This is a genomic window from Pseudarthrobacter sp. R1, assembly GCF_024494415.1.
In the GTDB taxonomy this organism is placed as follows: Bacteria; Actinomycetota; Actinomycetes; order Actinomycetales; family Micrococcaceae; genus Arthrobacter.
The window spans coordinates 285,620-335,943 of record NZ_JAMKFI010000005.1 but is presented as its reverse complement, the minus strand read 5'-3'; the positions used below and the strand labels follow the sequence as shown (position 1 = coordinate 335,943).

The window sequence follows — 50,324 nt, the reverse complement described above, 5'->3', positions numbered from 1 at the left end:
ACCACACCGACCACCTCCACGCCTGGCACCACGGCGGAACCACCGGAATCACCAACCTGGCCCAACTCTGCCCAAAACACCACCGCCTCAAACACCACGGCACCTGGACACCCACAACAGCAACCCACAACGAACCACCCGACTGGACCTCCCCCACCGGCCGACACTACAAAGCTGAACACCCCGACTGGGAACCACCAGTATGCCCACCCGGATTCCGGCCAGCGGAACTGCCCGGGTCCCTGCCAGCGGAACCGTCCGCGTTCGTACCGGCGGAACCTCCGCCTGAAGAGCCACCCAGTGAAAATCTTGTGGATCCGGCCGATCTGCCAGCTGACGACAGTTTGTGGGATGACTTCTATGCCATGCCCACTGTGCTGCCGGCCGACCCCTCAACGGCCAGGAGCCTGCTGCACTACTGAAATGGCGTGCCATCAGGGGATGAAGGGTTACAGACGTCAGCTTCGCTGGAAGGTTGAAGTCATGAACGGAGCATAGGCCGAGCCATTCCCGTTTGCCCCGCCGCCGGATTCGTCCCCCGCGGTGGTGTTCACACGGGTGCGAAGCTCTGTCACATGAGTGAGCACTCCCCCGCTGACGCTCAGCGTATGGCGGGTCCATCCGGCGCTGCCGCGGCGTTCCACCCTGAGGGCACCCTCGTGCCAGGTGCACCGCGCCGGCGCGTCGGGGACCGGGCTCGCGTTGTCCACGTAGTACCAGAAGACGTTGTGGTGGTCCGTATCCAGAGTGAAAATTCCGTGGCCTTCGAAATGTGTCCCGTCCGGTTCCACGTGCCGATAACTCTGCACCACCGCGAAGCCCCCGGCTACTGGCCTGTACGTCACTTCAGCGTCAACAGTGCGCTCCGGGCCCCATGCGCCGGCTGCGAACCGCGTACTCCCCCGCCAGTGGCCGAGGAAGCCTGCCAATGCGCCGGGGCCGCGGTTGGATGGGGTTCGTTCCACAGTCCCCTCACCTCCCGCGGTAAGACCTGCCTTCGGCGGGTCAGAGTCCGAACGTTTCAGTTTCCTCAAAGGGCCCGACGACGGTGACCGTCCGGGGTGCCGCTGCCAGTTCCGCAGCAAGGTCCTGGACCTGTTCTGCCGTGACGGCCTTGATGAGCCTGAGCGTTTCGTCAATGTCCTGGTATTCTCCGGAAACGAGTTCCGCCCGGCCCAGCCGCGACATTCGCGATCCCGTATCCTCCAGGGCCAGGACGATTCCGCCGCCCAACTGGCCCACAGCCTTCCGAAGTTCGTCCTCGGTAATCCCGTGCTCTGCCAGCTTGTCCAGTTCCTCGCCGAGCAGGTCCAGGACCTGGCGCACCTTGGACGGCGTGCATCCGGCGTACATGCCGAAGTACCCGGCGTCGGCGTAGGAGGAAGCGAAGGAGTACGTGGAATACACCAGGCCGCGCTTCTCGCGGATTTCCTGGAACAGGCGCGACGACATGCCTCCGCCAAGCACGGCGTTCAGGACGCTCATGACGTAGCGCCGCTCGTCGGTGGCAACGATCGTAGGGCAGCCCATGATGATGTTTGCCTGCTCCACCGCGCGCTTGACCACGTGGAGGCCTGCCGTCCCGGTGATCAGGGCGCGGTCGGTGGAACGCCTGTCGACAGGGGCAGCGTCGGCCTTCAGTGACCACCCTGCAGACTCAAGGGCGTCCACTACGAGGTTGCAGACGACGTCGTGCTCCAGGCCGCCCGCCGCAGTGATCACGAGCTCGTCCGGCCGGTAATACCGCTGGTAGTGCTCCCATACGGAGTCCCGCGCAACAGCCTTGATGGCGTCCGGGGTGCCGCCGATGGGGCGCCCCAGGGGGTGGCTGCCCAGGACTGCTGAAACAAAGTGTTCGTGGGCGACGTCCGTGGGGTCGTCGCTGTCCATCGCGATTTCCTCGAGGATGACGTCCCGTTCCTGCTCCATTTCTGCCGGGTCCAGGACAGCGCCCGTGATCATGTCGGCGATCACGTCAATGGCCATCGGCAGGTCGGAATCCAGGACCCTCGCGAAGTAGCACGTGCTTTCCTTGGCCGTGGCCGCGTTTGACTCGCCGCCTACCTCGTCAAAGGCCGAAGCGATCTCCAGTGCGGTACGGCGCTTGGTCCCCTTGAAGAGGAGATGCTCCAGGAAGTGTGTGGAACCATGCTGTCCCGGGGCCTCGTCCCGGGACCCGACACCCACCCAGAAACCAATGGTGGCTGACCTCTGGCCGGGCATCGCCTCGGTCAGCACCCGCACTCCCCCGGGCAGCACCGAACGCCGGACTTCGGAGCCGCCGTCGGAACCGTGGACCAGGGTATCGCCGCGGTGGTTCTGCTCAAGCGGCAGGGGTACAACAGTCATTGAGGCCTTTCAAAAGGGGCAGCCGGGATCTGGCTGCCATCGTAACAGCGGCGGGGGCGGGGGGGGTGTCACCCGCCCCCCCCCCTCCTCGCTTTGTGTCCGGAAACAGGAACGGTTAACGGCACCGCCTTCTCCAGCGTCCGCGGCGGGGGGGGGCCCGGGGCCTGCGCCCGGGCCGCCGCCTCCCGCGTCCCCCCCGGGGGGGGGGGGGGGTTGCGGGGCGGCGGGCTGGTGGGGTCCCTCACCCGCCGCCCCCCCCCGCCGCCCCCGCGCCACGCCCGCACCGCGGGCGCGGGGCGCCGCGGCGGACGGGGCAGCAGGGTGGTCGCGGGGTTTGCGTCAGAGCGGGGGGAGCGAAATAACTGCGGGCGAGCACGTTGAGAGGGCGGGGGGGGGCGCTGCCTGCACGCGAAGGGGGGGGGGGGGGGGTAGCCCCCCCCCCGCCCCCGCCGATTCATGCTTGTGTGCCGGAAACCGGAACTGTTAGACGTCAGCGCCTTCAGCAGGCTCCGTGGTGTGGGCGCGCTCGGTCTCGACCACGGCGCCTTCTTCCTCGGCAACGACCGGGGCGAGCGAGAGCTTTCCGCGGTCGTCGATCTTGGTGATTTCCACCTGGACCTTCTGGCCCACCGAGACAACGTCATCGACGTTGTCCACGCGCTTGCCGTTGGCCAGCTTGCGCAGCTCGGAGATGTGCAGGAGGCCGTCCTTGCCCGGGGTCAGCGATACGAAGGCACCGAAGGTGGTGGTCTTGACGACCGTACCCAGGTAACGTTCGCCGATTTCCGGGACCTGCGGGTTCGCGATGGCGTTGATGGCGGAGCGTGCTGCGTCTGCAGACGGGCCGTCGGTGGCGCCAATGTAGACCGTGCCGTCGTCCTCGATGGAGATGTCGGCGCCGGTGTCTTCCTGGATCTGGTTGATCATCTTGCCCTTGGGGCCAATGACCTCGCCGATCTTGTCCACGGGGATCTTCACGGCGATGACGCGCGGCGCGAACTCGGAGAGCTCGTCCGGGGTGTCAATGGCCGAGTCCATGACCTCGAGGATGTGCAGGCGTGCTTCGCGGGCCTGCTTCAGGGCTGCTGCCAGCACGGAGGCGGGGATACCGTCGAGCTTGGTGTCGAGCTGGATGGCCGTCACGAACTCAGAGGTACCGGCAACCTTGAAGTCCATGTCGCCGAAGGCATCTTCGGCGCCAAGGATGTCAGTCAGTGCCGCGTAGCGGGTCTGACTGTCCACCTGGTCGGAGACCAGGCCCATGGCAATACCGGCGACGGCGGCCTTCAGGGGCACACCGGCGTTCAGCATGGACAGGGTGGAGGCACAGACAGAACCCATCGACGTCGAACCGTTGGAGCTGAGCGCCTCGGATACCTGGCGGATGGCGTACGGGAACTCCTCGCGGGACGGCAGGACCGGCACGAGAGCCCGCTCTGCCAGCGCACCGTGGCCGATTTCGCGGCGCTTGGGCGAGCCCACGCGGCCGGTCTCACCGGTGGAGTACGGCGGGAAGTTGTAGTTGTGCATGTAGCGCTTGGTCTTGACGGGTGACAGCGAGTCGATCTGCTGTTCCATCTTCAGCATGTTCAGCGTGGTGACGCCCATGATCTGGGTTTCGCCGCGCTCGAAGATGGCTGAACCGTGGACGCGGGGCAGGACCTCTACCTCGGCGGTGAGCTGGCGGATGTCCGTCAGGCCGCGGCCGTCGATGCGGACCTGGTCCTTGAGGATGCGCTGGCGCACTACGTGCTTGGTGACCGAGCGGAATGCTGCGGACACTTCCTTGTCACGGCCTTCGAACTGCTCAGCCAGGGCGGCGGAAACCTCGTCCTTCAGGGCGTCCGAAGCGTCATTGCGCTCCTGCTTGTCCGCGATCTGGAAGACGGCAGCCAGCTTCTCAGCAGCAGCGGACTCAACGGCGGCGTACACGTCGTCCTCGTAGTCCAGGAAGACCGGGAACTCGACGGTCGGCTTTGCCGCGCGGGAGGCGAGGTCAGCCTGGGCGTCGCAAAGCGCCTTGATGAACGGCTTGGCAGCCTCGAGGCCCTCGGAGACAACCTCTTCGGTGGGGGCAGTGGCGCCCTGTTCCTTGATGAGGTTCCAGGAGTTGTCGGTGGCTTCGGCTTCGACCATCATGATGGCGACGTCGTCACCGGCGACGCGGCCGGCTACCACCATGTTGAAGACGGAGTTCTCCAGCTGGGAGTGCTTGGGGAAAGCGACCCACTGTGATCCGTTTTCGTCGGCAACCAGGGCAACGCGCACGCCGCCGATGGGGCCGGAGAACGGCAGGCCGGAAAGCTGGGTGGACATGGAGGAGGCGTTAATGGCCACCACGTCGTACAGCTCGTCCGGGTTGATCGCCAGGACGGTGACCACAATCTGGACCTCGTTGCGCAGGCCCTTGATGAAGGCGGGGCGCAGCGGGCGGTCCATCAGGCGGCAGGCCAGGATGGCCTCGGTGGACGGGCGTCCTTCGCGGCGGAAGAACGAGCCCGGGATGCGGCCGGCAGCGTACATACGCTCTTCGACGTCGACCGTCAGCGGGAAGAAGTCAAAGCCTTCACGCGGGTGCTTGCCGGCAGTGGTGGCGGACAGCAGGGCGGTGTCTTCGTCGATGTACACCATCGCTGCGCCGGCTGCCTGCTTGGCAAGGCGGCCGGTTTCGAAGCGGATTACACGCTTGCCAAAACGGCCATTGTCAATGACTGCTTCTGAGAACTGGATTTCGGGACCCTCCAAGAGAGTCACCTCCGTTTCTGTTTTACGGAAGTCCAGCCGCATCAACCCAGCCCAGCATCTGTCTACTGGCCCTGCACCCGGTCATCGATCGAGACCCACGGGCCGGGGCTTCACTCAATCGAAGCCGTTCCCGGGGATCACTACCGAGGACCGCGAATGCGTGATGCGGTTGATCCTCCTGTTTAATTTTTCATTTGAAGAAGGCGGCCCGTTCCATGGCGGAAAGGGCCGCCCCTAAGTCCGACTAGCGGCGCAGGCCGAGGCGCTCGATGAGCGAACGGTAGCGGGCGATGTCGGTCTTCTTGAGGTAGCTCAGCATGCGCTTGCGACGACCAACCATGGCCAGCAGACCGCGCTGGGTGTGGTAATCGTGCTTGTGCTCCTTCATGTGCTCAGTCAGATCCTTGATCCGCTGGGTCAGGACAGCAACCTGGACCTCCGGTGAACCGGTGTCGCCTTCTGCGGTTGCGTATTCCTTGATGATGGACTGCTTTACAGCGGCTTCAAGTGCCACAATAACTCCTAGGGATGTGCCGTGAGGGCCCAGGTCAGTAATTCGCTGCCGGGTCTGCCGCCGCGGCGGGTCCGGGAAAACCGAACAGTGCCACACGCAACAGGAACCAGCCGCCACGGACTGCAGCCGGATCCATCCCCCAGTTTACCGGCCCCCGCCCAATCTTGTCGAAACAGGCAAGCCTTGGCAGAGGGTGCCTTAGCCAAAGCAGCCCCGCCCCTACTGCGGCAGCTGCTCCCGGATCGCCGCCATCCCGTGCAGGACCTCAGCGAAGCTCGTGCTCAGCGGTGAGAGTCCCACCCGAATGCCGTGCGGGGCGCGGAAGTCAGGGATGACGTCCCCGTCCCACAGCGACGCCACGGTCCCTTTGGCGAAACCGGGGTGGTCCAGCGTGATGTGGCTGCCCCGGTCCCCCGGCTCCCGCGGCGAGGCGAGTTCCACGCCCAGGGGCGCCAGCCACGCTTCGAAGATCTCGACGGCGAAGGCCGTCAGCTTCACCGACTTCTCCCGGATGGCGGCCATCGACGCTTCCTCGATGAGGTCCAGCGTGCCACGCATGGCCAGCATCCCGAAAATCGCCGGAGTGCCGCTGAGGAATCCGCGGATCCCGGCAGCCGGCTCATAGCCGGAGGCCATCTCAAAGGCATCCTTGCGGCCCATCCACCCCCAGATCGGCTGGTTGAGCGAAGCGAGGTGGCGGTGGTTGACGTAGGCGAAGGCGGGCGATCCCGGCCCGCCGTTGAGGTATTTGTAGGTGCAGCCTGCAGCGAAGTCCACGCCTGCACTGTCGAGCTCGATCTCCACCGACCCCGCGGAATGGCAAAGGTCCCACACCACCAGCGCCCCGGCGTCGTGCACTGCTGCCGTGATCCCCGGCAGGTCCGCCAGGTGGCCGGAACGGTAGGCGATGTGGCTCAGGAGTACGACGGCGGTGCGCGGCCCTGCCGCTTCCCGCACCTGGTCAACCGTCATCCCGGCGGCGGGGTCCGTTTCGATCCAGCGGAGCGTCAGGCCTTCCTCGAGGGCGATGCCCTCAACCAGGTAGCGGTCCGTGGGGAAGTTCTCGGTGTCCAGAACGAGTTCGTTGCGCTCCGGGTCTGCCACGGCCGCCAGGGCCGCGCGGATCAGCTTGTAAAGGACCACCGTGGTGGAGTCCGCGATGATCGTCTGCCCGGCGTCCGCACCCAGCACTGCCCGGCCCAGCTGGTCGCCGATAGTCTGGGGCAGGTCCAGCCATTCCTCGTCCCAGCCGCGGATGAGGCGGCCGCCCCAGCCGTCCCGGATGAAAGTGCTGATGTCATCTGCCGTCCGTTTAAGCGGGCGGCCCAGGGAATTGCCGTCCAGGTAGCACAAAGGTGTGTCGGTGCCGATGAACTGGCTGCGGTAACCGGCCAGTGGATCCTGCCGGTCCAGCTCTGCCGCGCGCTGCTGCAGTGCCGCTGCTGTGTCCTCCGGGTTTCCCACCAGGGGATGCTGCTGGATGGTCATTGGCCGATCTCCGTCCTGACGGCGAATAGCTCCGGGAAAAAGGTCAGTTCGAGGGCCTTCTGCAGGAACGCGGCTCCGCTGGAGCCGCCGGTCCCGGCTTTCATGCCGATGGTCCGCTGCACGGTACGCATATGCCGGAAGCGCCACAGCTGGAAGTTGTCCTCCAGGTCCACCAGTTCCTCGCAGGCCTCATAAGCGCCCCAGTTGTCCGCTGCGTTTTCATAGATGTGCTTGAAGAGCGGCACCAGTTCCGGCGTGAATTCGTGGGCCAGGCTGACGTCCCGTTCGAGCACCGCCGGAGGCACGTCGAACCCTTGGCGGGCGAGGTAGGCGAGGAATTCGTCGTAGATGCTGGGAGCGTTGAGCAGCTGCTCCAGCATGGCGTGGGCTTCCGGGTCCGAGTCGAAAACCGGAAGAATCTTGCGGTTTTTGTTGCCGAGAATGAACTCGACGGCACGGTACTGGCTTGACTGGAAGCCGGAGGAATTTCCCAGGAAACCGCGGAACTGCGAATACTCCGTGGGGGTGAGGGTGGCCAGCACGGACCACTGCTCGGTGAGGGTTTTCTGGATGTGCTTTACCCGGGCGATGCCCTTGAGCGCGGATCCGAGGTCGTCGGCACGCAGCCAGCCGGCCGTGCTCCGCAGCTCATGCAGCACCAGCTTGAGCCACAGCTCAGTGGTCTGGTGCTGGATGATAAAGAGCATTTCATCGTGGTGCTCGGGCTGGCTGACGGGCTGCTGCGCGCTCAGCAGGGTAGGCAGCTGCAGGTAGGAGGCGTAGCTCATCCGCGAGCTGAAATCACGGACAATACCTTCGTCCAGTTTCCTGGTGTTCTTCTCAACGGACACGGTACTGCCTTTCCCTGCGGATGGTTCAGCGCCTGGCCAGGAGGTCGTGGGCCTGGACCACATCGAGCCGCATCTGGTCTACCAGCGCCTCAGGCCCACGGTATGCCACCATCCCCCTGAGCCGGGCCACAAATTCAACAACTACTGTCTGGCCGTACAGATCGAAGTCCTCCACCGCTTCGTGGGGGCGGTCGATCACGTGGGCTTCGACCTGCCTGCTGACGCCGTCGAACGTGGGATTCGAGCCCACGGAAATGGCCGCCGGCCAGCGCGTCCCGGCCTGGTCCACGAGCCAGCCTGCATAAATGCCGTCAGCCGGGATGAGCCCGCTGGCCTTGCTGGCGAGGTTCGCCGTGGGAAATCCGAGGGCACGGCCGCGGGCGGCGCCGTGGACAACTTCGCCGCGCATGCGGTGGGGCCGGCCCAGCACTGCCGCGGCAGTGGCCACGTCGCCTTCCTGCAGGGCTTCGCGCACCCAGGTGGAGGAGCAGCGGCGGTCCGTGCCGTCGTCGTCATGGAGGGGGTAGCCCTCTGAACCGAACTCGCTGATCACCTGGACCTCGAACCCGAACTTCCCGCCGAGCGCCTTCATGGTGTCCAGGTCGCCGGAGTTGCCGCGGCCGAACCGGGCGTCGTGGCCAATCACCACGTGGCTGGCGTGAAGGCAGTTGACCAGGAACTGCTCCACGAACTCTTCAGCGGTGAGGCTGGCGAGGTCCAGGGAGTACTTCATCACCAGGATGGCGTCCAGGCCCAGCTCCCCCAGCGCCTCCAGCTTGTCATGCAGTCCCATGATGAGCTCCGGCGCAGATTCCGGGCGGTGGATCAGGGCCGGGTGGGGGTCGAAGGTGATTGCTACGGACCTGGACCGGTTGAGGCGGGCGGTGCGGATCAGCTGGGACAGCCCCTGTTGGTGGCCGCGGTGAACTCCGTCGAAGTTCCCAAAGGTGACAACAGATGGGCCGAAGTCCGCCGGGACCTCGGACGGATCGTTCCAGATGTAGACCATCACCCTCGCCTTTTACTGCCTGCAAATATCAACGTTCCGGACCCTGCCGGCCGCGGAACTCTCTAAAGATTACCCGTATTCACCCGGGCACCTTTGCCAAGCTGTGCGGGGGTGGCCTGCGCGGCCGGGCGGCCATCAGGCGTTGCGTACCGGCCGCCGCCGGTACAGCCACACGAGGCCCAGGATGGGCAGCAGCAAGGGGATGAACGCATAGCCGCGGCCAAAAAGTGACCAGACAGTTTCATGCGGGAACGCGACGGAATCGAAGACGCTCAGCGCACCCACAACGAGCACGCCCACCAGTTCAACCAGCACAGCCGCGACCGACACCTTGAACCAGGTGCTGCCGGCCCTGGCCAGGGACACCGTTGCAACCACGTACACCAGGGCGGCGAACGCGGACAGCAGGTAGGCCAGCGGCGCCTCGGCAAACTTGGTGAGGATCTGGTAGCCGGCGCGGGCGGACGCGGAAATGGCGAAGACTGCATATACGGCGATCAGCAGGCGGCCGGGGCCCGTATTGCGGGTGTTCCGGGCACCGGTGTCGTTCGCCGTTTTGCCCTTGGTGGTGTTGGGGACGGCGGAGTGCTGGTCTTTCACGCGGCGTGCTTCTTCCATTTCAGTACCAGATCTGATTCATTCGGGCGGCCATCACCAGCGCAGTAACACCGACGGCGGCCAGGACAAAGTTGCTCCACCGCGTGCGTTCCAGGATGGACCAGTAGACGGCAGCGGGCGGCAGGAGCATCGCCGTGGCGAGGTAGCCCCAGAACTCCCAGGCTTCCCCCGCGATGGGCTCTCCTGCAATGACGCGCACGATGGATCCCACCAAGTAGACCAGCAGCGCAACCTCGACGGCGACGACCGAAAGGATGGTGGCGTCATTCGGCGCTTTCTTCAGGATGCCGGCCAGCAGGCAGATCCCGCTGGACAGGAGCCCCACCACCAGGATGATGTAGAAATAGGCGTCCACCCTCAGCCCACCCCGGACGCGCCGGTACCCGGGCCGGTGCCAGGGGCGAACACCAGGACAGGTTTGGCGAAACTGCCGGCATCGGCAAGCAGTGCCACCAGGCTTCCATCGGGGGCAAAGGCGGCTGCGGGATGTTCTGCTGTGGCCGCCGCCGGGCTACCGGGGGCAGCACCGGCAGCGATGCGCCGGCCAAAGGATATTTCCGTGGCTTCCTCGGGGCTGAGCTCGCGGTTGGGCATCAGGGCCCGGGCTGCCTCGGACATCTCGAGGACGTTGAGCTCTTCCGCGAGTTGTTCGAGGGTGCGCGCCTGCTCCAGGGAGTAGGGCCCTACATGGGTCCGCCGGAGGGCTGTGAGGTGCCCGCCAACACCGAGGGTGTTGCCGAGGTCCCGGGCCAGGGCACGGATATAGGTCCCGGAGGAGCATTCCACCGTGACATCCAGGTCCACGACGTCGGCCTCGGCGTCCCTGCTAATGCTGTGCACCTCAAACCGGTGGATGGTGACCGGGCGGGAGGCCAGTTTGACCTCTTCACCGGAACGCACCCGGGCGTAGGCCCGTTCCCCGTTGACTTTGATGGCGCTTACGCTGCTGGGAACCTGCTGGATCTGCCCGGTGAGGGCCGCAACGCCGTCGTGTATCGCCTGCTCGCCCACCGCGGAAGTGCCGGCTGAGGCAGTGACTTCACCTTCGGCGTCGTCCGTGACGGTCGACTGGCCCAGGCGGATGGTGGCCGTGTAGGTCTTGGACGTGCCCACGATGTACGTGAGCAGGCGGGTGGCTTTGTTGATGCCGACCACCAGGACACCGGTTGCCATCGGATCAAGGGTGCCTGCATGCCCCACTTTCCGGGTACCGGCAAGTCGCCGCATCCGGCCAACCACATCATGGCTGGTCCATCCCTGCGGTTTGTCCACTATCACCAGTCCAGAAAGCACGCTTCCCAGTATATCGGCGCTGGTCGTGGCACCCGCCCACGCGTCGCGCGGCCCGGGGAGCATCCGCAGCCGCCCCGTATCGCTGCCGGTTAGGATGGCAGGCATGCCTGAGCTTGCCGCCCACGTCCGCGACGTCCCCATCAACCAGATCCGGGAGATCACCGAGGCCGCATGGCGTACCCCCGGCGCCTTGGTCCTCAGTATCGGCGAGCCCGGGTTCCCGCTCCCCCGCCACGTCCTCGAGGCCGGGATGGCATGCCTGGACCGGGACGAAACCAACTACACCCCCAACGCGGGCATCCCGGCACTCCGGGAAGCCTTCGCCGCCAGGTTCCGGGAGCAGCAGGGCTGTGAGGTGGGCGCCGACCGGGTGTATGTGGTGGACGGCGCCCAGCAGGGCCTGCATTTCGCCATGAGCCTGCTGCTCTCCCCCGGCGATGAGATCCTTATTCCCAACCCGGGGTACCCCACGTTCGCGATGACCAGCCGGCTCCTGAATGCCGTCCCCGTGGGTTATCCGCTCTACCCTGACCACGGCTTCCAGCCCAGGACCGGAGACATCGAGGCGCTCATCACGGACCGGACCCGGGTGTTGGTCCTGAACTCCCCCTCCAACCCGTTGGGCGCGGTCCTCAGCGAGGACCTGACCAGAGAACTCGTGGAGCTGGCCCGCCGGCACGACCTATGGGTGATTTCGGACGAATGCTACGAAGCGTTCACGTACGACGTCCCGCATGTGAGCCCTGCAAGGTTCGACGGCGACCTGCCGGGCGAGGCGCGCGTCTTCACGTCGCTGACCCTGTCCAAGACGTATGGCCTCACCGGGCTGCGGATCGGCGCGCTGGTGTGCCCGCCGGGCCTGGAGCAGAAGATGAACAACGTCATGGAGTCGATCGTCTCGTGCGTGGCATCGCCGTCGCAGTACGCAGCGCTCGCCGCCCTCACCGGGCCACAGGATTACGTCCGGCACGCCCACGAACACTATCGGACCAACCGGGACGTTGCATCAGCCGTGCTCGATTCCAAAGGAATTCCGTACTTGAAGGCTGACGGCGCGTTTTATCTTTGGGCAGACGTGTCCCATGCCAGCGGCGGCGACGTCCGCGGGTGGGTGCGGCGCTTCCTTGCGGAGTCAGGCGTTGCGCTGGCCCCGGGGACTGCCTTTGGTTCCATCGGTGAAGGCTGGGTGCGGATCGCGCTGTGCGGCAAGCGGCAGGAACTGCTGGATGGCCTGGCCCGGCTGCCGGAACGCGCCTAAGCCGATGTGCCGGCAGCCGGTCCTTCGTTAGCTGCGGGTTCCGGACAGTGCACCATCCAGCCAGGTGCGCAGGACGTCCGCCGGGGTAGCACCTGCCTGCCGTGCAGCCACCTTGCCATCCACGATGACCATCAGGGTGGGTATGGCCTGTACATCGAACCTTCGGGACAAGCCGGGCGATTTATCCACGTCCACCTTGACCAGTTTGACGCCGCCCGCACGTTCATGAGCCAGCTTGTCCAGGACGGGGCTGACCATGCGGCAGGGCCCGCACCAGGCAGCCCAGAAGTCCACCAGCACCGGAACGGGCGACTGTTCGGCCACTGTGCCGAAGTCAGCATCCCCGGCGTCCACGATCCAGGGCAGCCCTCCGCGGCAGTTTCCGCAGCGGGGCCGGCCGGCAGCGGCGGCCGGGATGCGGTTGGTCTTTCCGCAATGCGGACATTTGACAAGGGTGGCTGCCATGCCTAGTAGTCCTTCCTGCTTTTATGGGCGCCCCAGGCCTGGAAAGGAGCGTCCGACGCCGGCACGTCGCCCCTGCTGACCGGCAACAGTTCAGGGCGCGTCCCCGAGAAGTAGTCGTAGAAGACGGCGTCATCAAAGCCTGCGGAAGCGGCACCGTACCGGTCCGCGGCGAAATACACGCGGTCTATCCGCGCCCAAAGGGCAGAGGCGAGGCACAGCGGGCACGGTTCGCAACTGGTGTAGAGGACCGCGCCGTGCAGGTCGAAGCTGCGTATGGCGGCAGCCGCCGTACGGATGGCCACCACTTCGGCGTGGGCTGTGGGGTCGTTGTCGCGGGTCACGCGGTTGACGCCCTCGTGCACCTGCCCGTCCCTGGTCACGACCACCGCACCGAACGGTCCGCCGCCGTCCGCGACGTTGCGGGTGGCCAGCGCCACTGCCTGTTCGAGGTAGTGGGTGGCATCATCGTGGTCGTGGTCCGCCTGGTTCATAGCTTGATCCTAGCCATAGGGGTTGGCATTAGGGGACAAAAATAGGGGGCGGAATAGGGGGAAATCCCGGCGACATTTTTGTCCGGCAGGCATAATCTGGCGCCGGGGGTTTCGGAATTTTTGCCTCCCGCGAGGCTCCTTATCCGGCCCGTCTAGGGCGCCAAAACGGAGTACCCAATGAAAATGAAGTTTCCAATGGTCGCATGCCTCGCTGCTGCGGCACTCGTCGTTCCTGCCGGGCCTGCAATGGCGGATTCCAGTGAGCACCCTCCGCGCACGTTGGTCGAGGGTTTGGCTGCGCCTCTCAGCCTGGCAGTGGATGCGGAGGAATCCGTTCTCGTCACCCAGAACTTCGCCGGCCGCCTCAACCGTGTCAACGACGACGGCACCACTACTACGCTCTATCAGGCCAAAGAGGGCTGGGACGTTGGCGGGGTGGAAGTCCGGCATGGACTCACCTATTTTCTTGAGAGCGTCGGCGCCGGCATGGGCGATCCTGAAGCTCTCCAAGGCCACTTGAAGTCCATTGACCAGGACGGAGACGTCCGGACCATCGCAGACCTGGCCCGCTACGAACGCAAGCACAACCCGGACGGTGATCAGCATTACGGCTTTGGATCTGACGTCTCGGACGAGTGCCTCGCCGGGTGGCCCGCCTTCCCGCCCGCCCGTTACAAGGGCGGGGTGGACTCACATCCCTACGCCGTGGCTGTGCGGAGCGGCAAGGCGTATGTAGCCGACGCGGGCGCGAACGCCATCCTGGAAGTAGACCTCGAGAGCGGCGACATTTCCACTCTTGCAGTCCTTCCGCCGCGGCCCACCGTTATTCCGGAAAGCGCTACCCGTCCGGAGGAGGAGGGTGGCCTTGGCGTGCCAGCTTGCGTTGCCGGGAAGGAATACGCTTTTGAGCCTGTTCCCACGGACGTGGAGATCGGGCCGGACGGCTGGCTTTATGTGACTTCGCTGCCCGGCGGCCCGGAAAGCCCGGCGCTGGGTGAACGCGGCGCCATCTTCAAAATCAACCCGTGGACCGGCGAGACAAAGCTCTGGGCCGAGGACATCCTCTCTCCCACCGGCCTTGCCATCGCGGACAACGGGGATGTCTATGTGGCTTCACTCTTCGGCGGCAATATCCTGAAGTTCAGGGACTCGGGGGACACCCCTTCCGAATTCCTGGCGGTAAACCAGCCGGCCGCCGTCGAATTCCAGGACGGACACCTGTACGCCACAGTTGACGGGCTGTCCGGCGCCCCGGCCGGCCCGGGAGCGCCTCCTCCGGCAGAACCGTTCCTGGGCAAAGTGACCCGGGTCCATATCGACTAGTCAGCCAACAAAGTTCCACGGGAAGCAGAAGGCCTGCACCATATGGTGCGGGCCTTCTGCTGACCATTTTCGCTCGTTACTTACTGCCGTCTTCGTCGAGTTCCTCGTCGTCATTGACGTCGAAGTCCTCTTCATCAAAATCGTCTTCGTCGATGTCCACATCGGCGGACGCATCACTCCGGTAGGGATCAGCGTCCCCCGCATGCCGGGCCTGCGCCGCCAGGGCGGCCACTTCGGCGTCACGCTTCTTCGCTTCCCGGAGCAGGTCCTCAAGGTTGGATGCGATAACGGGAATCTCATCAGAGACGAACTCAAGGGTGGGAGTCAACCGAATACTCAGGTTGCGCCCCACCTCCTGCCGAAGCACACCCTTGGCCTTCTCCAGGCCCTTGGCAGCATCAGCCTGAACAGCCTGGTCGCCAAGAACGGTGTAGTAGAGGGTGGCATGCTGCAGATCATTCGTCACCCGGGCATCGGTAACAGTGATGCCCTCCAGCCGAGGATCCTTAACCTTCCGGCCCAGGGCCTCAGCAACAACAACCTTAATCCGCTGCGCCAACTTGGCAGCACGTGCCGGATCAGCCATGAACAACTCCTAAAAAAAATTGGGACGTACGACGGCGTGTAGCAACTGTCGTACCCACGTTCGATTGATGCCACGCACTCACGGCGGGCCTACGACGGACCCCCGTTGGGTTTTTCCGGCGGCCAGGGAGTGGCATCGGGCCTGCCGAAGCTGGGTGGCCAACGCCGTCAGACGTTGGTCACCCAGCGAAGGGGCGGGGCCGCCGGAAAAATCCAACGGCCCCGCACCTTTGAAGCGCTAGCCCAGACTAGACGCGCGGCTTCTCACGCATCTCGAAGGTCTCGATGATGTCGCCTTCGGTGATGTCGTTGTACGAGCCAAGACCGATACCACACTCGAAGTCCGTGCGGACCTCGGTGGCGTCGTCCTTGAAGCGCTTGAGCGTCTCAACGGTGAGGTTGTCACCGATGATCTTGCCGTCGCGGCTGATGCGGGCCTTCGTGTTGCGGCGGATGATGCCCGAGCGGACGATCGAGCCGGCGATGTTTCCGAACTTGGAGGAACGGAAGACTTCGCGGACCTCGGCGGTGCCCAGCTGGAACTCTTCGTACTCCGGCTTGAGCATGCCCTTGAGCGCCATCTCGATGTCATCAATTGCGGCGTAGATGACGGAGTAGAAGCGCATGTCCACGCCTTCGCGGTCTGCCAGTTCGGCAACCCGCTCGGCAGGCTTGACGTTGAAGCCAATGATGACGGCGCTGTCCACCGTCGCCAGGTTGACGTCGTTCTGCGTGATGGCACCAACACCGCGGTGGATGACGCGCAGCTGCACGCCTTCGCCGACGTCGATCTTGAGCAGGGCGTCCTCGAGGGCTTCCACGGCACCGGACACGTCACCCTTGAGGATGAGGTTGAGGGTGTCGATCTTGCCGTCGGCCACTGCCTGGTCGAAGTCTTCCAGGCTGATGCGCTTGCGGCGCTTGGCCAGGGCTGCGTTGCGGTCGGCTGCTTCACGCTTCTCGGCGATCTGGCGGGCGGTGCGCTCGTCAGCGGTCACGAAGAAGGTGTCGCCTGCACGCGGCACGTTGGACAGACCCAGCACCTGGACGGGGCGGGACGGGCCGGCCCCGGTCAGGGCGCTGCCGTCGTCGTCGAACATCGCACGGACGCGGCCATGGGCCGTGCCTGCAACGATGGTGTCGCCGACGCGGAGCGAGCCGGACTGCACCAGGACGGTGGCCACGGAACCGCGGCCCTTGTCCAGGTTGGCTTCGATCGCGATACCGCGGGCGTCCTTGTTCGGGTTGGCGCGCATGTCCAGGGCAGCGTCTGCGGTGAGCAGGACTGCCTCGAGCAGCTCGTCGATGTTGAGGTTCTGGCGGGCAGAGACCTCCACGAACATGGTGTCGCCACCGTATTCTTCGGGAACGAGGCCGTACTCGGTCAGCTGGCCACGGACCTTGTCCGGGTTGGCGCCTTCCTTGTCGATCTTATTCACGGCCACCACGATCGGCACGTTCGCTGCCTGGGCGTGGTTGAGGGCTTCAACGGTCTGGGGCATAACGCCGTCGTCCGCTGCGACCACCAGGATGGCGATGTCGGTCACCTTCGCACCACGGGCACGCATGGCGGTGAACGCCTCGTGGCCCGGGGTATCGATGAAGGTGATCTTCCGGTCGTTGCCTTCGTGGTTGTGCGTGACCTGGTAGGCACCGATGTGCTGCGTGATGCCGCCGTGCTCGCCCGCCATAACATCGGACTTGCGGATGGCGTCCAGCAGGCGGGTCTTACCGTGGTCCACGTGGCCCATAACGGTGACAACCGGAGGACGTGCCTCGAGGTCTTCGTCGCCTTCGGCTTCGAGCTCTGCTTCGAAGTCGATATCAAAGGTGGAGAGCAGCTCGCGCTCCTCGTCCTCCGGCGACACGACCTGGAGCTTGTAGCCAAGCTCCTCACCCAGCAGCGCAAAGGTTTCCTCATCCAGCGACTGCGTGGCCGTTGCCATCTCACCGAGGTGGAACAGCACGGTTACCAGTGCGGCGGGGTTTGCCTCGATCTTGTCGGCGAAGTCCGTGATGGACGAGCCACGGCGGAGGCGGATCACAGTATTGCCGTCGCCGCGGGGTACGCTCACGCCACCCAGCGACGGGGCACTCATCTGCTCAAGTTCCTGGCGCTTTGCGCGCTTCGACTTGCGCTGCTTGCCACGTCCGGCGCCGCCCTTGCCGAAGGCACCCTGGGTGCCGCCGCGTCCGCGGCCGCCCTTGCCAAAGCCACCACCGGCGGGAGCACCGCCGCCGCCACCGGGACCACCGGTTCCGGGAGCGCCGCCCGGGCGTCCCGGGCCGCGGCCGCCGGCACCCGGACGTCCGGCACCGGCCGGAGCCGGGCGTTCAGTGCGGTTGGGCATCATGCCGGGAGTAGGACGGTTTCCACCGGCCCCCGCGGCACGCGGTGCGCCCGGGCGGGGGCCGCCGGCACCTGCTGCGGGACGCGGACCACCGGCACCTGCTGCGGGACGCGGACCACCCGGACGGGGGCCACCGGCACCTGCTGCGGGACGGGGCCCACCGGGACGGTCGCCGTCGGTACGGCTTCCACCCGGGCGGGGCATGCCCTGGGAAGTGGCAAACGGGTTGTTGCCCGGGCGGGGAGGCCGGTCGCCGTCGCCGCCACGGCCCCGGGGCATGCCCTGGGAAGTGGCGAAGGGGTTGTTGCCCGGACGCGGGCCGCCGGGACGCGGAGCGGAACCACCCTGTGATCCGCCGGAGCGGGTGGGCGGAGCCGGGGTTTCGGCCTTGGGGGCCGGGCGTGCGCCGGGCTTTGCGCCGGTGGACGGAGCAGCGGGAGCAGCCGGAGCTGCGGGCGCGCTCGCTGCCGGTGCCGCAGGGGCGCTGGCTTCCGGCGCAGCAGGGGCGGGTGCCGGTGCAGCCGGAGCTGCGGGGGCAGGTGCCTGCGCCTTGGGGGCCGGAGCCTTGGGCGCTGCCGGACCCGGAGCAGGGGTTGAAGGACGCGCCTCCGCCGCCGGAGCGGTTGCCTTGGGCGCGGCGGCCGGTGCTGATGCCTTGGCAGCAGCATCGGGGAAGGCGTTGCGCAGTTTACGCACAACGGGGGCCTCAATGGTGGAAGAGGCGGAGCGAACGAATTCGCCCAGTTCCTGCAGTTTTGTCACTGCATCTTTGGAAGTAATACCGAGCTCTTTGGCGAGCTCATGTACGCGGACCTTGGCCACATTTCTCCTGTCTCGGTCCGCACCGAGCCAGGCACGAACCGTCTACTTCTTACTGCGGGCCCAAGCCGCGATTACTGCAGAAGGGCCCATTGCAGAGCGCAACAAAGTTGTCATCGTTGCGCACTCATCGCTGGGAACTCATCGGGTTTCCATCAGATTTCTGACCCGCTTTCAGGTTGGACGGTTGGTGTTGCAGTTGCCGTGGCTGCAACTCTCGTGCCTGACTTAATCCAGTCTTCGACGGCGGCCGTTCCGGTTGCGCCCGCAAGGGCACGTCCGAAAGCCCGCCGTTTGATCGCCAGAGCCAGGCACGATTCGCTGGGGTGCAGCCATGCACCCCGGCCAGCCATCCGGCGTCGTTCATCCACCAGGACAGCGGTTGATCCGCTGCCTTCGGCGACGAGCCGGAGTAATTCATTCCGCTTGCCCTTTTTCCGGCAGCCGATGCAGGTACGTTCCGGTTGATTTCCGGTGGAAAGCACTGCCACGGTCATCTTCCTGACGTTCATATCTGCTGGCCCCGGAATGCCTGACCTTTCGCTTGCTCAGCGAAAGGGGGCACGCGCAGGGCGCACGACTGCCGGCCGTTGGGCGCGGCCTTTTCTATTCTAGCCCCTCCGGGCCGTTCTGCCCGAAACCCCGCTGAGGTTCCGGCGTGGCAGCCCGTGGCGGGCAGCTGGTTTGCCCTTGCCCGGGCAGCTAGTTTTCGCGCGCGGTAGCGGCGTCGGAGACGATGTCGATCCGCCAGCCGGTGAGTTTGGCAGCCAGGCGGGCGTTCTGGCCCTCCTTGCCGATCGCCAGGGACAGCTGGTAGTCGGGAACAACCACACGGGCGGAGCGGGTGGCTTCGTCGGTGATGGTGACCGAATTCACCCGCGACGGGGACAGCGCACTGGCAATGAACGTGGCAGGGTTCTCGCTGAAATCGACAATGTCGATCTTTTCGTCGTTGAGCTCCGTCATCACTGCCCGGACGCGTGACCCCATTTCACCGATGCACGCACCCTTGGCGTTGATGCCCGGGGTGTTGGCCTTGACGGCAATCTTGGTGCGGTGGCCTGCTTCCCGGGCCAGTGCCACGATCTCGACGGAGCGGTCGGCGATTTCCGGTACTTCCAGTTCGAAGAGTTTCCGGACCAGTCCCGGGTGGGACCGGGAAAGCGTCACGGACGGTCCCTTGTTGCCGCGGTGGACATCGATGACCAGGGCACGCAGGCGGTTGCCGTGGATGTACTTTTCCCCCGGAACCTGTTCGGGCGGGGGCAGGAGCGCTTCAACGGTGCCGAGGTTGACCTGGACCATGTGCGGGTTGTGGCCCTGCTGGATGGTTCCGGACACCAGTTCGCCTTCGCGGCCCTTGAACTCGCCCAGGACGTTGTCGTCCTCGACGTCGCGCAGCCGCTGCAGGATGATCTGGCGGGCGGTGCTTGCGGCGATGCGGCCGAACCCCTCCGGGGTGTGCTCGAACTCGCCGATGGGGGCGCCGTCATCGTCAATCTCCACGGCCCAGATCGTCACGTGGCCGCTCTTGCGGTCCAGTTCCGCGCGGGCCTTTTCGAAGGCGCCGGGCGACTTGTGGTAAGCCACCAGGAGCGCCTGCTCAATGGTGGGGATCAGGAGGTCCAGCGGGATTTCACGCTCACGCTCCAGAAGTCTCAGTGCGCTCATGTCAATATCCATCAGGCCTCCTCAGAAGGTCCATTGTGTTCAGGTTCCAGACCATCCTCGTTGAGGTGGCTGAATTCGATCTCGACTTTTCCGTTGCGGATCCTGTCGAAAGGAAGCTTGATGGGATCGCCTTGCTTGGGCTTCATTCCCTTTTTGACCGCGATTTCAGGCACGAGCGTCACGCCGGTGTTGTCCACTGACTTGATGCGGCCCATGATGTTGTCGCCCTGGACAACGTTGACCTTGACCATCCTGCCCTTGGCGCGGTGCCAGTGGCGGGGTTCTGTCAGCGGCCGGCCGACTCCGGGCGACGAGACTTCGAGGTCGTAGGGACGGCCGTCGTCGGCGGGATCGTTGTCCAGCACGTCGGACAGGACTTTGGAGATGTCGGCGATGACGTCAAGGCTCACTCCGCCGGTTTCTTCCTGCGGAAGGTCCACCACTACGTGGACCACCCGGTGCGAACCGGGGATGATCGCCACGTCCTCAAGGTACAGGCGGTTGGCCTGGACCGAGGGTTCAAGGAGGGCCCTGAGCCGTGCAGCTTCCGGATTGTGTGCGGCGTCAGCCTTACCCGTTCCGGTATGGTCTGATGAAGCCGTGGCTTCTGCATTGCTCACGATGCCGGCCGCCTCCCGTTAGATGATGTTGTGTGTACTAGCGTAGCTATTTTAGCGGTTCATTGGTGCACGGAGTTTCCCTCCCGGCGTGACACCATGGTCTGTTGTGAAAGACGACAGCCAGGAAAACCCGCCGCGAATGCGCTATTTCCGGTATGCCGTTTTGTCGCTCACAGCCCTCCTTGTCCTGAGCCTGGGTTTCGCGTTGATCCCGGCTGAACCGCCTGCACCCGCGGAACCACCGTTCTCTGAACAGGCGCGCACAGCTGCGTTGGAACAGACTTTGAGTTTGCGTTCCACCGGGATGGCGCTTGCCGCCTCCGGAGGGAATGCGGCCGCCGGTGGGACCCCGGCAGGCCCGCTGGAACATGTTGTGACCTTGCTGACCATCCAGGCCAGGGCGCTGCTGCTTCCTGCCGGCCCGGCTTCCGCTGAGGCTGCCGCGCCGGCCACTGCGACGGCGTCGCTTCCCGCCGGCGCAGCCACGCCCCCAGTTACTCCCCCGCCGTCGAATCCTCCTGCCCAGGCGACCCTGGCTGAGTTCGCGGCCGCCCTTGCCGCCAGCGGGCAGCAACGGCTCAGGGACGCAGAAACGGTCGACGGCGGCATGGCACGCCTGCTGGCGGCAAGCGGCACCGCGCAACTTCTGGCAGCCGAACAGCTTGGGGCGCCGGCCGCACCGGCCCCGGAAGGCCAGTCACCGGAAGGCCAGTCACAGGACGGGAAGCTGGCCCCGACTGGGAAAGTAACGGCAGCCGGCCCGGGTTCTACTGAACCGGCAGGAGCGTCAGCCTGCCCTGCGACGCCGGCGGCCGGGAGCATCAGTGTGGGGGCCGCGCTGGCTGCCGCGGCTGAAGCCGAACTTGAAGCAGTGTATGGCTACCAGGCCGCCCATACCCGCCTTCCCCCGGAAGGGGCACGGCCGGCTTCGGACTTCCTGGCGCAGCACCAGGACCTGGCGGACCAGGCCGCAGCCTACAGCCTCATGCTCTGCGGGGCACCTTCCCCGCAACCGCCCGGGTACGTCCTGGACCCGGGGTTCCTCGATGCTCCGGCCGCCGGGCTCGCCCGACTGGAGGCAGCCACCTTGCCGGCTTACGGAGACATCGTGGCCATCACCGGCTCAACCACCCGGGCCTGGGCCCTGTCGGCACTGCAGGGAGCAGCCCGCCGCGCCCAGCACTGGGGCGCCGATGAAAACCCGCTGCCGGGCCTGGTCCTGGATGAAGCGCAGCTTCCGCAACTGCCGGTGTAGGAAGAACGCACGACGCACTGGCCGCACAGCTGTCCGGGTGGCGGCAGGCGGAGCCGTGGCGCTCGTCGCCACGTTCAGCGTTGGCAACATGCTCGGTGCCACAGGCGTGGTGTAAGGAAGCACCTGCCACACCGGCCGCTGCTCGGTGCCACAGGCGTGGTGTACGGAAGCACCTGCCACACCGGCCGCTCCCCTGCGCCTAGGCTGGGACTGATGAGCGAGCCAGTTGCGGTACCAATCCCACCTGACCTCACTGCGCGGTACACCCGCAGCAGCGCGGGACGGGCGTGGCTCGCGTCGCTGCCGGACCTCGTCCAGGGCCGGCTGGAAGACTGGCAGCTGACGCCGGACCTGCCTCCCGGCGCCCTGCCCTGGAACGGCCACGGCGGCGTGGTCATCCCCGTGCGGCAGCCGGACGGCACCCAGGCAGCCCTCAAAGTCGCCTTCCCGCACGACGAAGCCCGGGTGGAGCGGCACGCCCTGGATCTCTGGCAGGGACGGGGAGCCGTGGCACTGCTGGCGTCCGATGCAGGAACGTGTGCCATGCTTCTGGAAAGGCTCGACGGCGAACGCTCCCTCGCCGCTGTCCCGATGGACGACGCCGTGGTGGTGTGGGCGGGCTTGTTGCGGAAACTGAGCCTCAGGCCCGATGACCGGCCGCAGTGGCAGGAGTTCCAACACATAGCCGCCCGTGCTGAGCAATGGAGTGACGACCTGCCTGCTGACTGGGAACAGCTGGGACGCCCGTTCCCCCGCTGGCTGCTGGAGGCCGCCCTTGAGGTGTGCCAGACCCGCGGGGCAGTGGGACGGCGTTCGGCACGCGACGCCCTCGTCCACACGGACCTGCACTTCCTCAACGTCCTGGCCCGCCCGGCTGCGTCCGCCCCGGCAGGACCTGCGACGCCGGACGGTTACGCCGCCATAGACCCCCAGCCAATGATCGGCGAGCCGGAGTTTGCGGTGGCCCCGTTGTTGTGGAACCGCCTGTCCGACTTGCCCGTAAACGGGGCAGAAGCCGGCCTGCGCCGGCGCTGCGCGGACTTCAGCTCCGCGGCGGGCCTGGATCCGGACGTCGCGCGGCAATGGGCCATTGCCAGGGAAGTGGCAAACGCCCTGGCGTATGCGGGCAAGCCCGACCATCGAGGCGACCTGGCCAGGTCCCTTTGGGTGGCCAGCACGCTGGCCGGCAGAACCCTCGACGGGCTGCCCTCGGCGCACCGCCTGCCCGAGCCAGGCGAAGCGGTCGGCGCACACTGACGGCGAGTGGTGCCGCGGCAACCAATGTGGCCGTCGCGCACCCGCATGTGGGTCCATGCGGCCGCCCCTTACCCCTGTTGGGCTAACCCTGTTGGGCTAACCTTGTTGGGCGAAGTTTTCCTGCCAGACGTCGTACCCGAGCTTCAGGATCAGGGCGGCCACCACCACGAGGAAGACCACGCGGACGAACCGGCTCCCCTGCGCTACCGCCGTCCTTGCCCCAAGGTACCCGCCGGCCATATTGGCGACACCCAGCAGCAAGCCCAGGCCCCACAGGATGGAGCCGTGCGGCAGGAAGAACATCAGGGCACCAGCATTGGTTGCCATGTTCACGATCTTGGCTTTGGCACTGGCCTCCAGGAACGCGTAACCCATCGCCGAAACCAGGGCGATCACCAGGAAGGAACCCGTCCCCGGGCCAATCAGGCCGTCGTAAAAGCCGATGACGGCGCCGATCAGGCAGGCCACCACATAGTGCTTGTGGCCGTCGTGGCGCAGAGCGGTGATGTGCCCGGCGTCCGGTTTCAGGGCAGTAAACAGCGCCACCGCCACCAGTGCGGCGACGATGATGGGTTTGAACACGCTGGACGGCAGCGTGGCGGCCAGTATGGCGCCGCCAAAGCTGCCGGCCAGGGCGATCACGGCCATCGGCAGTGCCGTTCGCAGGTCCGGTCCCACCCGCCGGTAGTAGGTGACGGCGCTGGTTGCGGTTCCGAAGATGGATCCCAACTTGTTGGTGGCCAGCGCCTGCACCGGCGTGATGCCCGGGACCAGCAACAGGGCAGGAAGCTGGATCAGCCCGCCCCCGCCCACCACTGCGTCCACCCAGCCCGCGGCAAAACCAGCCAGCACGATCAAAACCAGCGTCGTGAGCTGGAGGGACTCAAGCCCTAAGAGCACCTCGGCGGGGTCAGCTGGCGCGGACGGCGTTGACTACGTAGTCAACTGCCTTGTCTACCGCAACGTTCTCAGCCTCGCCGCTGCGGCGGTCCTTGATCTCCACCACGCCGTCCACCAGGCCTCGGCCCACGGCCAGGATGGTGGGGACGCCCAGCAGTTCAGCATCGCCGAATTTGACCCCTGGCGAAACCTTGGGCCGGTCATCGAGCAGGACCTCAAGGCCCGCAGCTGCCAGGTCTGCTGCAAGCCGCTCAGCGGTGGCGAAGATGTCTTCACCCTTGCCGACAGCCACCACATGGACGTCCGCCGGCGCAACGGCACGCGGCCACACCAGCCCCTTGGCGTCGTTGTTGGCTTCGGCCAGGGCTGCCACGGCCCGGGTGACACCCACGCCGTAGGAACCCATGGTTACCGTGACCTGCTTGCCGTTCTGGTCCAGGACCTTCAGCTCCAGGGCTTCGGCGTACTTCCGGCCGAGCTGGAAGATGTGGCCCATCTCGATTCCGCGGGCAGTTTCCAGGGGGCCGGAGCCGTCCGGGGCGGGATCGCCTTCGCGGACCTCGGTGCACTCGATGACACCGTCCCACGCGAAGTCCCTGCCTGCCACCAGCCCGAAGACGTGCTTGCCGGCTTCATTGGCACCGGTGACCCACGTGGTGCCGCTGACGATGCGCGGATCCACCAGGTAAAGGAGCTTCGAGTCGCTTTCGCTGCCCAGCAGCGGTTCGTCCAGCGCCAGGCCGGGTCCGAGGTACCCCTTGACGATCAGCGGCTGCTTCTTGAGGTCATCGTCGTTGGCTGCTTCGAGGCCGATCTCGCCTGCGATCGGCAGGAAGGATCCGATGTTCGCTTCGACGCGCTTCAGGTCCACGCCGCGGTCACCGGGAACGCCGATGACCACAAGCTGGCGTTCCCCGGTGGGCAAGGTAACGGCGAGGACTACGTTCTTGAGCGTATCCGCGGCAGTCCAGGCGCCGCCGTCGGCCTCGGAGCGGGGGGCGAGCTGGTTGGCGGCTGCCACCAGCGTTTCGATGGTGGGGGTGTCCGGCGTATCGAGGACCTCGGCCGCGGGAGCAGCGGAGAAGTCGATCTCTGCCGGCGCCACCGTGGTGACGGCCTCGACGTTGGCGGCGTAGCCTCCGGCTGAACGGACGAAGGTGTCCTCGCCGATGTCCGTGGGGTGCAGGAATTCTTCGCTCTTGGAGCCGCCCATGGCGCCGGCAGTGGCGGTCACGGGAATGACTTCCAGGCCGAGGCGCTCGAAGATGCGCAGGTAGGCACCGCGGTGGGCGGCGTAGCTGGCGTCCAGGCCGGCGTCGTCGACGTCGAATGAGTAGGAGTCCTTCATGATGAACTCGCGTCCGCGCAGGAGGCCGGCGCGGGGGCGCGCTTCATCGCGGTACTTGTTCTGGATCTGGTAAAGGCTGAGCGGCAGGTCCTTGTAGGAGGAGTAGAGGTCCTTGACCAGCAGCGTGAACATTTCCTCGTGGGTGGGAGCCAGCAGATAATCGGCGCCCTTGCGGTCCTGGAGGCGGAACAGGCCTTCACCGTATTCGGTCCAGCGGTTGGTGGCCTCGTAGGGCTCACGCGGCAGGAGTGCCGGGAAGTGGACTTCCTGCGCCCCGATGTTCGCCATTTCCTCCCGGATGATGGCTTCAACCTTGCGCAGGACGCTCAGCCCCAGCGGCAGCCAGGTGTAAATACCAGGGGCGGCGCGGCGGATGTAGCCGGCGCGGACCAGCAGGCGGTGGCTCGCCACCTCGGCGTCGACGGGATCTTCACGCAGGGTGCGCAGGAATAGCTGGGACAGTCTTGTAACCACGGGGGTATCCGTTTCTGGGGAAGTGCTGGAGCAACAGCAGGCCGGGCATTTCGTCTGGGTACTAATCTACCGGCAAGCGCAGTAGAGCCACGCCCGGCAATACAAAGCCCCTGGCCCCCCAGAAGGGCTGGTCATTGCATCCGGGCGTGGCTCAACGCCGTTATCGCCTAAGTACTGGTGAGGACTGGTGAGACCGCCCACGCCACTCCAGCGCAGCTAGATCGAACCTAAGTGATGACCACCACAATTGACAAGTAATTTCAGAGAGAGGTCTTGATTACGGACATCCTGCAGCCCTAAAAGAGCACCGTAGCGAACGTTCCCACCTGCCGGAAGCCGACCCGCTCGTACGTTGCCCGCGCCCGCAGGTTGAAGCCGTTGACGTAGAGGCTGGTGATGGGTGCGATCTTTCTGGCCTGCTCCACCACTGCGGCCATGTATCCGGAACTAAGGCCTTGGCCGCGATAGAGCGGATTCATCCAGACGCCCTGGACCTGGGTGACCTCGGACGTGACGGCGCCCAGTTCTGCCTTGAACACAACGTCGCCGGTTTTGTTCACGTGCGCCAGGGAATGGCCTTGGCGGATCAGTCCTTCCACGCGCCGGCTGTAGAACTCACGGCCACCCAGGAAGGGGGAATAGCCCACTTCCTCTTCGAACATGGCGGCGCAGGCTGGAAGGATGCGGTCAAAGTCGGCCAGGTTTCCCAGTGCCAGACCCGGGTTGGAAGCGACCAGCGGCGGGCCCTCGATGGTCATGAGTGGTTGCTCGTCCCGTACTTCGTGCGCCCGGTGGCCCAGCTCCACCAACTCCGCGTGAAGTGCCAACACCGCCGGGGCCGGTCCGAACGCCGAGGCATAACGCCGTCCGGAGGCGTTGGCCGCTTCCGCAACTGCACCGGCCAAGGCAGGATCCAGCTGGACCGGAACCAGGTTGGCTCCCGCCCAGCACGCACCCACCAGGATGCCGTCGTCGAACACTCCGATGACGCCGGCCCCGCCGCTGGTAGGCGCGGCGGTGCCGACAGCGCGCAGATGGGCGAGGATGAAGACGTTGGTTACCGGATCGCGCTGGGCCAGCAGCCTCAGCGCGGCCGTATCCGCCCCGTCCAGGGTGCGGACGAAAATCCCCGGCGGGTCGGGGACGTCCTTACGAGACGCTAACCACGGGGCTACCCTTGACAGCATCTTCGCCATCGGTCTCCCCCATCTCTTCCGCGATACGCATGGCCTCTTCGATCAGTGTCTCAACAATTTGACTCTCAGGGACAGTCTTGATGACTTCACCCTTCACAAAGATCTGGCCCTTGCCGTTGCCGGAGGCAACACCAAGGTCAGCCTCGCGGGCCTCGCCCGGGCCGTTCACCACGCAGCCCATGACTGCCACGCGCAGCGGAATTTCCATTCCTTCCAGGCCTGCGGTCACCTGTTCGGCCAGGGTGTAGACGTCCACCTGGGCACGGCCGCAGGACGGGCAGGAAACAATTTCAAGCTTGCGGGGGCGCAGGTTCAGGGACTGGAGAATCTGGTTGCCCACCTTGATTTCCTCTACCGGCGGGGCCGAGAGGGAAACGCGGATGGTGTCGCCGATACCCCGGGACAGGAGGGCACCGAAGGCCGTGGCGGACTTGATGGTTCCCTGGAAGGCCGGGCCGGCCTCGGTCACGCCGAGGTGCAGCGGCCAGTCACCTTTTTCTGCCAGCATCTCGTATGCGGCCACCATGATCACGGGGTCGTTGTGCTTGACGGAAATCTTGAAGTCGTGGAAGCCGTGCTCCTCAAACAGGGAAGCCTCCCAGACAGCGGACTCCACCAGCGCTTCCGGCGTTGCCTTGCCGTACTTCTTCAGGATCCCGGGTTCCAGTGAACCTGCGTTCACGCCGATGCGGATGGAGGTGCCGTGGTCCCGGGCGGCAGCCGCGATTTCCTTGACCTGGTCGTCGAACTTCCGGATATTGCCCGGGTTCACGCGCACTGCGGCGCAGCCGGCTTCGATGGCCGCAAAGACGTATTTGGGCTGGAAGTGGATGTCCGCAATGACCGGAATCTGGGACTTTTTGGCAATGATAGGCAACGCTTCGGCGTCATCCGCCGAGGGGCAGGCGACGCGCACAATATCGCAGCCGGAGGCCGTGAGTTCAGCGATCTGCTGCAGGGTGGCGTTGATGTCCGTGGTGGGCGTGGTGGTCATGGACTGCACGCTGATGGGGAAGTCTGAGCCCACCCCTACGGAACCAACCTTGATCTGGCGGGTCTTGCGGCGGGGGGCGAGGACGGGCGGCGGTGCTGACGGCATTCCCAGGCTGACCGAGGTCACGTGGACTCCTAGAGTTGAAAGGGTAGTGAAGAGGCTACGCGGTGAGGCCGGCGAGCACACCGATGATGGGTGACCACTCCGTGATGCGGGTCCCGGCAATGACTCCGGCGGCGGCAAAGGGATCCTGTTTGAGGATCGAGTTGAGGGCGGCCTCGTCTGCTGTCTTGAAGATCAGGAGCGCTCCGGCACCGTCACCGTATGGACCGCTGGCCAGGACGGCACCGTCCTGCGCAAGGCCCGAGAGCCATTCGCGGTGCGCTGGCCGGGCCTCGTTGCGGGCTTCGGTGGAATCGGCGGCGTAAACGTACTCAACGGCAAAAACAGTCATACCGCTACCCTATCGCCCTGCCTGCCCTTGCACCCATCCGGGCAGACCTGGCAGCAGTTTTGGCCGGGCGGCAGGGCCCGGCCCACCTCGTTCCTACGACAGGAACAGTACTTTGACCACCGCTGCCGTTCCGGCCGCCCACAGCATGGAGGTCAAGGTTCCGATGATGAAGCGTTCGGCCGCCACCGGCGTTTCCTTCAGCTCCGCGAACCTGCCCAGGCCCTTGATGGCAACAATGTAGGCGATGGCCACCGGCTGGCCGGTGAGGATGGCCAGGCACACGCCGAGCCGTTCCAGGACGCCAATGATTGCCCCGCCGCGCAGGATGCGCTGGGTGGGAGCCGGGAGTGAAATGGAATCAGCCGACGACGGCGCCTCCGCCGCCGCGGTCAGCTCACCGTCCACGTTCTGGGTTTCGGCGTGCGGCCCGTCAACAGTGACGTCAGCGGAGGGGTCCTCGGCCGCTCTCCTGGCTTCTTCCGCAGCCTTGGCAGCATCTGCTTTGTCGTCGATGGTCCGGGCGAGACGGAACACGAGGGCGGTCACCGGCCAACCGGCGAAGCCGGCCACGAGCAGGGCGGCAGCGATCCAAAGCGCGGTCACCGGGCTCCTTCATTTTCGGAACGGACAATCTGGGAATGGGCGTAGTCCAGCAGCATTGCTGCTGCCGGCCTGGCTGCCCATTCTTCCTGCCAGCCGGACCGCAGGACGGCCCGGCTCACCGACTGCTCCGTAATTCCCAGTTCGTGGGCAACGAGCTTCTGGCTGCCATGCCTGCCCTCGCCGCCCTGGGATGCACGCAACCGGTCCACCACCCGCCACTGTGCCTGGGTGCGTTGCTGTACCAACCGCCCGATGAGGCGGAGCACTGCCTGGGCATTTGCACTGGATACGGCACCTTCCCTTGCTTGGGGCGGGAATTCCCTGCCACGGCCCATGGTGCCGGACACCACTGACAGCGGAACCTGGCCGGCCGCGCCCTTGGCGAGTTCCACGGCTTTGCGCGCGGCTACAAAACCGCTTCCGGACCCTTCCCTGGGGCTGCCCCCCGGAACCAGCTGCACGGTACCGATGCCAATCCCTACGTACCAATTCCCGCTCCGAAGCGCGTGCAGAGCGATATCCACCACCTCTGCAGCATGCTCCACTACGCCCTGGAGCTCGTCGCCCACGGAGCGTTCAAACGGCGCAGTGGTGAGTCCCCGCAACGCGGAGATCAGCTCGGGGACCCGGTCCACGTCAGCGGAGCTGCCCCGCTGGTCGATGGTAAGAACGTACATGGCACAACCCTAAACAGCTGATTGGAAATCATCAACCATAAACAGCTGATTATCAAATATTAGCCAGAAATGGCTAAGAGAATGCGATCACCCTCGTCCAGCTTCCGAGCCGTCGAGCGGGGAGGCAGTGCCCTGCTCCACGTGGCCGGCCCCTGTAACCCGGAAGGTCAGCCGAAGAGATTCACCGGCTTCACGATATCGGCGTAGATGAGGAGCGCGCTCATGCCCATCAGCAGGGCTGCCACCACGTAGGTCACCGGGAGCAGTTTGGCGATATCGAAGGCTCCCGGGTCCGGCTTGCCGAACAGTTTGGCCAGCAGGCGCCGGGCGCCTTCGTAGAGGGCACCTGCAACGTGACCGCCGTCCAGCGGCAACAGCGGGATCAGGTTGAAGACCGCCAGTGCGAAGTTCAGCCCGGCGAGGAGCCCAAACAGCGTGGCTATGCGCGATTGGACCGGAATTTCCTCCATCGCGGCCACTTCTCCGGCCACCCGGCCCACACCCACTACGCTGATGGGCCCATTGGGATCGCGTGGCTCTTCACTGAAGGCGGCTTTCGCCACGCCCACCACGCGCGCCGGCAGGTTGAACACCACTCCTGCCACCTGCCGGATGTTCTCCCCGGCCATGGGCAGGACGGACGACGCCGGCTGGGCCACAAGTTCCGTCTGCGCACCAATGCCCAGGAAGCCGACGTCCTGGTACAGGAGGGTGCCGGCGTCGTCTGTTGCCTGCCGCCCGTCCGCCCCGATGATGGGGCGGGCCGACAGCGCGGGAGTCACCGTGGTGGATACCGGGGCGCCGTCCCGCTCCACTGTGATGGCGACCTCGCGGCCGGCAGAAGTCCGGATCCACTCCGTGAGCTGGTCCCAGCTGGTCACGGTTTTCCCGTCGAAGGAGGTGACGGTGTCGTTGGGTTTGAGGCCGGCCGCCGCGGCGGGCGTGAGCTGGCAGTCGGCTGAATCCGGATCCACGGTTTCGCCTGCCGCCACCTGGCACTTGGAAACGTCGGAGATGGTGGTGGTGGCCGTGGCCATGCCAAAGCCCATCAGCAGGACAGCCGTCAGCACGACGCCCAGGAACATGTTCATGGCGGGCCCGCCCAGCATAACGATGATCTTTTTCCAGACCGGAAGCCGGTAGAACACGCGGTTCTCATCGCCCGGGCCCACCTCTTCGTGGGCCATGGACCGTGCTTCCGTGGCCAGGGTCTGGAACATTCCGGTGCTGGAGGGGCGGACCGATCCGTCCTCCTTGTTGGGCGGATACATCCCGATCATGGATACGTAGCCGCCCAGCGGGATGGCTTTCACGCCGTACTCGGTCTCGCCTTTCCGCCGTGACCAGAGCGTGGGGCCGAAGCCGATCATGTACTTGGTGACGCGGACCTTGAAGAGCTTGGCGGGCAGGAGGTGGCCCACTTCGTGGAGCGCTATGGAGGCAGCGATGCCGATTGCCACAAAGACGACACCGAGGACAAAGAGGAGAACGGGGGTCATGGGGGTGCTTGCTGCTTCCTAGAGACTGCTGACTGCTAAACGTTCATTGGCGCGCGCGCGTGCCCAGCTTTCAGCATCCAATACGGTTTCCACTGTCAGCCCGGAGGAGCCTGGGTGTTCGCTGAGAACTGCGGCGACCGTGTCCACGATGTCGGTGAACCTGATCCGGCCGGCATGGAAGGCCGTCACGGCTTCCTCGTTGGCGGCGTTGAACACGGCGGGGAACGTGCTGCCTTGTTTGGCGGCATCCTTGGCAAGATCAACGGCCGGGAAGGACGTTACATCCAACGGCTCAAAAGTCCAGGTGGCCGCCTGGGTCCAATCGCAGGCAGCGGCGGCCTTGGGCACCCGGTCAGGCCAGCCCAGCCCCAGTGCGATGGGCAGGCGCATGTCCGGCGGGGATGCCTGCGCAATGATGGACCCGTCAATGAACTGGACCATGGAGTGCACCACGGACTGGGGATGGACCACGACGTCGATCCGGTCCAGCGGCACGTCGAACAGCAGGTGCGCCTCGATGACTTCCAGTCCCTTGTTCACAAGGGTGGCCGAGTTGGTAGTCACCATGACGCCCATGTCCCAGGTGGGGTGGGCCAGCGCCTCCTGCGGAGTAACATCGTGGAGTTCCTCGCGGGTCCTGCCGCGGAAAGGCCCGCCCGAGGCGGTGAGAATAAGTTTTTCCACCTCGGCCGGTGACCCCGAACGCAGGCATTGGGCGATGGCCGAGTGTTCAGAGTCCACGGGGACGATCTGGCCTTCCCGGGCTGCCGCCTTCACCAGGGAACCGCCCACAATAAGCGATTCCTTGTTGGCCAGGGCCAGGGTGGCGCCTGACCTGAGGGCAGCAAGCGTGGGTGCAAGGCCGATTGAACCTGTGATTCCGTTGAGCACCACGTCAGCTTCGACCCCGGCGATGCGGGTGGACGCGTCCGGTCCGGCGATGATCTCCGGCCGGTAGCCCTGCTTGCCGGCTGCGGCGGCAACATCAGCGATCAACGCTGCCAGGCGGCGCGGATCGCCGGCGGCAATACCAACAACCGCTGCCCCGGTGTGCACGGCCTGGCGGGCGAGGAGCTCCGGGTTGCCTCCCCCGGCGCTGAGCGCCACCACCTCGAAAAGGTGCGGGGCGCCGTCGACGACGTTAATTGCCTGGGTGCCGATGGAGCCGGTGGATCCGAGGAGGGCAATCTTGCGTGGCTGCATTGCTTAAGTATCGCGCACCCAACTGCCCCGGGCATGCGGCCGGAGCCTGCGGTCGCTCAGGCAGTTGCCAGTTCCACCAGGCCCTTGGCCAGGGTTGCCACCGCGCCAAGGTAGGCGATGGCGGTAACAATGCGCCGGGCCGACGCCGGATGCACCCGGCCGGACAACAGGTCGCCGGCCACGATTCCAGTGATCATGGCCCCGAGGATGGCCAGCCACTGCCAGCCTTCCAGGCCGGGCACGTGCCCGCCGGACAGTACGTACTTACTGATGAGGGAGGTAAACCCAGTGGTGATGAAGTACGGCTGGAGAGTGGCGCTGAAGCTTTTCTGCTCCCACCGGGTGGCGATGGCATAGGCCGTGATGGCTGGACCGCCAACTCCCGCGGCGGCGTTCATCAGGCCGCTGGAAAATCCCAGGGACACCATCGGAACCGGCCCGCTGGCGCGCCACGAACTCCTGGTCAACCGCTGGGATGCCAGCAGGGCGATGATGAGCAGGACGCCGATGCAGATCTCCAGCGGGGCTTCCGGCACGTTGCTCGCCAGCCAGGCACCGGGCAGCACGCCGGCCAGCGCCGCGAGCGCCAGCCCGAAGTACTTCCGCCAGGCCACATGCCTCCAGACCCTGGAAAGGATCAGGAGTGATGAGGTGGCACCGCAGAGGTTGATGATCATCACGCCGTCGAAAGGGCCCAGCAGCACCACCAGCACGGGGGAAACCAGAAGGCCGAAGCCGAGGCCTGCGATCCGCTGGGCCAACGCGCCTGCCACAACGGCGATCAGCACCAGTACAAACATCCCTCGATCCTAGTGGCAGCCGCGCCAACGGCGGGCGTAACGTGGATTGCGTGGACTGGCTCTCCTGGTTTGACGCGCCGGATTACGAGTTCGCCCGGCAGGTGCTGCAGCGAGGCGTGGCAGCACTGTATTTCGTTGCGTTCCTGTCCTCCCTGAACCAGTTCCCCGCGCTGCTGGGTGAGCGCGGCCTCCTGCCGGCGCCGGAATATCTTTCCGGCTTCAGCCGCCTGCGCCGGCCCACCCTTTTCCGGTGGCGGTATTCGGACCGGTTGCTGCGGTGGGTCTGCGCGGCAGGACTGCTGGTCTCGGCGCTGCTTGTGGCCGGCATTCCCCAGCAGGGGCCGCCGTGGGTTCCGCTGATTGCCTTCCTGAGCCTGTGGCTGCTGTACATGTCCATCGTGAACGTCGGCCAGACGTTCTACGGCTTCGGCTGGGAGATGTTGCTCCTTGAGGCAGGCTTCACGGTTGCCTTTTTGGGTTCGGACCAGACCGACCCGCCGCGCACCATCCTGATCCTGATCGTGTGGCTGGTGTTCCGGCTCGAGTTCGGCGCGGGAATGATCAAGATCCGCGGCGGCCGGGAGTGGCGCGACCTGACCGCTCTCTACTACCACCACGAAACCCAGCCCATGCCGGGGCCCCTGAGCCGGCAGGCACATCTGCTGCCCAAACCCCTCCATAAGGCAGAGGTGCTCGGCAACCATTTCGCCCAGCTCGTGGTGCCCTTCTTCCTGTTCGCCCCCCAGCCCGTTGCAAGCGTGGCAGCGGCGATCGTCATCCTGACGCAGTTGTGGCTTGTGGCCAGCGGAAACTTCGCCTGGCTGAACTGGATTGCCATTGTGCTGGCGTTCGCGGCAGTCAGCGACCCGGTGGCCCACGCCGTCCTGCCGGTGATCCCGCTGGACTGGCACGGCGGGGCCGGCGTGGATCGGGAGACTCCCCTGTGGTGGCTGGTCATTACCCTGGCAGTCACCCTGCTGCTGGTGGTCCTCAGTTACTGGCCATTGCGCAACCTGTTCTCCCGCCGGCAGCTGATGAACGCCAGCTTCAACCGCTGGCAGCTGGTCAACACCTATGGGGCGTTCGGATCAGTGACCAAGAAGCGCATCGAAATTGTGGTGGAAGGGACGCTCGACGACGATCCGGACGATTCCTCCGAGTGGCGGGAGTACGCGTTCAAGGGCAAGCCCGGCGACCTCCGCCGGGTTCCGCGCCAATGGGCGCCCTATCATCTCCGGCTGGACTGGCTGATGTGGTTCCTGCCGCTGCGGACCGTCCACGAGGAGTGGTTTTACGCGTTCCTCGGCAAACTGTTGGAGGCGGACCGCCAGATTCTGCGGCTCCTCCGCCATGACCCGTTCGACGGCGCGCCGCCGCGTTGGGTGCGGGTGAGCAGCTACCTCTACCGGTTTGCGACGCGTCAGGAGTTCCGGGACACCGGGGACCGCTGGGTGCGCACGCTGCTCCACGAACCGATTCCACCTGTCTCGCTGCGGCGGTCCAGCGGGCGGAAAGGCTAGACGTGGTCCCCTGCGCGCCGGATGACGGCCTCGGCGTGCTTGAGGATGGGACCGTCAATCATCTGCCCCTTGTACTGGAAGACGCCCTGCCCCGCAGCCGCGGCGGCCTGCAGCAGTTCTGCTGCCGCCGAGGCTTCCGCTTCCGACGGCGCATAGGCACCACGCACTACTGCTGCCTGGCTGGGATGGATGCAGGCTTTGGAGCCGAAGCCGGACGCGACGGCGTCCGCCGCTTCCGCTGCCAGGCCCGTCAGGTCAGGAATGTTGGTATAGACGGCGTCCACGGCTTCCTTGCCGAAGGCGCGCGCGGCCAGGAGGACGGAGGACCGGGCATGGAGCGCCACGGCCCGGTAGGCGCCGTCGTCCTTCCTACTGGAGGTCCCGCCCAGTGAAGCCAGAAGGTCTTCGGCGCCCCACATCAGGGCCACAACATTGGGCGCGGCGGCGATTGAGGCGGCGTTGAGGACGCCCATTGCCGTTTCACACAGTGCGATCACCTGGTAGCCGGACAGGGCTTCCAGCTGCGCGGCACTCTCGGCTTTCGCGAGCATCACCGTCTTGTACGGGGTGTGGGCCAGGCAGTGGAGGTCCTTTTCGAATTCGTCGGTCCCGGCGGGGTTGACCCGAACGATGGTGCGGCTTGGATCCAGCTCGGGCGCATCGCCGGCGGCGCCCAGCTGCGCGAGAATCGCACCCCGGGCCCGTTGCTTGTCTGCAGGCGCCACGGCATCCTCGAGGTCCAGGATGACGGCGTCGGCGCGGGTGGCTGCCTTCTGGTAACGCTCCGGCCGGTCCGCAGGGCAAAAAAGCAGGGCAGGGCCCATCACAAAGGTCATACCGGTATTGTCCCTTCTCCCGCGCCCGGCTGCAGGGTGTGCGCCTCCCGCGTCCACATCAGGCAGCTGCGCTTCGCGACTGCCACTACCGCACCGTCCTGGTTACGGCCCGTGTGCTCCATGGTCACGATTCCTTGGCCCGGCCGGGAGCTTGAAAGCCGCTTCCCGCTGATGACCGTCTCCGTGTAGAGGGTGTCGCCGTGGTACAGGGGGTGCGGAAAGGAGACGTCGGTCAGGCCCAGCTGGGCGATGATGGTGCCCTGGGTGAGCTGGGAAACGGATTGGCCCACCATGGTGGCCAGAGTGAACATGGAGTTCACCAGCCGCTGGCCAAAGGGCTGCCCGGCGCTCCAGGCAGCGTCGAGGTGCAGGGCCTGGGTGTTCATGGTGAGGGTGGTGAACAGGACGTTGTCCGCTTCCGTGACGGTGCGGCCGGGACGGTGGGCATACAGCACACCCTCCTCCAACTCATCGAAGTACAGTCCGCGCTGCTCCACAACGCGCTGGCTCCCGGTTGTTGAACCTGCCGAAACCCCCTGGTTCCCGGTCATACAGTCAGTTCCCGGTCTTCCTCGAAAAGCTCCGCGCCGGTGGCGGCCGCCACGTCCTCCACCGAAACGTTCGGCGCCAGCTCCCGCAGCACCAGCCGTGACCCGGAATCATCGGCTACGACGTCGATGACGGCCAGGTCCGTGATGATGCGGTCCACGCAGCCCTTGCCGGTCAGCGGCAGGGAGCACTGCTGGACGATCTTCGGGTTGCCGTTGCGGTCCACGTGCTCCATCATCACGATGACCTTCTTGGCACCGAACACCAGGTCCATGGCACCGCCCATGCCCTTGACCATCTTGCCCGGGATCATCCAGTTGGCGAGGTCACCGTTGGCGGCCACTTCCATGGCACCCAGGACGGCGACGTCCACATGGCCGCCCCGGATCATCCCGAAGGAGGAAGCAGAGTCAAAAAACGCGGCGCCCTTGTTGACCGTGACAGTTTCCTTGCCCGCGTTGATCAGGTCAGGATCAACAGCCTCCTCCGCCGGATAGGGGCCGACGCCGAGGATCCCGTTTTCCGAATGGAGCACCACTTCGACGCCCTCGGGGATGTAATTGGGAATGAGGGTTGGCATGCCGATTCCCAGGTTGACGTACTGGCCGTTGCTGAGCTCCTGCGCCACGCGGGCGGCGAGCTCATTCCGGGTCCAGCCCTTGGCGCCGGCGCCCTCCGCGGATTCCCCGTGCTGCTGGGGTGCGCGGCGGTACTCGGGCCGGACGCCTTCCGGGCGGGGAGCGTAGGGGCTGTTGGGATCCATGGCTATGCTCCTGCCTGCTGGTTGCCGCGAATATGTCCGGGCGCTTCCTGTCCGGAGCGGACCAGCGCCACCGTCCGTTTCTCAATGCGTTTCTCCCCGTTGGGGGCCAGTACCACCCGCTGGACGAAGATGCCAGGAGTATGGATGTGTTCCGGGTCCAGCTCGCCCGGCTCCACGAGTTCCTCCACCTCGGCAATGGTGATCCGTCCGGCCATGGCGCACAGCGGGTTGAAGTTCATCGCGGTGGCGTGGAAGACCAGGTTTCCGTGGCGGTCGCCCTTCCACGCGTGGACCAGACCAAAGTCCGGAGTCAACGCCTGCTCGAGCACGTAGTCAACCCCGGCAAAGGAGCGCACCTCCTTCGGGGCTGATGCGACGGCGATGCCGCCCTCGGCGTCGTACTTCTGGGGCAGGCCGCCTCCGGACACCTGGGTGCCGACGCCGGCTTTGGTATAGAAGGCCGGGATGCCGGCGCCCCCAGCCCGGAGTTTCTCGGCCAGGGTTCCCTGCGGCGTGAGGACTACCTCGAGCTCGCCGGCCAGGTACTGGCGGGCGAACTCCTTGTTCTCGCCGACGTAGGAGCTGATGGTGCGCCGGATCCGCCCATCGCGGAGCAGGATGCCCAGGCCCCAGTCGTCCACGCCGCAGTTGTTGCTCACAGTTTCCAGGTCCGAGGTGCCGGCCCGGTGCAGGGCGTCAATGAGCGAGACCGGGATGCCGCACAGACCGAAACCGCCCACGGCGAGGGAGGCGCCGTCCGGGATGTCCGCCACTGCTTCCTCGGCGGTGGCAACAACCTTGTCAATCATCGGTGATCCTTTCAGGCCGGCTACTGTCCCGGATACTACAGACCCAGTTCGCGGGCGATCAGCATCAGCTGGACCTCCGTGGTGCCCTCCCCCACTTCAAGGATCTTGGAGTCGCGGTAGTGGCGTGCCACGGTGAACTCGTTGATGAAGCCATAGCCGCCGAACACCTGGGTGGCATCCCGCGCATTATCCATGGCCGCCTCGCCTGCGACCATCTTAGCGATGGCCGCCTGGGTCTTGAACGGCTTTCCGGCAAGCATCCGGGAGGCTGCATCGTAGTAGGCCAGGCGGGCGGTATGGGCCCGGGCTTCCATGCGCGCGATCTTGAAGGAGATCGCCTGGTACTTGCCGATCTGGTTGCCGAAGGCGCTGCGTTCCTGGGCGTATTTGACCGAGAGGTCCACGCAGCCCTGGGCTGCACCGGTGGCCAGTGCTGCGATGGCGATGCGGCCCTCGTCCAGGATGGACAGGAAATTGGCGTAGCCGCGGCCCTCCGCTCCCAGCAGGTTTGCTTCCGGGACGCGCACGTCCTTCAGCGTCAGCGGGTGGGTATCCGACGCGTTCCAGCCCACCTTGTTGTAGGGCTTTTCCGCCTTGAAGCCCGGTGTGTCCGTGGGCACCAGGATGGTGGAGATGTCCTTCTGGATGCTCCCGTCCGCGCGTTCCTTCTGGCCGGTGACGGCGGTGACGGTCACCAGCCGGGTGATGTCCGTACCGGAGTTGGTGATGAACTCCTTGTTGCCGTTGATCACCCAATCCCCGCCCTCACGCCGGGCGTGGGTTTTGGTACCACCTGCATCCGATCCTGCCTCCGGTTCCGTCAGGCCGAAGCCGGCGAGCGCCTCGCCGGTTGCCAGCATGGGCAACCACTCCTGCTTCTGCTCCTCGGTGCCGAAGCGGTAGACCGGCATGGCGCCCAGGGAGACACCCGCCTCCAGGGTGATCGCAACGGACTGGTCCACCCTGCCCAGCTGCTCCAGCGCGAGGGCAAGGGCGAAGTAGTCGCCGCCCATTCCGCCGAACTCCTCGGGGAAGGGCAGGCCGAACAGCCCCATTTCCGCCATCTGCTTCACTACCCCGTACGGGAAGCTGTGCTCCTCGTCGTGCTTGGCCGAGACCGGGGCGACGACGTTGTCCGCGAAGTCCCGGACGGTGTCGCTGAGGTCCTGGTATTCCTCGCTAAGTTCAAAACCTGCCATGTCTAGGCTCCTTTGCCGTGGGGTGAATCGATGCCTGCAGTGTTGGCGCCGCCCTCGGGACCGCCGCCGCTGTGGGCGGCAGTTCGGGGCGGACTGTCGCTGGAAACGCCGGTGGGATGCGGATGAATGGTGGCCAGGACCTGGCCGACCTTCACCAGGTCTCCCGGCCGGGCGTTGAGGTGGACCGTCCCGTCCAGGGGCGCCGGCAGCTGGTGCTCCATTTTCATTGCCTCCACCGAAACCAGCACCTGCCCGGCCGTGACAGTGTCGCCGTCGCTGACCGGAACGGATACCACCGTTCCCGGCATCGGCGAGCGCACCGCCGGATCCGCGGTGCCCTCCTCCCGGTGGATAGCTGCAAGTACCCGCTCAAGCCGCGCCTCCCGGGTCAATACCTCCAGCCGGCAGGACCAGCCCTCATTGCCCAGGAACAGTTCGGCAGGTACCCCAACCACCGGGGAATCACGCGTCGGGGCCACCGGGCCGCGGAAGACCGGTGCGATGGCGTACGTCACGGCCCGGCCATCGAGGGTCAGCACAGCCTGCCGGCGGGACAAGAAGTCGAGCCGCGCCGGACGCGAAGGCCCCTTGTCTACGGCCACCAGGAACATTCCGTCGGAGGCAGTGCCGCCAAGGACAGCTTCCTGAGAGCCAGTGCCGTCACGTGCCATATCGTCACCGGCCATTCCGGCAACAGCCTTCCCGGCAACTGCCTTCCCGGCAGCCGCGGCGCCGCCGATGCGCACTGATGCCACCCCGCCGTCGGGAGTCCCCACGCTGATCCGGCGGGGTGCCGCTGCTCCCAGCCGCCAGCCGTTGCGCGCGTGCCAGGGTCCGGGCGGCAGGGGTGTGTTGTTCAGTTCCTCGGCGGAAAGGGCGAAGAGTGCTGCCGCCACCAGTTCGGCCTCGGCCACCTGGCGGAACGCAAGATCCGGAAGAGTGCGTTCGATCAGGCCGGTATCGAGCCGGCCGGCGCGCACGTCGGGATCATTAATCAGCAGCCGCAGATACTCCACGTTGGTGTCCAGTCCCAGCGCCGTATACCCGGCGAGCGCCCCGTCGAGGGTAGCCAGGGCGGCCGCGCGGTCCTCTCCCCAGGCGATGACCTTGGACATCATGGGGTCGTAGCTGGACGAGAGCTGCAGCCCTTCCACCAGGGACGAGTCCACCCGCACTGTCCCGTGGGCGGTTGATGCCAACTGCCTGCCCGGCGTGCCCGGCATGGCGGGCCGGCCGGGCAGTTCGTCCAGCAGGAGCACTGTCCCCGTGGACGGCAGGAAGTTCTTTTCGGGCACCTCGGCGTAGACCCGCGCCTCCACGGCATGGCCTGAAAGTTCGACGTCGGCCTGCCGGACGGTGAGTTCCTCGCCGGCGGCGATCCGCACCTGCCATTCGACGAGGTCGATGCCGGTGACCATTTCGGTGACGGGGTGCTCCACCTGCAGCCTGGTGTTCATCTCCATGAAGTAGAACTCCTCCGGCGAGTCGTCGGAGACGAGGAACTCCACTGTTCCGGCGCCGCTGTAATTCACGCTGCGGGCAGCGTTGCAGGCGGCCTCGCCGATGCGGGCGCGGATCGCACCACCTTCCGCGAGTGATTCGAGCAGCGGCGATGGTGCCTCTTCGATGACCTTTTGGTGCCGCCGCTGCAGCGAGCACTCACGCTCGCCGAGGTGGATGACGTTGCCGTGGTTGTCCGCGAGCACCTGCACCTCGATGTGCCGCGGCGTGGACACCAGGCGTTCCAGGAACAGGGTGTCGTCGCCGAAGGCGCTCGCCGCCACCCGCCGGGCTGTGGCCAGCGTGGCCTCGAGGTCCTCCGGCCTTTCCACCACATGCATGCCCTTGCCGCCGCCACCGGCGGAAGGTTTGATCAGGAGCGGAAAACCTACGGCGGCGGCGGCCTGTACCAGCTGCCCGTCGGTCATTCCCGGCTGCGCTACCCCGGGCACCACGGGGACGTCGTAGCCGGCCACGTGGTTCTTGGACCGGATCTTGTCCCCCATCATGTCCAGGGCCTCCACTCCGGGGCCAATGAAGGTGATGCCCGCCTGGTCCAGGGCGCGGGCGAAGTCCACGTTTTCGCTCAGGAAGCCGTAGCCCGGGTGCACGGCTTCGGCTCCGGTCGTGCGGCACGCCTCAAGGATGGCCTCAATCTTGAGGTAGCTCTCCGTAGCAGCGGCCGGGCCGATGCGCACTGCTGTGTCTGCTTCGCGCACGTGCCGGGCGCCGGCGTCGGCATCGCTGTAAACGGCGACGGACCGGATGCCCAGGGCGCGGAGGGTGCGGATGACGCGGCAGGCGATCTCGCCGCGGTTGGCCACCAGAACTGTACTGAACAGGGGCTGGCGCCGTGAGGCTGCCGCAGCGGTTTCCTGCCGGGTGGCGGGCGAGACGGGAATGGTCATTGCGGGCTCACATCCTGAAGAGGCCGAAGGAGGTTTCCGGCAGCGGGGTGCGGGACACCACGTCCAGTGCGAGGCCAAGGACGGTGCGGGTGTCGGCGGGATCGATCACGCCGTCGTCCCACAGCCGGGCCGTGGAGTAGTACGGGCTGCCTTGGTCCTCGTACTGCCGCCGGATGGGTGCCTTGAAGGCTTCCTCGTCCTCGGCTGACCACTCTTGGCCGGCTGCCTCGTACTGGTCACGCTTCACCGTGGCCAGGACGCTGGAGGCCTGGTTGCCGCCCATTACGGAAATCCGGGCGGCCGGCCACATCCACAGGAACCGCGGCGAGTAGGCACGGCCGCACATGGAATAGTTGCCGGCGCCGAAGGAGCCGCCGATCACCACGGTCAGCTTTGGTACCCGTGCCGTGGCCACGGCGGTGACCATTTTCGCGCCGTTTTTAGCGATGCCGCCCTGCTCCGAGTCCCTGCCCACCATAAACCCGGAAATGTTCTGCAGGAATATCAGCGGAATGCCGCGCTGGTCGCAGAGCTCGATGAAGTGGGCCCCTTTGAGGGAAGACTCGCTGAACAGCACCCCGTTGTTGGCCACGATGCCTACCGGGTGCCCGTGCAGCCTGGCGAAGCCCGTCACCAGGGTGGTGCCGTACTCCTTCTTGAATTCGTGGAACCGGCTGCCGTCCACCAGCCTGGCGATCACCTCGTGGACGTCGTAGGGGGCATTGACATCAGTGGGTACCGCCCCGTAGACCTCCGCCGGGTCTACGGCGGGTTCGACGGCGGCTTCCACCTCCCATGCCGGCGGCACCGGGGGCGGCAGCGTAGCCACGATGTCCCGGATGATCTGCAGGGCATGTTCGTCATTTTCGGCAAGGTGGTCCGTCACGCCGGAGATCCTTGAGTGCACTTCCCCGCCGCCGAGCTCTTCCGGACTGACGATCTCTCCGATCGCGGCCTTCACGAGCGGCGGCCCGCCCAGGAAGATCGTGCCCTGGTTCCGGACGATAACGGTTTCATCGCTCATTGCAGGAACATAGGCGCCACCGGCGGTACAGGACCCCATTACCGAAGCGATCTGGGGGATCTTGGCGGCTGAGAGCCTGGCCTGGTTATAGAAGATTCGGCCGAAGTGGTCCCTGTCCGGAAAGACCTCATCCTGCTTGGGCAGGAACGCTCCACCGGAGTCCACCAGGTAGATGCAGGGCAGCCGGTTCTCGAGGGCAATCTCTTGGGCCCGCAAGTGCTTCTTCACCGTCATCGGATAGTACGTTCCGCCCTTGACCGTGGCGTCGTTGGAAATCACCAGCACGTGGCGGCCATGAACCAGCCCGATGCCGGCAATGACGCCGGCGCCGGGTGCTTCGTCGTTGTACAGGCCGTTGGCGGCCAGCGGCGCAATTTCAAGGAACGGGCTGCCGTCATCCAGCAGTTGGTCGATCCGCTCGCGGGGCAGGAGTTTGCCCCTGGCCACGTGGCGTTCCCTTGATTTTTCCGGTCCGCCCAGCCCGGCGTCGGCCAGCTTTTTCCGCAGCTCGTCAGCGAGCGACATCTGGGCGGCTCGGTTCGAGGCAAAAGCCTCGGCTGTAGCGTCAAGCCGGGTGGCAAGGGTCTCCATTGACGGTCCGTTCCTGTTCCGATCCGAGCCGCCCAAAGCCAACTCGGTTAGCGCCCAATAACTGAAATTCAGGTTAGTCTGTATTAACTGTGAAGTCCAACACATACCGCCCTGGCTAGGTCTGCGGGTCTGAGGAGGAATTGTGGCCAGCACTGACGCCACCCGGACCGGCGGGCGCGGCTTCCCACTGGAGCACGCCACAACGGCCGAACCAGCTCCCCCTGCACCCCGGGTCCCGGCCACCCAACGCGGCTCGTCAACCCAGCGCGGCTCGTCAACCCAGCGCGGCTCGTCAACCCAGCGCGGCCAGGCGAAGGAGAACCGGCGGCAGGCCCTGCTGTCTGCCGCGGCTTCGCTGTTCGCCGTCAACGGGTTCAACCGCGTGTCCCTTGAGGACCTCGGAGCGGCGGCAGGGGTAAGCGGCCCCGCTGTCTACCGTCATTTTCCCGGGAAGCAGGCGGTCCTCGCCGACCTGCTGGTGACCGTCAGCCAGGAACTCCTCGACGGCGGCCGCGAGGTGGTGGCCCGTAATCCCGATCCGGCATCCGCACTGCGTTGCCTGGTGGAGTTCCAGGTGGACTTCGCTCTGGGCAAGCCTGACGTAATCCGGGTACAGGACCGGGATTTCAGCAACCTGTCCGAAGAGGACCAGGCGGCTGTGCGGACCCTCCAGCTGAGTTATGTCGAGGCCTGGGTGGATGTCCTTGCAAAGCTGCATCCGGACACGGAGATCACGGAGCTCCGGATGCGTGCACATGCCACGTTCGGGCTCATCAACTCAACACCGCACTCGGTGCGCAACCACGGCCGGAAGATGGCCGCACAATCCGCCCGTCCCCTGCTCGAGAGCATGGCCCTGGCCGCGCTGCTGGTGGACACCCCCCGGTCCTCCCCTTAATGCTCGGGTTTTTGTCCGGATATGCAGGGATTGACCGTTCAGAACCTGCATATCTGGACAAAAACTTCGTGGGTTAGACCATGGTGAGGACCATTCCGGGTTCCGCGAGGATGGCGCCCACGTCCGCAAGGAAGCGTGACCCCTGCTCCCCGTCCACCAGGCGGTGGTCAAAGGACAGGCTCAGCGTGAGCACCTGCCGCAGGGCTACCTCGCCCTGGTACTCCCACGGCATGTTCCGCACCGCACCCAGCGCAAGGATCGCGGCCTCCCCCGGGTTGAGGATGGGGGTGCCGGCATCGATCCCGAAGACGCCGATGTTGGTGATCGAGATGGTTCCACCGGTCAGGTCGGCCGGCGTGGTCTTGCCGGAGCGGGCTGTCTCGGTGAGTCCGGTCAGCGCCTCGGCCAGCTGCAGCAGGGACAGCGAGTCTGCGTCCTTGATGTTGGGAACGGTCAGTCCCCGTGGTGTTGCAGCGGCGATGCCCAGGTTTACGTAGTTGAACGTCACGATCTCCTGGTTCACCTCGTCCCAGCGCGCATTGAGGACCGGGTTCCGCCGCAGGGCGATGAGCACAGCTTTTGCCGCCAAGGTGAGCGGGGTCAGCTTGTGCCCGCTGAATTCGCGGTTGCCCTTCAGCTTGGCCAGCAGCTCCATGGCCGGAGTGACATCCACGGTGAGGAACTCGGTGACGTGCGGTGCGGTGAAGGCACTAGCCACCATTGCGGCCGCCGTGAACTTCCGCACACCCTTGATGGGCGTGCGGGTTTCCCGCTCCCCCTGGCGGGCCTGAACCCCGGCCGGCGCTGCTTCAGGTGCTGCGCCGCCGGAATGGCCATCGAGAAAGTGCTGGACGTCCTCACGGGTGATCAGGCCCTGCGGCCCCGTCCCTGCCACCATGGCCAGGTCCACACCCAGGTCCTTGGCGAGCTTCCGCACGGGCGGAGTGGACCGAGGGCGGGTTTCGGCAGGCTCCACTCCCGGGGTCCGGGCCTCGACGGGTTTGGCTGCGGCAGGCTTGGTTTCGACCTGCCTGGTTTCGACGGGCTTCGGTTCGACGGGCTCAGCCACCAGGGAACGGGGTGTATCGGACTCAACCACAGCGCGTACGTTGCGGAGGCGCCGTGCCGGCCGGGCGGAACTTTCGACGGCGGCGCCGTACCCCACCAGGTTAGGTTGCCGCTTGGCCTCCTGCACCGCCTGCGCCCCCGGTTCTGACGCCGGGGACGAAGCAGGGATACCGGGTGCTGGCGAGGGGGCGGCGGCGTCGTCCGATACTTCGAACGAAACGATGGGCTTGCCCACCTCCACGATGGTGCCGGGCTGTTCGTGGAGTTCCCGGATGACCCCTGCGAAAGGGGACGGGAGCTCCACCACGGCCTTGGCGGTTTCGACCTCGGCGATCACCTGGTTGAGGCTGACGGTATCCCCCACCCCAACCTTCCAGCTGAGGATTTCCGATTCAGTAAGTCCTTCGCCCAGGTCCGGGAGCCGGAATTCCTTGATCATGGTGGCGCTCATCCTTCCAGCCCGCTGAGGGAGTTCGGCCGGCCCAGGGCACGGTCCACGCCGTCAAGGATGCGGTCCAGGCCCGGCAGGTGGTGCATTTCAAGCTTGGAGTACGGATACGGGATGTCGAAGCCGGTCACCCGGACAGGGGCCGCCTCAAGGTAGTAGAAGCACCGCTCGGTGATGCTGGCCGCCACTTCCGCACCGATCCCGCCGGACTGGCCGGCCTCGTGCGTCACCACCAGGCGGCCGGTCTTGCGGACCGAGGCCACAACGGTGTCGTAGTCCACTGGTGCCAGCGAGCGCAGGTCGATGACCTCGATCGAAATCCCTTCGTCTTCGGCTGCCAGGGCGGCGTCCCGCGCGGTCTTCACCAGGGGGCCGTAGGCCACCAAAGTGACGTCGGTGCCTTCCGCCAGAACCCTCGCCTGATCCATGGGCACTGCGGAGAGAGGATCAAGGGACTCGTCCACCTCGCCCTTGTCGTGATAACGGCGCTTAGGCTCGAAGTACAGGACAGGATCGTCGCAGGAAATGGCCTGCTGGATAACGGTATGGGCGTCCTGCGGGTTCGAGACCGTCACCACGCGCAGGCCGGAGGTGTGGGTGAAGTAGGCTTCCGGGGACTCCGAATGGTGCTCCGGTGAACCGATGCCCCCGCCGAACGGGACCCGGATGGTGATGGGCATCTTCACCGCGCCGCGTGTCCTGTAATGGAGCTTGGCCACCTGGCTGACGATCTGGTCGAACGCCGGGTAGATAAAACCGTCGAACTGGATCTCCACAACGGGCCGGTAGCCGCGGTAGGCCAGTCCCACGGCTGTCCCCACGATCGCTGACTCTGCCAGGGGCGTATCCACCACCCGGTGCTTGCCGAAGTCCTTCTGGAGGCCGTCCGTAATCCTGAAGACGCCGCCCAGGGCACCGATGTCCTCGCCCAGGAGGACTACCTTGGGATCGTTCTCCAGGGATTTGCGAAGGCCGGCGTTGATGGCGCGGGCAAAGGTCATCTGGGTCATCAGCGTGCACCTTCTTCTGATACGGCTTCTGCGGGATCACCGAAGGAGGCCAGGTAACGGGCGTAATGGTCCTGCTGCCGGTCCAGCCAGGAGTTGGGGGTGCTGTAGACGTGTTTGAAGACATCCAGCGGCTGCGGCTCCGGCATGGTGATGCAGCCCGTGCGCATGTCCCGGGCTACGGCGTCGGCCCTGTCCTTGACCTGTTGTTTGAGCGCTTCCGTCAGCAGCCCCTTGCGGTCCAGGAGTGCCTCCACCCGGCTGATCGGGTCCTTGGCTGCCCAGTCCTCCAGTTCGTTGGCGTCACGGTAGCGGGTGGGGTCATCGGCCGTGGTGTGCGGACCCATCCGGTAGCTGACGGCCTCTATGAACGTGGGACCGCCGCCGCGCCGGGCCCGGTCCAGGGCCACCCTTGTTGCGGCCATCACGGCCAGGACGTCGTTGCCGTCCACCCGCAGGCTCGGGATGCCGAACCCGGCCGCCCTGTCCGCCAGTTGGATGTGCGATTGAAGCCGCACCGGTTCGGAAATGGCCCAGTGGTTGTTGGTGCAGAAGAACACCACTGGCACCTGGAAGCTTGCGGCAAAGACCATTGCCTCGTTGACATCGCCCTCGCTGGTGGCTCCGTCGCCGAAGTACGTCACCGCCACGGAATCGGCGCCGTCGTTTTGGATGCCCATGGCATAGCCGGTGGCGTGCAGGGTCTGGGCTCCGATAATGATCTGGGGCGTGGCCATATTGATGGAGTACGGGTCCCAGCCGGAGGAGGCGTTCCCGCGCCACACCCGGACGATGTCCGTCAGGTCCACTCCCCTGCAGTACGCAACACCATTCTCGCGGTAGCTGGAGAACACAAAGTCGTCTGTCCGGAGGGACCTGCCGGATCCGACCTGGGCTGCTTCCTGCCCCAGCAGGGGCGGCCACAATGCGAGCTCGCCCTGCCTCTGCAGGGCCGTGGCTTCGACGTCGATGCGCCGGATGACGGTCATGTCCTCCAACAGCGCGCACAGCTGCTCGTCCGTGATGTCCTGTACCCAGGGGTCGTATTCGGGGTGGCTCACGCGCTCCCCGGACGGTGTAATCAGCTGGACGAGGCCTTTGCCCTGTCCATGGATGTCCGCCTTGGCAGCAGCACTATTGGCACCGGTATTCGGGGCACCTGTGCCGTCCTGGCCCGTTTCGTCTGTAGACACGATAGCCGCACCTTCTCACGTCGTTGACCAGCGGTTCCGGGACTTGTGATCCCGCTGGCCGCCGGCCTCCCGGGCGCCGTTGCTCCGGATACTGTGACCCTACTCACAATGCTCATTGGGTACAACCACCACGTCAATCACTAAGCACAATGCTCTGTCGGGCGGCTCACGACGGTGCTACCGTTGCGCATTATGCAAGCTTTGGATGGCACTGACACCCGCCTTCTGTCCGCCTTGGCGCAGGACCCCCGGCGAACGGTGGTGGCGCTGGCCCAGAAGCTTGGCCTCTCCAGGAATACAGTGCAGGCGCGGATGGCCCAGCTGGAGAAAAAGCATGTCTTTCTTTCCTTCGAACGCAGGATCAATCCGGTTGCGCTCGGGTATCCGTTGATGGCATTCATTTCCGTCCATGTCCAGCAGCAAAAGCTTTCCCAGCTGGCGGCGGACCTGGCCGACGTCCCGGAGATCCTCGAAGGTTACGGGCTCACGGGCTCCGCCGACCTGCTGCTCAGGGTGGTGGCCCTGGATGCCGAAGACCTCTTCCGCATTAACGGGAAAATCCTGGCCTGCGACGGCGTGGACCGGACCGACACCGCCCTGGCCATGGGTGAACTCATCCCCTTCCGGGTGCAGCCCCTGCTGGACCGGGGCCCGCAGGGCACCTGAGCGTGCCGGCAGCCGCCATGAAAGTACGACGGCGGGGGTGCGGGCTATAGGCTGTTGCAAGTTATTCACGGGGTTCGGAGGGCCCCGCAACCAGGCGGCGTCCAGCACGACGCCGGAAAGGCTCCATTTTTGAGCAATCCCGAGGAACCGTACCAGCAGGGGCAGCGCCTGGAGGCGCCGCAGCAGCCACCCCTGCCCCCGCAGCAGCTGCCCGGCCAGAGCGGGCCGGCTTACCAGGGTCCTGCCGGCACCTATCCGGAACCGGGCCCATTCGGGCTGCCCGGCCAGCAGCCGCCAGTGAAAAGCCGGCGGAAACTCTGGATCATCCTGGCGGGCATCGGCGGCGTCCTGCTCCTGGTGGTCCTGGGCATCATCATCCTGATCAGCGTGGTGGGCAGCGCCACCAACCAGGCCAGGGGCCTTGCTGACGGTTTTACCAGGCTGGTCATCAGCGGCCAGAGCTCGCAGGCCTACGATGAGTACCTCGACCCCGCACTGAAGGAACAGCTGTCCAAGGAAGCGTTTATTACTGGAGTGGGAACCCTGGAGATGAACGCCCAGTGCAAGCCTTCCTATAACGACCTCCGGGTGGGCACAGAAAACGGAGTCAAGACCGCGGACGTGGCGGGCGTTATCACCTGCGAAGGCAAGGAAGTGGATCTGGCGTACCGCTTTGAAGGCACCGACGACCTCAAGATGACCGAGATCAAGCTGCGGCCCAAGGCCTAGCTTCCTCTGGCCGGTTCCGCACGGCCGTTCCATAAGACCAGCCACGCAGACACGAAAGAGCCCCGGCGCCGCAACGCCGGGGCTCTTTTCTGCAGTGGCAGGTGACTGGTTCGCTGGGATCTAGTGGTTCACTGCCTTCTCTGCCCCGACTCCCGTGAGGGACCGGACTTCCATTTCGGCCTGCTTGGCGGCGTCTTCGCGCTTCTTGTCCAGGACGGTTCCGAGCCAGCCCAGGAAGAACGCCAGCGGAATGGACACAATGCCGGGGTTGCTCAGCGGGAACAGCGCGAAGTTGGCGTCCTTGATCATCGAGGTTGCGCCGCCGGAGACAACGGGCGAGAAGGCGATCAGGACAATCGCGGCGCCGAGCCCGCCGTACATGCTCCAGACCGCGCCCTGCGTGGTGAACTTCCGCCAGAACAGGGAGTACACGATGGTGGGCAGGTTGGCGGAGGCGGCGACGGCGAATGCCAGCGCCACGAGGAACGCCACGTTCTGCCCGTTGGCGAGGATGCCGCCCAGGATGGCCAGGACGCCGATGACCACCACGGTGCGCCGGGCCACCTTGACCTCGGTGTCGGCGTCGGCCTTGCCCTTGGAGATGACGCTTGCGTAGATGTCGTGGGCGAAGGACGCGGCCGCGGTGATGGTCAGGCCCGCCACGACGGCGAGGATGGTGGCGAATGCCACGGCCGAAATGAAGCCCAGCAGCAGCGGACCGCCCAGGTAGAAGGCCAGCAGCGGGGCTGCGGCGTTCACTCCGCCGGGTGCCGACCGGATGGTTTCAGCGCCGACGAGTGCCGCTGCACCGTAGCCGAGCACCAGCGTGAAGAGGTAAAAGAGACCGATCAGCCAGATGGCCCACACCACGGACTTGCGGGCTTCCTTGGCCGTGGGCACGGTGTAGAAGCGCATCAGGACGTGCGGCAGGGCGGCGGTGCCCAGGACCAGCGCGAGGCCCAGGGACATAAAGTCCAGCTTGGAGGTCTCTGTCTTGCCGTACTGCAGGCCCGGGTTGAGGACGGCCGGGTTGTTGGCCGTTTCCACTGCCGCGCCGAGCAGGCTGGAGAGGTTGAAGCCGTAGATCGCCAGGACCCAGAGGGTCATCACGGCCGCTCCGGCGATGAGCAGGACTGCCTTGATGATCTGCACCCAGGTGGTGCCCTTCATGCCGCCGATCAGGACGTACATGATCATCAGGCCGCCGACGACGATAATCACCAGCGCCTGGCCGCCCCAGTCGCTGATGCCCAGCAGCAGCGAGACCAGGCTGCCGGCGCCGGCCATCTGCGCCAGGAGGTAGAAGAAGCAGACGGCGAGGGTGGAGATAGCGGCGGCGATGCGGACGGGCCGCTGCTGGAGGCGGAAGGACAGCACGTCCGCCATGGTGAACTTGCCCGTATTACGGAGAAGTTCGGCCACGAGCAGCAGCGCCACAAGCCAGGCCACCAGGAAGCCGATGGAGTACATAAACCCGTCGTAGCCGTTGACGGCGATGGCGCCGGT

The 50,324-nt window shown here is 65.8% G+C and carries 47 protein-coding genes (1 of these 47 cut by a window edge); 9 read left to right on the top strand and 38 right to left on the bottom strand.

The features are described from left to right. Positions 1-422 (top strand): HNH endonuclease signature motif containing protein (locus M8J71_RS05755; protein WP_256246998.1); only part of this gene is annotated, 422 nt, incomplete at its 5' end. A gap of 36 nt (positions 423-458) precedes the next feature. On the opposite strand, the gene M8J71_RS05750 is transcribed toward M8J71_RS05755, so the two are convergent. From M8J71_RS05750 to truB, 10 genes are all read right to left on the bottom strand, one after another. Beyond that, the gene (locus tag M8J71_RS05750; RefSeq protein WP_256246997.1) at positions 459-965 is read right to left on the bottom strand and encodes a DUF1579 domain-containing protein; all 507 of its coding nucleotides are present in this window, start codon (positions 963-965) and stop codon (positions 459-461) included. 40 nt (positions 966-1,005) lie between these two features. Further along, positions 1,006-2,349, bottom strand: coding sequence for a M16 family metallopeptidase (locus M8J71_RS05745; RefSeq protein WP_256246996.1), 1,344 nt, complete (start codon positions 2,347-2,349; stop codon positions 1,006-1,008). A gap of 483 nt (positions 2,350-2,832) precedes the next feature. Next, positions 2,833-5,094 carry a polyribonucleotide nucleotidyltransferase gene (locus M8J71_RS05740; RefSeq protein ID WP_256247068.1) on the bottom strand — a complete coding sequence of 754 codons (2,262 nt, stop codon included), beginning with the start codon at positions 5,092-5,094 and terminating at the stop codon, positions 2,833-2,835. 244 nt (positions 5,095-5,338) lie between these two features. Beyond that, positions 5,339-5,608, bottom strand: coding sequence for a 30S ribosomal protein S15 (gene rpsO / locus M8J71_RS05735; RefSeq protein WP_163164502.1), 270 nt, complete (start codon positions 5,606-5,608; stop codon positions 5,339-5,341). Positions 5,609-5,827: 219 nt separating this feature from the next. Further along, positions 5,828-7,096, bottom strand: a complete 1,269-nt coding sequence (locus M8J71_RS05730) for a kynureninase (RefSeq protein WP_256246995.1) — start codon at positions 7,094-7,096, stop codon at positions 5,828-5,830. Beyond that, complete coding sequence (gene kynA / locus M8J71_RS05725) at positions 7,093-7,947, bottom strand: tryptophan 2,3-dioxygenase (RefSeq protein ID WP_256246994.1); 855 nt, start codon at positions 7,945-7,947, stop codon at positions 7,093-7,095. The genes M8J71_RS05730 and kynA overlap by 4 nt, the downstream gene beginning before the upstream one ends. 25 nt (positions 7,948-7,972) lie before the next feature. Next, positions 7,973-8,956 (bottom strand): bifunctional riboflavin kinase/FAD synthetase, encoded by a 984-nt coding sequence (locus tag M8J71_RS05720; protein ID WP_256246993.1) that lies wholly within the window; start codon positions 8,954-8,956, stop codon positions 7,973-7,975. A 135-nt stretch (positions 8,957-9,091) separates the two neighbouring features. Next, positions 9,092-9,574, bottom strand: coding sequence for a hypothetical protein (locus tag M8J71_RS05715; RefSeq protein WP_305478518.1), 483 nt, complete (start codon positions 9,572-9,574; stop codon positions 9,092-9,094). A gap of 1 nt (position 9,575) precedes the next feature. Then, on the bottom strand, positions 9,576-9,929 hold the full coding sequence (locus tag M8J71_RS05710) for a hypothetical protein (RefSeq protein WP_256246991.1): 354 nt from the start codon (positions 9,927-9,929) through the stop codon (positions 9,576-9,578). 2 nt (positions 9,930-9,931) lie between these two features. After that, positions 9,932-10,867, bottom strand: coding sequence for a tRNA pseudouridine(55) synthase TruB (gene truB, locus M8J71_RS05705; protein ID WP_256246990.1), 936 nt, complete (start codon positions 10,865-10,867; stop codon positions 9,932-9,934). Between the two features lie 103 nt (positions 10,868-10,970). Between truB and M8J71_RS05700 the strand changes: the two genes are divergently transcribed. Beyond that, positions 10,971-12,125 carry a pyridoxal phosphate-dependent aminotransferase gene (locus tag M8J71_RS05700; protein ID WP_256246989.1) on the top strand — a complete coding sequence of 385 codons (1,155 nt, stop codon included), beginning with the start codon at positions 10,971-10,973 and terminating at the stop codon, positions 12,123-12,125. 27 nt (positions 12,126-12,152) lie between these two features. On the opposite strand, the gene trxA is transcribed toward M8J71_RS05700, so the two are convergent. Together trxA and M8J71_RS05690 are read right to left on the bottom strand one after the other, a co-directional pair. Beyond that, on the bottom strand, positions 12,153-12,590 hold the full coding sequence (gene trxA, locus M8J71_RS05695; RefSeq protein WP_256246988.1) for a thioredoxin: 438 nt from the start codon (positions 12,588-12,590) through the stop codon (positions 12,153-12,155). 2 nt (positions 12,591-12,592) lie between these two features. Beyond that, complete coding sequence (locus M8J71_RS05690) at positions 12,593-13,081, bottom strand: nucleoside deaminase (protein WP_256246987.1); 489 nt, start codon at positions 13,079-13,081, stop codon at positions 12,593-12,595. 177 nt (positions 13,082-13,258) lie between these two features. Here M8J71_RS05690 and M8J71_RS05685 point away from each other — a divergent pair, with 177 nt between their 5' ends. Beyond that, a complete protein-coding gene (locus tag M8J71_RS05685; RefSeq protein WP_256246986.1) occupies positions 13,259-14,404 on the top strand; it encodes a ScyD/ScyE family protein in 1,146 nt (381 codons plus the stop codon). Positions 14,405-14,480: 76 nt separating this feature from the next. Here M8J71_RS05685 and rbfA read toward each other — a convergent pair whose 3' ends face one another. The 5 genes from rbfA to rimP all read right to left on the bottom strand — a co-directional run bounded on the left by rbfA (position 14,481) and on the right by rimP (position 20,450). Next, a complete protein-coding gene (rbfA, locus tag M8J71_RS05680) occupies positions 14,481-14,990 on the bottom strand; it encodes a 30S ribosome-binding factor RbfA (RefSeq protein ID WP_256246985.1) in 510 nt (169 codons plus the stop codon). A gap of 247 nt (positions 14,991-15,237) precedes the next feature. After that, entirely contained in the window at positions 15,238-18,162 is a 2,925-nt protein-coding gene (infB, locus tag M8J71_RS05675; protein WP_256246984.1) for a translation initiation factor IF-2, read from the bottom strand. A 152-nt stretch (positions 18,163-18,314) separates the two neighbouring features. Further along, positions 18,315-18,656, bottom strand: a complete 342-nt coding sequence (locus tag M8J71_RS05670) for a YlxR family protein (protein WP_256246983.1) — start codon at positions 18,654-18,656, stop codon at positions 18,315-18,317. Positions 18,657-18,861: 205 nt separating this feature from the next. After that, positions 18,862-19,842 carry a transcription termination factor NusA gene (gene nusA, locus M8J71_RS05665; protein ID WP_163164472.1) on the bottom strand — a complete coding sequence of 327 codons (981 nt, stop codon included), beginning with the start codon at positions 19,840-19,842 and terminating at the stop codon, positions 18,862-18,864. Continuing rightward, positions 19,842-20,450 carry a ribosome maturation factor RimP gene (gene rimP / locus M8J71_RS05660; RefSeq protein WP_256246982.1) on the bottom strand — a complete coding sequence of 203 codons (609 nt, stop codon included), beginning with the start codon at positions 20,448-20,450 and terminating at the stop codon, positions 19,842-19,844. Before rimP ends, nusA begins: the two co-directional genes overlap by 1 nt. A gap of 289 nt (positions 20,451-20,739) precedes the next feature. Here rimP and M8J71_RS05655 point away from each other — a divergent pair, with 289 nt between their 5' ends. Then, positions 20,740-21,705, top strand: a complete 966-nt coding sequence (locus M8J71_RS05655) for a DUF4439 domain-containing protein (RefSeq protein ID WP_256246981.1) — start codon at positions 20,740-20,742, stop codon at positions 21,703-21,705. A 213-nt stretch (positions 21,706-21,918) separates the two neighbouring features. Next, positions 21,919-22,962: an aminoglycoside phosphotransferase family protein gene (locus tag M8J71_RS05650; RefSeq protein ID WP_256246980.1), complete on the top strand. Its 1,044-nt coding sequence runs from the start codon at positions 21,919-21,921 to the stop codon at positions 22,960-22,962. A gap of 96 nt (positions 22,963-23,058) precedes the next feature. Here the strand turns inward: M8J71_RS05650 and M8J71_RS05645 are convergent, their stop codons facing one another. The 10 genes from M8J71_RS05645 to M8J71_RS05600 form a co-directional block, all read right to left on the bottom strand. Next, the gene (locus tag M8J71_RS05645) at positions 23,059-23,862 is read right to left on the bottom strand and encodes a sulfite exporter TauE/SafE family protein (protein ID WP_256246979.1); all 804 of its coding nucleotides are present in this window, start codon (positions 23,860-23,862) and stop codon (positions 23,059-23,061) included. A 10-nt stretch (positions 23,863-23,872) separates the two neighbouring features. Further along, positions 23,873-25,684, bottom strand: coding sequence for a proline--tRNA ligase (locus M8J71_RS05640; RefSeq protein WP_256246978.1), 1,812 nt, complete (start codon positions 25,682-25,684; stop codon positions 23,873-23,875). A gap of 296 nt (positions 25,685-25,980) precedes the next feature. Beyond that, the gene (locus tag M8J71_RS05635) at positions 25,981-26,871 is read right to left on the bottom strand and encodes a GNAT family N-acetyltransferase (protein ID WP_256247067.1); all 891 of its coding nucleotides are present in this window, start codon (positions 26,869-26,871) and stop codon (positions 25,981-25,983) included. Next, a complete protein-coding gene (ispG, locus tag M8J71_RS05630; RefSeq protein ID WP_163164462.1) occupies positions 26,834-28,000 on the bottom strand; it encodes a flavodoxin-dependent (E)-4-hydroxy-3-methylbut-2-enyl-diphosphate synthase in 1,167 nt (388 codons plus the stop codon). The genes M8J71_RS05635 and ispG overlap by 38 nt, the downstream gene beginning before the upstream one ends. 34 nt (positions 28,001-28,034) lie before the next feature. Then, on the bottom strand, positions 28,035-28,328 hold the full coding sequence (locus M8J71_RS05625; protein ID WP_163164460.1) for a YciI family protein: 294 nt from the start codon (positions 28,326-28,328) through the stop codon (positions 28,035-28,037). A gap of 93 nt (positions 28,329-28,421) precedes the next feature. After that, a complete protein-coding gene (locus M8J71_RS05620) occupies positions 28,422-28,931 on the bottom strand; it encodes a hypothetical protein (protein WP_256246977.1) in 510 nt (169 codons plus the stop codon). Next, complete coding sequence (locus M8J71_RS05615) at positions 28,928-29,608, bottom strand: MarR family transcriptional regulator (protein ID WP_256246976.1); 681 nt, start codon at positions 29,606-29,608, stop codon at positions 28,928-28,930. The genes M8J71_RS05620 and M8J71_RS05615 overlap by 4 nt, the downstream gene beginning before the upstream one ends. A 167-nt stretch (positions 29,609-29,775) precedes the next feature. Continuing rightward, complete coding sequence (locus tag M8J71_RS05610; RefSeq protein WP_256246975.1) at positions 29,776-31,107, bottom strand: M50 family metallopeptidase; 1,332 nt, start codon at positions 31,105-31,107, stop codon at positions 29,776-29,778. A gap of 18 nt (positions 31,108-31,125) precedes the next feature. After that, positions 31,126-32,310: a 1-deoxy-D-xylulose-5-phosphate reductoisomerase gene (dxr, locus tag M8J71_RS05605; protein WP_256246974.1), complete on the bottom strand. Its 1,185-nt coding sequence runs from the start codon at positions 32,308-32,310 to the stop codon at positions 31,126-31,128. A gap of 56 nt (positions 32,311-32,366) precedes the next feature. Next, a complete protein-coding gene (locus M8J71_RS05600) occupies positions 32,367-33,110 on the bottom strand; it encodes a TSUP family transporter (RefSeq protein ID WP_256246973.1) in 744 nt (247 codons plus the stop codon). A gap of 50 nt (positions 33,111-33,160) precedes the next feature. Between M8J71_RS05600 and M8J71_RS05595 the strand changes: the two genes are divergently transcribed. After that, complete coding sequence (locus M8J71_RS05595; RefSeq protein WP_256246972.1) at positions 33,161-34,630, top strand: lipase maturation factor family protein; 1,470 nt, start codon at positions 33,161-33,163, stop codon at positions 34,628-34,630. Here M8J71_RS05595 and M8J71_RS05590 read toward each other — a convergent pair. Genes M8J71_RS05590 through M8J71_RS05560 form a run of 7 tightly spaced genes read right to left on the bottom strand, consistent with a single transcriptional unit; the run spans position 34,627 to position 42,809 of the window. Next, positions 34,627-35,466 (bottom strand): HpcH/HpaI aldolase/citrate lyase family protein, encoded by an 840-nt coding sequence (locus M8J71_RS05590; protein WP_256246971.1) that lies wholly within the window; start codon positions 35,464-35,466, stop codon positions 34,627-34,629. The genes M8J71_RS05595 and M8J71_RS05590 overlap by 4 nt on opposite strands. Beyond that, a complete protein-coding gene (locus M8J71_RS05585) occupies positions 35,463-36,017 on the bottom strand; it encodes a MaoC family dehydratase (protein WP_256246970.1) in 555 nt (184 codons plus the stop codon). The genes M8J71_RS05590 and M8J71_RS05585 overlap by 4 nt, the downstream gene beginning before the upstream one ends. Further along, the gene (locus M8J71_RS05580; RefSeq protein ID WP_256246969.1) at positions 36,014-36,778 is read right to left on the bottom strand and encodes a CoA transferase subunit B; all 765 of its coding nucleotides are present in this window, start codon (positions 36,776-36,778) and stop codon (positions 36,014-36,016) included. The genes M8J71_RS05585 and M8J71_RS05580 overlap by 4 nt, the downstream gene beginning before the upstream one ends. A gap of 2 nt (positions 36,779-36,780) precedes the next feature. Further along, the gene (locus M8J71_RS05575; protein WP_256246968.1) at positions 36,781-37,587 is read right to left on the bottom strand and encodes a CoA transferase subunit A; all 807 of its coding nucleotides are present in this window, start codon (positions 37,585-37,587) and stop codon (positions 36,781-36,783) included. Positions 37,588-37,622: 35 nt separating this feature from the next. Further along, on the bottom strand, positions 37,623-38,786 hold the full coding sequence (locus M8J71_RS05570; RefSeq protein ID WP_256246967.1) for an acyl-CoA dehydrogenase family protein: 1,164 nt from the start codon (positions 38,784-38,786) through the stop codon (positions 37,623-37,625). Between the two features lie 2 nt (positions 38,787-38,788). Beyond that, a complete protein-coding gene (locus M8J71_RS05565; protein WP_256246966.1) occupies positions 38,789-41,194 on the bottom strand; it encodes an acetyl/propionyl/methylcrotonyl-CoA carboxylase subunit alpha in 2,406 nt (801 codons plus the stop codon). 7 nt (positions 41,195-41,201) lie between these two features. After that, positions 41,202-42,809, bottom strand: coding sequence for a carboxyl transferase domain-containing protein (locus M8J71_RS05560; RefSeq protein ID WP_256246965.1), 1,608 nt, complete (start codon positions 42,807-42,809; stop codon positions 41,202-41,204). 142 nt (positions 42,810-42,951) lie between these two features. Between M8J71_RS05560 and M8J71_RS05555 the strand changes: the two genes are divergently transcribed. After that, a complete protein-coding gene (locus tag M8J71_RS05555) occupies positions 42,952-43,707 on the top strand; it encodes an SACE_7040 family transcriptional regulator (protein ID WP_308292947.1) in 756 nt (251 codons plus the stop codon). A gap of 73 nt (positions 43,708-43,780) precedes the next feature. On the opposite strand, the gene M8J71_RS05550 is transcribed toward M8J71_RS05555, so the two are convergent. The 3 genes from M8J71_RS05550 to pdhA are packed head-to-tail and all read right to left on the bottom strand — an operon-like array spanning position 43,781 to position 47,423. Further along, a complete protein-coding gene (locus M8J71_RS05550) occupies positions 43,781-45,226 on the bottom strand; it encodes a 2-oxo acid dehydrogenase subunit E2 (protein ID WP_256246964.1) in 1,446 nt (481 codons plus the stop codon). Further along, the gene (locus tag M8J71_RS05545; RefSeq protein ID WP_256246963.1) at positions 45,223-46,233 is read right to left on the bottom strand and encodes an alpha-ketoacid dehydrogenase subunit beta; all 1,011 of its coding nucleotides are present in this window, start codon (positions 46,231-46,233) and stop codon (positions 45,223-45,225) included. Before M8J71_RS05545 ends, M8J71_RS05550 begins: the two co-directional genes overlap by 4 nt. Further along, the gene (gene pdhA, locus M8J71_RS05540) at positions 46,233-47,423 is read right to left on the bottom strand and encodes a pyruvate dehydrogenase (acetyl-transferring) E1 component subunit alpha (protein WP_374114811.1); all 1,191 of its coding nucleotides are present in this window, start codon (positions 47,421-47,423) and stop codon (positions 46,233-46,235) included. The genes M8J71_RS05545 and pdhA overlap by 1 nt, the downstream gene beginning before the upstream one ends. A 192-nt stretch (positions 47,424-47,615) precedes the next feature. On the opposite strand from pdhA, the gene M8J71_RS05535 reads away from it, so the two are divergent. Then, positions 47,616-48,089, top strand: a complete 474-nt coding sequence (locus M8J71_RS05535) for an Lrp/AsnC family transcriptional regulator (RefSeq protein WP_163164428.1) — start codon at positions 47,616-47,618, stop codon at positions 48,087-48,089. Between the two features lie 129 nt (positions 48,090-48,218). Further along, on the top strand, positions 48,219-48,818 hold the full coding sequence (locus tag M8J71_RS05530; RefSeq protein WP_256246962.1) for a hypothetical protein: 600 nt from the start codon (positions 48,219-48,221) through the stop codon (positions 48,816-48,818). Positions 48,819-48,938: 120 nt separating this feature from the next. Here the strand turns inward: M8J71_RS05530 and M8J71_RS05525 are convergent, their stop codons facing one another. Continuing rightward, positions 48,939-50,324, bottom strand: the 3' portion of a protein-coding gene (locus M8J71_RS05525) for a solute symporter family protein (RefSeq protein ID WP_256246961.1). Its footprint extends 231 nt past the window's final position; only the last 1,386 of its 1,617 coding nucleotides appear in the window; its start codon lies off the right edge, out of view — the gene reads right to left on this strand; the stop codon is at positions 48,939-48,941.

What these genes read in the sequence shown, in the direction of transcription:
- M8J71_RS05615 (WP_256246976.1), bottom strand. Translation starts at nt 29,608, where the DNA reads ATGTACGTTCTTACCATCGACCAGCGGGGCAGCTCCGCTGACGTGGAC.
- M8J71_RS05550 (WP_256246964.1), bottom strand. Translation starts at nt 45,226, where the DNA reads ATGAGCGCCACCATGATCAAGGAATTCCGGCTCCCGGACCTGGGCGAA.
- trxA (WP_256246988.1), bottom strand. Translation starts at nt 12,590, where the DNA reads ATGGCAGCCACCCTTGTCAAATGTCCGCATTGCGGAAAGACCAACCGC.
- M8J71_RS05570 (WP_256246967.1), bottom strand. Translation starts at nt 38,786, where the DNA reads ATGGCAGGTTTTGAACTTAGCGAGGAATACCAGGACCTCAGCGACACC.
- M8J71_RS05600 (WP_256246973.1), bottom strand. Translation starts at nt 33,110, where the DNA reads ATGTTTGTACTGGTGCTGATCGCCGTTGTGGCAGGCGCGTTGGCCCAG.
- M8J71_RS05585 (WP_256246970.1), bottom strand. Translation starts at nt 36,017, where the DNA reads ATGACCGGGAACCAGGGGGTTTCGGCAGGTTCAACAACCGGGAGCCAG.
- M8J71_RS05610 (WP_256246975.1), bottom strand. Translation starts at nt 31,107, where the DNA reads ATGACCCCCGTTCTCCTCTTTGTCCTCGGTGTCGTCTTTGTGGCAATC.
- M8J71_RS05670 (WP_256246983.1), bottom strand. Translation starts at nt 18,656, where the DNA reads ATGACCGTGGCAGTGCTTTCCACCGGAAATCAACCGGAACGTACCTGC.
- M8J71_RS05565 (WP_256246966.1), bottom strand. Translation starts at nt 41,194, where the DNA reads ATGACCATTCCCGTCTCGCCCGCCACCCGGCAGGAAACCGCTGCGGCA.
- M8J71_RS05560 (WP_256246965.1), bottom strand. Translation starts at nt 42,809, where the DNA reads ATGGAGACCCTTGCCACCCGGCTTGACGCTACAGCCGAGGCTTTTGCC.
- M8J71_RS05535 (WP_163164428.1), top strand. Translation starts at nt 47,616, where the DNA reads ATGCAAGCTTTGGATGGCACTGACACCCGCCTTCTGTCCGCCTTGGCG.
- M8J71_RS05580 (WP_256246969.1), bottom strand. Translation starts at nt 36,778, where the DNA reads ATGGATCCCAACAGCCCCTACGCTCCCCGCCCGGAAGGCGTCCGGCCC.
- nusA (WP_163164472.1), bottom strand. Translation starts at nt 19,842, where the DNA reads ATGGATATTGACATGAGCGCACTGAGACTTCTGGAGCGTGAGCGTGAA.
- M8J71_RS05635 (WP_256247067.1), bottom strand. Translation starts at nt 26,871, where the DNA reads ATGCTGTCAAGGGTAGCCCCGTGGTTAGCGTCTCGTAAGGACGTCCCC.
- M8J71_RS05700 (WP_256246989.1), top strand. Translation starts at nt 10,971, where the DNA reads ATGCCTGAGCTTGCCGCCCACGTCCGCGACGTCCCCATCAACCAGATC.
- M8J71_RS05625 (WP_163164460.1), bottom strand. Translation starts at nt 28,328, where the DNA reads ATGACTGTTTTTGCCGTTGAGTACGTTTACGCCGCCGATTCCACCGAA.
- M8J71_RS05720 (WP_256246993.1), bottom strand. Translation starts at nt 8,956, where the DNA reads ATGGTCTACATCTGGAACGATCCGTCCGAGGTCCCGGCGGACTTCGGC.
- M8J71_RS05715 (WP_305478518.1), bottom strand. Translation starts at nt 9,574, where the DNA reads ATGGAAGAAGCACGCCGCGTGAAAGACCAGCACTCCGCCGTCCCCAAC.
- M8J71_RS05590 (WP_256246971.1), bottom strand. Translation starts at nt 35,466, where the DNA reads ATGACCTTTGTGATGGGCCCTGCCCTGCTTTTTTGCCCTGCGGACCGG.
- M8J71_RS05545 (WP_256246963.1), bottom strand. Translation starts at nt 46,233, where the DNA reads ATGACCCAGATGACCTTTGCCCGCGCCATCAACGCCGGCCTTCGCAAA.
- M8J71_RS05690 (WP_256246987.1), bottom strand. Translation starts at nt 13,081, where the DNA reads ATGAACCAGGCGGACCACGACCACGATGATGCCACCCACTACCTCGAA.
- M8J71_RS05575 (WP_256246968.1), bottom strand. Translation starts at nt 37,587, where the DNA reads ATGATTGACAAGGTTGTTGCCACCGCCGAGGAAGCAGTGGCGGACATC.
- M8J71_RS05730 (WP_256246995.1), bottom strand. Translation starts at nt 7,096, where the DNA reads ATGACCATCCAGCAGCATCCCCTGGTGGGAAACCCGGAGGACACAGCA.
- dxr (WP_256246974.1), bottom strand. Translation starts at nt 32,310, where the DNA reads ATGCAGCCACGCAAGATTGCCCTCCTCGGATCCACCGGCTCCATCGGC.
- rbfA (WP_256246985.1), bottom strand. Translation starts at nt 14,990, where the DNA reads ATGGCTGATCCGGCACGTGCTGCCAAGTTGGCGCAGCGGATTAAGGTT.
- M8J71_RS05745 (WP_256246996.1), bottom strand. Translation starts at nt 2,349, where the DNA reads ATGACTGTTGTACCCCTGCCGCTTGAGCAGAACCACCGCGGCGATACC.
- M8J71_RS05650 (WP_256246980.1), top strand. Translation starts at nt 21,919, where the DNA reads ATGAGCGAGCCAGTTGCGGTACCAATCCCACCTGACCTCACTGCGCGG.
- M8J71_RS05685 (WP_256246986.1), top strand. Translation starts at nt 13,259, where the DNA reads ATGAAAATGAAGTTTCCAATGGTCGCATGCCTCGCTGCTGCGGCACTC.